Origin of the sequence: Gluconobacter albidus (assembly GCF_002723915.1) — a bacterium.
GTDB lineage: Bacteria > Pseudomonadota > Alphaproteobacteria > Acetobacterales > Acetobacteraceae > Gluconobacter > Gluconobacter albidus.
The window spans coordinates 287540-345001 of the sequence record NZ_BEWL01000002.1 but is presented as its reverse complement, the minus strand read 5'-3'; the positions used below and the strand labels follow the sequence as shown (position 1 = coordinate 345001).

58 protein-coding genes (1 of these 58 running past the window's edge) are annotated in these 57462 nt (G+C 59.4%); 6 read left to right on the top strand and 52 right to left on the bottom strand.

The annotated features are described in order from the left end of the window. Both GAL01_RS04555 and GAL01_RS04550 read left to right on the top strand, forming a co-directional pair. On the top strand, positions 1-1614 hold the 3' portion of the coding sequence (locus tag GAL01_RS04555) for a glutamine amidotransferase (protein ID WP_062033267.1). 426 nt of this gene lie to the left of the window's left edge; the window shows 1614 of its 2040 coding nt (coding positions 427-2040); the start codon falls outside the window, past its left edge; the stop codon is at positions 1612-1614. Between the two features lie 77 nt (positions 1615-1691). After that, a complete protein-coding gene (locus tag GAL01_RS04550; protein WP_062033270.1) occupies positions 1692-2309 on the top strand; it encodes an ankyrin repeat domain-containing protein in 618 nt (205 codons plus the stop codon). A gap of 74 nt (positions 2310-2383) precedes the next feature. Here GAL01_RS04550 and GAL01_RS04545 read toward each other — a convergent pair whose 3' ends face one another. The 4 genes from GAL01_RS04545 to GAL01_RS04530 form a co-directional block, all read right to left on the bottom strand. Beyond that, positions 2384-3469, bottom strand: coding sequence for a site-specific DNA-methyltransferase (locus GAL01_RS04545; protein WP_062033273.1), 1086 nt, complete (start codon positions 3467-3469; stop codon positions 2384-2386). After that, positions 3466-4089 carry a ribonuclease HII gene (locus tag GAL01_RS04540; RefSeq protein ID WP_062033276.1) on the bottom strand — a complete coding sequence of 208 codons (624 nt, stop codon included), beginning with the start codon at positions 4087-4089 and terminating at the stop codon, positions 3466-3468. The genes GAL01_RS04545 and GAL01_RS04540 overlap by 4 nt, the downstream gene beginning before the upstream one ends. Before the next feature lie 146 nt (positions 4090-4235). After that, positions 4236-4871, bottom strand: coding sequence for a DUF4339 domain-containing protein (locus GAL01_RS04535; RefSeq protein ID WP_062110070.1), 636 nt, complete (start codon positions 4869-4871; stop codon positions 4236-4238). A gap of 75 nt (positions 4872-4946) precedes the next feature. After that, the gene (locus GAL01_RS04530; RefSeq protein WP_062029330.1) at positions 4947-5237 is read right to left on the bottom strand and encodes a CsbD family protein; all 291 of its coding nucleotides are present in this window, start codon (positions 5235-5237) and stop codon (positions 4947-4949) included. A gap of 294 nt (positions 5238-5531) precedes the next feature. Between GAL01_RS04530 and GAL01_RS04525 the strand changes: the two genes are divergently transcribed. Genes GAL01_RS04525 through GAL01_RS04510 form a run of 4 tightly spaced genes read left to right on the top strand, consistent with a single transcriptional unit; the run spans position 5532 to position 14936 of the window. After that, positions 5532-6878, top strand: coding sequence for an efflux RND transporter periplasmic adaptor subunit (locus tag GAL01_RS04525; RefSeq protein ID WP_062029328.1), 1347 nt, complete (start codon positions 5532-5534; stop codon positions 6876-6878). A 38-nt stretch (positions 6879-6916) separates the two neighbouring features. Next, entirely contained in the window at positions 6917-10117 is a 3201-nt protein-coding gene (locus GAL01_RS04520) for an efflux RND transporter permease subunit (RefSeq protein WP_062029326.1), read from the top strand. Next, positions 10114-13386: an efflux RND transporter permease subunit gene (locus GAL01_RS04515; protein ID WP_062029324.1), complete on the top strand. Its 3273-nt coding sequence runs from the start codon at positions 10114-10116 to the stop codon at positions 13384-13386. Before GAL01_RS04520 ends, GAL01_RS04515 begins: the two co-directional genes overlap by 4 nt. Positions 13387-13391: 5 nt before the next feature. Further along, a complete protein-coding gene (locus GAL01_RS04510; RefSeq protein ID WP_062029321.1) occupies positions 13392-14936 on the top strand; it encodes an efflux transporter outer membrane subunit in 1545 nt (514 codons plus the stop codon). Between the two features lie 80 nt (positions 14937-15016). Here the strand turns inward: GAL01_RS04510 and GAL01_RS04505 are convergent, their stop codons facing one another. The 48 genes from GAL01_RS04505 to fzlA form a co-directional block, all read right to left on the bottom strand. After that, entirely contained in the window at positions 15017-15187 is a 171-nt protein-coding gene (locus tag GAL01_RS04505; RefSeq protein WP_077803141.1) for a DUF1328 domain-containing protein, read from the bottom strand. Between the two features lie 61 nt (positions 15188-15248). After that, the gene (locus GAL01_RS04500; protein ID WP_099253093.1) at positions 15249-15449 is read right to left on the bottom strand and encodes a hypothetical protein; all 201 of its coding nucleotides are present in this window, start codon (positions 15447-15449) and stop codon (positions 15249-15251) included. A 115-nt stretch (positions 15450-15564) separates the two neighbouring features. Then, on the bottom strand, positions 15565-16875 hold the full coding sequence (locus GAL01_RS04495; RefSeq protein WP_062029319.1) for an MFS transporter: 1311 nt from the start codon (positions 16873-16875) through the stop codon (positions 15565-15567). A gap of 338 nt (positions 16876-17213) precedes the next feature. Next, positions 17214-17636: a 50S ribosomal protein L17 gene (gene rplQ / locus GAL01_RS04490; RefSeq protein ID WP_011251941.1), complete on the bottom strand. Its 423-nt coding sequence runs from the start codon at positions 17634-17636 to the stop codon at positions 17214-17216. Between the two features lie 27 nt (positions 17637-17663). Next, positions 17664-18683 (bottom strand): DNA-directed RNA polymerase subunit alpha, encoded by a 1020-nt coding sequence (locus GAL01_RS04485; protein WP_011251942.1) that lies wholly within the window; start codon positions 18681-18683, stop codon positions 17664-17666. 132 nt (positions 18684-18815) lie between these two features. After that, on the bottom strand, positions 18816-19208 hold the full coding sequence (gene rpsK, locus GAL01_RS04480; RefSeq protein ID WP_011251943.1) for a 30S ribosomal protein S11: 393 nt from the start codon (positions 19206-19208) through the stop codon (positions 18816-18818). 57 nt (positions 19209-19265) lie between these two features. Further along, complete coding sequence (rpsM, locus tag GAL01_RS04475) at positions 19266-19643, bottom strand: 30S ribosomal protein S13 (RefSeq protein WP_062029339.1); 378 nt, start codon at positions 19641-19643, stop codon at positions 19266-19268. A 216-nt stretch (positions 19644-19859) separates the two neighbouring features. Next, positions 19860-20441 carry an adenylate kinase gene (locus GAL01_RS04470; RefSeq protein WP_062029317.1) on the bottom strand — a complete coding sequence of 194 codons (582 nt, stop codon included), beginning with the start codon at positions 20439-20441 and terminating at the stop codon, positions 19860-19862. Continuing rightward, positions 20438-21811, bottom strand: a complete 1374-nt coding sequence (secY, locus tag GAL01_RS04465) for a preprotein translocase subunit SecY (RefSeq protein ID WP_062029314.1) — start codon at positions 21809-21811, stop codon at positions 20438-20440. Before secY ends, GAL01_RS04470 begins: the two co-directional genes overlap by 4 nt. A gap of 97 nt (positions 21812-21908) precedes the next feature. Next, on the bottom strand, positions 21909-22397 hold the full coding sequence (gene rplO, locus GAL01_RS04460) for a 50S ribosomal protein L15 (RefSeq protein ID WP_062029312.1): 489 nt from the start codon (positions 22395-22397) through the stop codon (positions 21909-21911). 1 nt (position 22398) lies between these two features. Beyond that, positions 22399-22587 (bottom strand): 50S ribosomal protein L30, encoded by a 189-nt coding sequence (rpmD, locus tag GAL01_RS04455; RefSeq protein WP_011251948.1) that lies wholly within the window; start codon positions 22585-22587, stop codon positions 22399-22401. Beyond that, a complete protein-coding gene (rpsE, locus tag GAL01_RS04450; RefSeq protein WP_011251949.1) occupies positions 22580-23155 on the bottom strand; it encodes a 30S ribosomal protein S5 in 576 nt (191 codons plus the stop codon). The genes rpmD and rpsE overlap by 8 nt, the downstream gene beginning before the upstream one ends. Positions 23156-23167: 12 nt before the next feature. Then, positions 23168-23530 (bottom strand): 50S ribosomal protein L18, encoded by a 363-nt coding sequence (gene rplR, locus GAL01_RS04445; RefSeq protein WP_062029310.1) that lies wholly within the window; start codon positions 23528-23530, stop codon positions 23168-23170. Then, positions 23530-24066, bottom strand: coding sequence for a 50S ribosomal protein L6 (rplF, locus tag GAL01_RS04440; RefSeq protein WP_062029308.1), 537 nt, complete (start codon positions 24064-24066; stop codon positions 23530-23532). Before rplF ends, rplR begins: the two co-directional genes overlap by 1 nt. A 10-nt stretch (positions 24067-24076) precedes the next feature. Next, on the bottom strand, positions 24077-24475 hold the full coding sequence (gene rpsH / locus GAL01_RS04435) for a 30S ribosomal protein S8 (RefSeq protein WP_011251952.1): 399 nt from the start codon (positions 24473-24475) through the stop codon (positions 24077-24079). 12 nt (positions 24476-24487) lie between these two features. Then, the gene (gene rpsN, locus GAL01_RS04430; RefSeq protein WP_011251953.1) at positions 24488-24793 is read right to left on the bottom strand and encodes a 30S ribosomal protein S14; all 306 of its coding nucleotides are present in this window, start codon (positions 24791-24793) and stop codon (positions 24488-24490) included. 132 nt (positions 24794-24925) lie between these two features. After that, positions 24926-25489 carry a 50S ribosomal protein L5 gene (rplE, locus tag GAL01_RS04425; RefSeq protein WP_062029307.1) on the bottom strand — a complete coding sequence of 188 codons (564 nt, stop codon included), beginning with the start codon at positions 25487-25489 and terminating at the stop codon, positions 24926-24928. Positions 25490-25500: 11 nt separating this feature from the next. Beyond that, positions 25501-25821: a 50S ribosomal protein L24 gene (rplX, locus tag GAL01_RS04420; protein WP_062029306.1), complete on the bottom strand. Its 321-nt coding sequence runs from the start codon at positions 25819-25821 to the stop codon at positions 25501-25503. After that, entirely contained in the window at positions 25821-26189 is a 369-nt protein-coding gene (gene rplN, locus GAL01_RS04415; protein ID WP_011251956.1) for a 50S ribosomal protein L14, read from the bottom strand. Before rplN ends, rplX begins: the two co-directional genes overlap by 1 nt. Before the next feature lie 12 nt (positions 26190-26201). After that, the gene (rpsQ, locus tag GAL01_RS04410; protein ID WP_062029305.1) at positions 26202-26474 is read right to left on the bottom strand and encodes a 30S ribosomal protein S17; all 273 of its coding nucleotides are present in this window, start codon (positions 26472-26474) and stop codon (positions 26202-26204) included. Positions 26475-26487: 13 nt separating this feature from the next. Beyond that, complete coding sequence (gene rpmC, locus GAL01_RS04405; protein ID WP_062029304.1) at positions 26488-26721, bottom strand: 50S ribosomal protein L29; 234 nt, start codon at positions 26719-26721, stop codon at positions 26488-26490. Beyond that, a complete protein-coding gene (gene rplP, locus GAL01_RS04400) occupies positions 26721-27137 on the bottom strand; it encodes a 50S ribosomal protein L16 (RefSeq protein ID WP_011251959.1) in 417 nt (138 codons plus the stop codon). The genes rpmC and rplP overlap by 1 nt, the downstream gene beginning before the upstream one ends. A gap of 57 nt (positions 27138-27194) precedes the next feature. Further along, positions 27195-27872, bottom strand: coding sequence for a 30S ribosomal protein S3 (gene rpsC / locus GAL01_RS04395; protein ID WP_011251960.1), 678 nt, complete (start codon positions 27870-27872; stop codon positions 27195-27197). Positions 27873-27875: 3 nt separating this feature from the next. Next, positions 27876-28304 carry a 50S ribosomal protein L22 gene (gene rplV, locus GAL01_RS04390; protein WP_062029303.1) on the bottom strand — a complete coding sequence of 143 codons (429 nt, stop codon included), beginning with the start codon at positions 28302-28304 and terminating at the stop codon, positions 27876-27878. A gap of 2 nt (positions 28305-28306) precedes the next feature. Continuing rightward, positions 28307-28585 carry a 30S ribosomal protein S19 gene (gene rpsS / locus GAL01_RS04385; RefSeq protein ID WP_011251962.1) on the bottom strand — a complete coding sequence of 93 codons (279 nt, stop codon included), beginning with the start codon at positions 28583-28585 and terminating at the stop codon, positions 28307-28309. Positions 28586-28601: 16 nt separating this feature from the next. Beyond that, the gene (gene rplB, locus GAL01_RS04380) at positions 28602-29432 is read right to left on the bottom strand and encodes a 50S ribosomal protein L2 (RefSeq protein WP_062029300.1); all 831 of its coding nucleotides are present in this window, start codon (positions 29430-29432) and stop codon (positions 28602-28604) included. Between the two features lie 16 nt (positions 29433-29448). Next, on the bottom strand, positions 29449-29745 hold the full coding sequence (locus GAL01_RS04375; protein ID WP_174694446.1) for a 50S ribosomal protein L23: 297 nt from the start codon (positions 29743-29745) through the stop codon (positions 29449-29451). 41 nt (positions 29746-29786) lie between these two features. Further along, a complete protein-coding gene (gene rplD, locus GAL01_RS04370) occupies positions 29787-30401 on the bottom strand; it encodes a 50S ribosomal protein L4 (protein WP_062029295.1) in 615 nt (204 codons plus the stop codon). A gap of 11 nt (positions 30402-30412) precedes the next feature. Beyond that, positions 30413-31096 (bottom strand): 50S ribosomal protein L3, encoded by a 684-nt coding sequence (gene rplC / locus GAL01_RS04365; protein ID WP_062029290.1) that lies wholly within the window; start codon positions 31094-31096, stop codon positions 30413-30415. A 10-nt stretch (positions 31097-31106) separates the two neighbouring features. Then, positions 31107-31415, bottom strand: coding sequence for a 30S ribosomal protein S10 (gene rpsJ / locus GAL01_RS04360; RefSeq protein ID WP_007282720.1), 309 nt, complete (start codon positions 31413-31415; stop codon positions 31107-31109). Positions 31416-31535: 120 nt separating this feature from the next. Further along, a complete protein-coding gene (gene tuf, locus GAL01_RS04355) occupies positions 31536-32726 on the bottom strand; it encodes an elongation factor Tu (protein ID WP_062029287.1) in 1191 nt (396 codons plus the stop codon). A gap of 115 nt (positions 32727-32841) precedes the next feature. After that, complete coding sequence (rpsG, locus tag GAL01_RS04350; protein WP_011251968.1) at positions 32842-33318, bottom strand: 30S ribosomal protein S7; 477 nt, start codon at positions 33316-33318, stop codon at positions 32842-32844. A 12-nt stretch (positions 33319-33330) separates the two neighbouring features. Further along, positions 33331-33702: a 30S ribosomal protein S12 gene (gene rpsL / locus GAL01_RS04345; protein WP_011251969.1), complete on the bottom strand. Its 372-nt coding sequence runs from the start codon at positions 33700-33702 to the stop codon at positions 33331-33333. Positions 33703-34081: 379 nt separating this feature from the next. After that, positions 34082-38401, bottom strand: a complete 4320-nt coding sequence (gene rpoC / locus GAL01_RS04340; protein ID WP_062029285.1) for a DNA-directed RNA polymerase subunit beta' — start codon at positions 38399-38401, stop codon at positions 34082-34084. 80 nt (positions 38402-38481) lie between these two features. Next, positions 38482-42654 carry a DNA-directed RNA polymerase subunit beta gene (gene rpoB / locus GAL01_RS04335; protein WP_062029337.1) on the bottom strand — a complete coding sequence of 1391 codons (4173 nt, stop codon included), beginning with the start codon at positions 42652-42654 and terminating at the stop codon, positions 38482-38484. A 239-nt stretch (positions 42655-42893) separates the two neighbouring features. Continuing rightward, positions 42894-43265, bottom strand: a complete 372-nt coding sequence (gene rplL / locus GAL01_RS04330) for a 50S ribosomal protein L7/L12 (RefSeq protein WP_062029282.1) — start codon at positions 43263-43265, stop codon at positions 42894-42896. 67 nt (positions 43266-43332) lie between these two features. Next, on the bottom strand, positions 43333-43857 hold the full coding sequence (rplJ, locus tag GAL01_RS04325) for a 50S ribosomal protein L10 (RefSeq protein WP_062029280.1): 525 nt from the start codon (positions 43855-43857) through the stop codon (positions 43333-43335). A gap of 305 nt (positions 43858-44162) precedes the next feature. Then, a complete protein-coding gene (gene rplA, locus GAL01_RS04320; protein ID WP_062029278.1) occupies positions 44163-44855 on the bottom strand; it encodes a 50S ribosomal protein L1 in 693 nt (230 codons plus the stop codon). Positions 44856-44859: 4 nt separating this feature from the next. Next, on the bottom strand, positions 44860-45294 hold the full coding sequence (gene rplK, locus GAL01_RS04315; protein ID WP_008852418.1) for a 50S ribosomal protein L11: 435 nt from the start codon (positions 45292-45294) through the stop codon (positions 44860-44862). Positions 45295-45393: 99 nt separating this feature from the next. Next, entirely contained in the window at positions 45394-47049 is a 1656-nt protein-coding gene (locus tag GAL01_RS04310) for an efflux transporter outer membrane subunit (protein ID WP_231865289.1), read from the bottom strand. Beyond that, positions 47049-48260 carry an efflux RND transporter periplasmic adaptor subunit gene (locus tag GAL01_RS04305; RefSeq protein WP_231865290.1) on the bottom strand — a complete coding sequence of 404 codons (1212 nt, stop codon included), beginning with the start codon at positions 48258-48260 and terminating at the stop codon, positions 47049-47051. Before GAL01_RS04305 ends, GAL01_RS04310 begins: the two co-directional genes overlap by 1 nt. A 77-nt stretch (positions 48261-48337) precedes the next feature. Beyond that, complete coding sequence (locus GAL01_RS04300) at positions 48338-51505, bottom strand: efflux RND transporter permease subunit (protein WP_062029276.1); 3168 nt, start codon at positions 51503-51505, stop codon at positions 48338-48340. Positions 51506-51675: 170 nt separating this feature from the next. Further along, the gene (locus GAL01_RS04295) at positions 51676-53076 is read right to left on the bottom strand and encodes a sensor histidine kinase (RefSeq protein WP_099253111.1); all 1401 of its coding nucleotides are present in this window, start codon (positions 53074-53076) and stop codon (positions 51676-51678) included. A gap of 16 nt (positions 53077-53092) precedes the next feature. Then, entirely contained in the window at positions 53093-53824 is a 732-nt protein-coding gene (locus GAL01_RS04290; protein WP_099253109.1) for a response regulator transcription factor, read from the bottom strand. Positions 53825-53885: 61 nt separating this feature from the next. Then, positions 53886-55118, bottom strand: a complete 1233-nt coding sequence (locus tag GAL01_RS04285; RefSeq protein WP_062027260.1) for a DNA recombination protein RmuC — start codon at positions 55116-55118, stop codon at positions 53886-53888. A gap of 47 nt (positions 55119-55165) precedes the next feature. Next, positions 55166-55411, bottom strand: a complete 246-nt coding sequence (locus GAL01_RS04280; RefSeq protein WP_062027258.1) for a hypothetical protein — start codon at positions 55409-55411, stop codon at positions 55166-55168. A gap of 123 nt (positions 55412-55534) precedes the next feature. Next, positions 55535-56710, bottom strand: coding sequence for a BaiN/RdsA family NAD(P)/FAD-dependent oxidoreductase (locus GAL01_RS04275; RefSeq protein WP_062027262.1), 1176 nt, complete (start codon positions 56708-56710; stop codon positions 55535-55537). An 11-nt stretch (positions 56711-56721) separates the two neighbouring features. Further along, positions 56722-57390 (bottom strand): FtsZ-binding protein FzlA, encoded by a 669-nt coding sequence (gene fzlA, locus GAL01_RS04270; protein ID WP_062027256.1) that lies wholly within the window; start codon positions 57388-57390, stop codon positions 56722-56724. Between the last annotated feature and the right edge of the window lie 72 nt (positions 57391-57462).

The following is a 57462-nucleotide window of genomic DNA, read 5'->3' as shown; positions in this document are numbered from 1 at the left end:
GGCATGGATCATGACGTTCCGGCCCATCTTCCGGCGCGCTTTCAGGGACCGGACGGACAGAAACTTCCGCTGCATCTTCTGCTGACGGCGCGGGGCGAGGAACAGGACCGTCGCCTGCGCATCCTGAGCACGCCGCCCTATGCCATCGTCGGACAGAACGCCACGATCCGCGTTCAGGTCGACGATCTGGGTGCTCCGGGTGCGGCCGACGCGGTTCTTACGATCCGCTCGGGCGATGCCCCGCCGCAGACCCGCCCGATCCGGACCGGCACACCCGAGGACATCACCGTTCCCGTGCAGCATCCCGGCGAAACGCTTGTCGGCCTGTCCGTCTCTCCGCTGGCTGGTGAGGCCTCCACCGAAAATAACAGCGAAGTCGTCCGCATCCGGGGCGTGCGCGACCGGCTGCGGGTGCTGCTGGTTTCGGGTGTACCCAATCAGGGCGAGCGCGTCTGGCGGCGGCTTCTGAAAGCCGATCCTTCCGTCGATCTCGTCCACTTCACCATTCTGCGCTCCCCCAACACCGATGACGGCACCCCGCTGTCCGATCTGGCGCTGATTCCGTTTCCCATCCGCGAATTGTTTCAGGAAAAGATCCGCAGTTTCGACCTCATCATTCTGGACGGCTTTCGCAACAGCAACATCCTGCCGGACGAATATCTGACCAATATCGCCGATTATGTCCGCAACGGCGGCGGCCTGCTGGTAACGGCAGGGCCTGAATTCACGCAGGACGGCACACTTCAGGATACCAGCCTCGCACAGATTCTTCCGGCCCATGTCGGGACGGACGGGGTCGTTACGCGGGCTTTCCGTCCCTCCCTGACCGATCTGGGTAAAACCCATCCCGTCACGGCTGGCCTGACGGAAGACTGGGGCCCCTGGTATCGTGCTCTCCGGCCGGAACAGTCCCATGGCGAAGACCTGATGCATGGCCCGGATGGCGCGCCACTTCTGCTTCTGGACCGGGTGGATCGTGGACGCGTCGCCATACTCATGTCGGACCAGCTCTGGCTGTGGTCTCGCGGCGAAGGCGGCGGCGGCCCGCAGGCCGAGCTTCTGCGGCGCCTGTCACACTGGCTCATGAAAGAGCCGGACCTTGAGGAAAACCGCCTCACCGCCCGGATCGAAAACGGTCAGCTCAACGTCGAGCGCCACGCTGCGGGACAGGCTGTTTCGCCTGAGGCTTTCGTCACGGCGCCGGACGGAAAACGCATGCCCGTTACCCTGAAACAGACGGATGGCGTCTGGCACGCCACGCTCGCCGCCACGATGCCCGGAATCTGGAGCGTCCGGCAGGATGGTCTGGTCGCTTTCGCCAGTCCCGTCTCCCATGACCCGATCGAACGGCAGGACCTGCGCGCCACCGCGACTGTCATGGGCGCCAGCGCTCAGGCATCGGGGGGAGCCGTGGCGTGGGTTGCGGATCATACGCCCCATCTGAAACAAGTTCCCATCGGCTCGACCATAAGCGGCTCGGACTGGATGGGCCTGCCCGTCACCACGGCCGCCGTCGCAGGTGAGACGCGTACGACGGACCTCGTTCCCGCATGGGCGGCCCTGTTCGCGGCCCTGATTTTCCTCGCAATCGGCTGGTGGCGGGAAGGTCATTGAAAAAATGTCACAATCCGGCACCTCCGAGAGGCATCTGCAGACTCGCGCAGGACGAACGATCACAGTATATTGGTTTTATGCGACTGCTCCCCACCCTGCCCCGCCTGCTGCTCGTTGCCGCTCTGGCAATGACGCCGACGATTCTCGTACCCTGGCACCACGCCCAGGCTCAGGATGCCGACGACGCCGAGGCTGAACAGGAAGCCGAGGCCAATCAGAAGAAAGCCGAAGCCCGCAAGGCCGCCCAGCGCGCCGCGCCGCCTTCCGCCCTTCCGGGAGCAGAAGCCTCCGACGACGACGCCGGTCATGCCCGCGCCGATGTGAACCCGACCACAGCCCTGTTCGATGCGATCAACCGCGGCTCCCTCAACGCAGCGAAAGAAGCGCTCAACCGTGGCGCCGACATGGGCGGGCACAATGTTCTGGACCAGACACCGCTGGACATGGCCATCGACCTGAACCGCAAGGACATCATGTTCCTGCTGCTGTCGATGCGCACCTATAATCCGGACGGAAAGATCGAAAACAGTGTTTCCGATCAGGGCGTTGAAATGAAAAACGGCAGCGGCCATCTGACGATTGGTGGAAAGTCTGTCACGCCGAGACATTCTGCTGTCGCAGCATCCCCGCATTTTGACGCAAGTGGCGGAAAAGCGGATCCTTCAATCGGCTTCCTCGGCTTCGCAGGTCACTAGTCTCATCTGATCCAGAGACGAAAAAAGCCGGAGAGTAACTCTCCGGCTTTTTTTATGCGCGCTGTCGTCCGGTGTCAGCCGACGTTGCGCAGCGCCTGACTTTCCTGACGCAGGACGTCGATCTGAACGAACTGGCCGTCACGCTCGAAATACCAGAATGTCCAGCCATTGCAGGACGGAGCGCCCGTCAGGCCCGCGCCCAGCTTGTGGATGGAGCCGCGCTGGTTGCCCGATACGAGCGTACCATCCGGGGTCACGGTTGCTTTCAGACGCTTCTGCCGGTCGTAGAGCACGGTTCCTGCTGGCAGAACGCCCGTCTCCACGAAACTTCCGAACGGAATACGCGGCATTTCGCGCCGGGCCGGCGTGGTCGCAAGCTGTTCGGACGTCAGGCGTTCTTCGCGCGCCACGCGCTCCCGGGCTGCCTTGACGTAATCCGGATGGCGTTCGATGGCGATGTAATGACGCCCCAGCCGCTTGGCCATTGCCGGGGTGGTCCCGCTTCCGCAGAACGGGTCCAGCACCACATCATTGGCATTGGTCGAGGCCACCAGAACACGATGCAGCAGACTTTCCGGCTTCTGCGTCGGGTGCAGTTTCAGGCCGTGTTCGTTCTTCAGGCGCTCGTTGCCCGTGCACAGCGGCAGGTACCAGTCCGAGCGCATCTGAAGGTCGTCGTTCAGGGCCTTCATGGCCTGATAGTTGAAGCGATATTTGCTCTGCGGACCACGCGCGGCCCAGATCAGCGTCTCATGCGCGTTCGTGAAGCGCCGTCCACGAAAATTCGGCATCGGGTTGGACTTGCGCCAGACGATGTCGTTCAGGATCCAGAAGCCCAGATCCTGCATGATCGCGCCAAGCCGGAAGACGTTGTGATAGGAACCGATGACCCAGATTGTGCCGTCCTTGTGCAGGATCCGGCGCGCTTCGCTCAGCCATTCGCGCGTGAAGTTGTCGTAGGTCGCGTAATCCGCAAACTTGTCCCAGTCATCATCCACGCCATCCACGACGGTTTCGTCCGGACGACGCAGCTCGCCGCGCAGCTGAAGGTTGTACGGCGGATCAGCGAAAATGCAGTCCACGCTCCCGTCCGGCAGCGTCTTCATCGTTTCGATGCATTCTCCACGCAGGATCTGGTCGACGGGAAATTCACCGCTCATGCTGCGTGTGCCTCTGCTTCAATCATGTTTCGTATTGGCGCGAACCCGCGCCTGTGATGGGGTGTCACCCCCCGGAGCTTCAGGCCCTGCATGTGCGCGGCCGTGCCGTAACCCGCATTGCGCTCCCAGCCATAGGCATCGTGGCGCATGGCCAGGCGCGCCATCAGGCGGTCGCGCGTTACCTTGGCGATGATGGAGGCTGCGGCAATGGACAGGCTGATCCCGTCGCCACCGATCACCATTTTGATGGGACAGGGCAGTTTCGGGGCGTGTTTGCCGTCCACGAGGGCAAGGTCCGGCACCCGGCCGAGCCGGGACAGCGCCCGGCGCATGGCCAGGTAGCAGGCCTGGGCGATATTGATCTGCTCGATTTCCAGAACGGATGCCGCGCCAATGCCGATCAGCACCTGTTCGTCGGCCATCAGGGCCTCATAGGCGAGCATCCGGCGCCGGGCCGTCAGTTTCTTGGAATCATCGAGAAGGGCAGACAGGGTTTCAGACGGCGGCGCCGTAAATGCCACGGCGGAGGCTACGACCGGCCCTGCCAGAGGACCACGCCCGACTTCGTCGATCCCGACGACCAGCCCCCCATGGGCAGCTTCCAGGGCGTAATCCGGCATTTCTGAGTGTCTCCCCGACAGATCACCGCGAAATCAGGTGACCGAATCGGTTGTGAATCATGGCGACTCGAAAGGGAACCCCAAAAATGCATGAGTTCTAAGTTTAATATGTCAAGTGTGGTTAGAAAGACTCTTTACCCCAAGCGTCAGAGGTCTTCCTGCTGGCTGTCCTGACCGGACGCTGACGGAGGCGATGGAGCGGGCTGATCCATCTGCCCGTGTCGCATCTGAATCTCTTTCTCGATCTGAGGGAACTGATAGATTTTTTCCGTCACATTGACCGTCAAAAGGACGAGACTGACGATCAGCAGCGAGAGCCCCCGACCAACGATCTGGCGGCGTTTCCAGAAATATCCCGGCAGAAACAGCCACCACCAGAAGCCCGGCGGCGTCTTTCCGCTTTCGCGAATGGACGTCCGGTCCAGCATGAAGGAAACAAAAAACAGGATCAGCGACATCATCCCGACGACGGAAATCGTTCCCACCCGGCCGCTGTCCGGAATCTGGCGCAGGTCCAGAATCAGCAGCGTGAGGCGCTGGATCAGCCACGGTCCGACCAGAAGCACCCAGGCCCAGTGTTCCGAACTTCCCGAAGACATCCGCAGAAGCCCTGTCAGTGGAGAGACAAGCCCCGCAGCGCTGGCAGGGCGCCATGTTGATCCGAATTCCGGCGTCCAGACGAGCGTTTCGGGCTTGATCTGCCGCTGCATGATCAGGCGCAGGATTTCCTCACGGGAGACTGGACCGGCCTGTTGCCCGTTGTTGTCGTAAAACCATTCCATGAAAAAAGCCTTCCGGATTACTCCGGAAGGCTTCTAGCACAAAGACGTCCCTATGGTCGAAACGCCTGTGGCGCCTCAGTCGCTTTTGCGACCAAACAGCAGACCGCCGACGATCATTCCGACGACTGTTGCGATCACCAGCGAGATCAGCGGGCGATCCTGCACAAACGCCGTTGCGGCTTCGAGCTTGGTTTCGCCTTCGTCGTACAGATCAGCGAATTCCTGCTGCGCCATGCCGGAAAGCTGGTCAAACTTGCCCTCGGCCTGAAGCTTCGCATCGCCGGTCAAGCCACCAAAACCGTCCTTGAGCTTGCCCTTGGCGTCATCCACAAGGCCTTCGACCTTCGTTTCAGTTGTGTCGGCCATTTTGTTCTCCTCTGTCCGGATTAACCTGTCCTCAATGCAAACGCACAACACAGACATCCGGTTCCAACCCGATATGATCCCTGCGCGGAAAAGAGACAAGTCCCATGGAATGGTCATGGCCAGAAATGTAACGAAAAGTATCATTTCCGGTCATTTTGATTTTCATTGCCAAAACTGAACAGGATTTAAGGTCGCGTCATGGCAGGCGCTGGCCTCCTGCCGTATAAGCAGGAAAACACATAACTTCGTCGCCTGAGAGCCCCGCGCTCTGCTATGCGGAAAGACAGAACCACCATGGATCAGCAGACGGCCAGCTCCAGCGACCGCCTTACGAACAGCACCGCCCAGTCCTCGCCCCCTCCCGCACGGTCCCGTCGTCGGCGCTGGATCCTCTGGGGCGCTGTTCTCCTGATCGCTCTTCTGATCCTTTTCGCGATTTTCCGCCCTCATGGCGCAACTCACAAGCATGGCCACAGCGCCGCGGCTGACGGAAACGTGCAGCCCGTCGCCGTCGCGACCGCCCATACCGGCGACATGCCCGTAGTTTTTCAGGAACTCGGAACGGTCGTCCCGGTGACGAATGTGACGATCACGCCGCGCGTCAACGGCCATATCTCGGCCGTCTATTACAAGGAAGGCCAGCACGTTCATAAGGGTGATGAGCTCGAACTGATCGACCCGCGCCCTTACGAGGCCACGCTCTCCCAGTATCGTGGAACACTGGCCGCGGATATGGCGCAGCTTGAGAAGGCCCGCGTGGACAATGCCCGCTACCAGCGCCTGATCAAACAGAACTCGACCTCCGCCATGACCGCGCGTGATCAGGAATTCACGGTTCAGCAGCTTGAAGGTCAGGTCGAATTCGACCGCGCGAATGTCCGCAATGCCGAGCTCAACGTGATGTACTGTCACATCATTGCGCCTGTCGAAGGCCGTGTCGGTATCCGCGTGCTCGACGTCGGCAACTATGTGACGGCAGGCCAGTCCGGCGGTCTGACCATCCTGACCATGATGCAGCCCATCTCCGTGATCTTCACGGTTCCGCAGAACCAGCTGCAGGAGGTCATGAAATATCTGGACAAGACCGGCGAACTGTCCGTCGAAGCCTGGGACAGCGATAACACCCACAAAATCGCCACCGGCACCGTCAAGGCCCTCGACAGCCAGATCGACACGGCAACGGGTACGGTCCGGATGCGTGGCATCTTCGCGAACGAGGACGAGCACCTCTTCCCGAACCAGTTTGTGAACCCGCATCTTCTGGTCACGACGCTGCATGATGCCCTGCTCGTTCCCGGAAATGCCCTCCAGACGGGACCGGACGGACGCTTCGTCTACCGCGTCAAGCCAGACATGACCGTGGAAGTCGTGCCCGTCACCGTCGGCACGACAGACGGCACGAACGCCGTGATCGAAAAGGGCCTGAGCAGTGGGGACCGTGTCGTGACGGATGGTGTCAGCCATCTGCGCCCCGGCCAGAAAGTGTCCATCCCCGATACGTCTTCGCCGACGGCACAGACGACGGAAGCCGAACACAAGAGCGCCAGCCAGCACCGTCATCACCGCGACGGACAGCAGAGTTCCGATGCGCCCCAGCAGAAGAACGACCCGTCCTCGCCCGCCGACACCGGCAACCACTGACCGACGTCCAGAACAGTCAAACAGGGAACATCAAGATCGTGAATCCGTCCCGCCTGTTCATCGAGCGCCCGGTTGCCACCAGCCTCCTGATGTTCGCCATCCTGCTGAGCGGCCTGCTCGGCTACCATTTTCTGGCCGTCTCAGCCCTGCCGCAGGTTGAATATCCGACGATCACGGTCTCGACTTTCTATCCGGGCGCCGGGCCGGACGTGATGAGTACGTCCGTCACCGCGCCGCTGGAAACCCAGCTCGGCCAGATGGCCGGACTGGACCAGATGACGTCCCAGTCCTCCGGCGGCGCTTCGGTTGTCACGCTGCGCTTCGGGCTGGACATGTCGATGGACGTGGCCGAGCAGGAAGTTCAGGCCGCGATCAACAATGCCACCTCTTTGCTGCCGAGCGATCTGCCCGCCCCTCCGATCTATGCGAAGGTCAACCCGGCGGACACCCCCGTCCTGACGCTCGGCATCACGTCCAAAACGCTGCCGCTTCCCGAGGTCGAGGATTACGTCAACACGCGGCTTGAACAGAAGATCAGCCAGATTTCCGGGGTTGGTCTTGTTACCCTGTCAGGCGGTAACCGCAAGGCGTACCGGATTCAGGTCAATATCCCGAAGCTGACATCCTACGGCATCGCGATCGACACGCTGCGCACCATCATCAGCACGGTGAACGTCAACTCCCCGACCGGTACATTCGACGGTCCCAAGCGTTCCACCTCCCTGCGCATCGACGGACAGATCCAGTCCGTCGCACAGCTCATGAACCAGGTGATCGCGTATCAGAACAACGGTCCGATCCGCGTACGGGACATCGCGACCGTCGTTGAGGGTGCGGAGAACGCACAGCTTGCCGCCTGGGCCAACCGCACGCCTGCGCTGATCCTGAACGTGCAGCGTCAGCCCGGCGCGAACGTCATTGGCGTCGTGGACAACGTCCTGCGCGTCCTGCCACAGCTCAAGCTCGACCTGCCGCCGGGCATCGACGTCACGCCTCTGACCGACCGCACCACGACCATCCGCGCTTCCGTCAATGATGTGGAATACGAACTGGCACTCGCCATGCTCCTCGTCGTGGGCGTGATTTTCGTGTTCCTGCGCAATGTTCCGGCGACGATCATTCCCAGCCTTTCCGTTCCGCTGTCTCTGATCGGCACGCTGGCGGCGATGTATCTGTTGGGTTTCTCGCTCGACAACCTGTCGCTGATGTCGCTGACCATCGCGACCGGCTTCGTCGTCGATGACGCCATCGTCGTGATCGAGAACATTGCCCGTTACGTCGAGGCCGGTGAAGACCGCTACACCGCCGCACTCAAAGGCGCTGGCGAGATCGGCTTCACCATCATCTCGCTGACGGTCTCGCTGATCGCCGTGCTGATCCCGCTGCTGTTCATGAAGGATGTCGTCGGGCGTCTGTTCCATGAATTCGCGATGACGCTCTCCATCACCATCATCATTTCCGCTGTCGTCGCCCTGACGCTGGTACCGATGATGTGCGCGCGCCTGCTGTCTGACACGCATGCGCCATCCACGAAAAACACGGTCTGGAGCCGCCTGTCCAACCGTACCGAGCGAGGCATCAACGCCCTGATCGCAGGATACGGGCGCTGGCTTGATGTCGTGCTGCGCTTCCGGGTCACGACCCTTCTGGTGACGCTCGGCACGATTGTCCTGACCGGTGTCCTGGCCTGGACCATCCCCAAAGGCTTTTTCCCGACGCAGGACACCGGCGTCATCCAGGGCATCTCCGTGATGTCGCAGGCCATTTCCTTTGAAGGCATGAAAGACCGTCAGGCCGCCCTTGGAGACGTGATCCTGAAGGACCCGGATGTCGCCAGCATCTCGTCTTTCGTGGGCATCGACGGCCAGAACATGACTCTGAATGTCGGCCGCTTCCTGATCAACCTCAAGCCGCGTGAACAGCGCACGTCCAGCCTTGAGGCAATCATGCGGCGCCTGTCCTCCGTCGGGGATCAGGTGATCGGGGCGCAGCTTTACGTCCAGCCGATTCAGGATCTGTCGCTGGATTCCTCGATTTCCGCCACGCAGTACCAGTTTATGCTGGAAAACCCGGATTACGACACCTTCAAGATCTGGGTGCCAAAATTCGTGGATGCCCTGCGCAAGGAACCGTCGCTGCGGGATGTCACGTCGGACCTTCAGGCTGAGGGACTGGTCGCCCAGCTTTCGCTCGACCGTCCGACCGGTGCGCGATACTCAATCACGCCGCAGACGGTCGACAATCTCCTGTATGACAGCTACGGCCAGCGTCAGATCACGACGATCTATACGCAGTCCAACCAGTACCGAGTCATTCTGGAAGCCGACCCGAAACTCCAGACCGACCTGACGTCCCTGAGCCAGCTTTATCTGCCCGGCATTTCCTCGCAGGCCGGTGGCAGCACGTCCGGCCCGACGCGCCAGCCGACATCGGGGCTCGTGCCGCTGTCGCAGGTGACGACGATGACGCATGTCCTCGCCCCCCTGCTCATCAGCCATTTCGGCCAGTTTCCGGCCACGACGGTGTCGTTCAACGTCGCCAGCGGTTATTCGCTTGGGGCCGCGACCAACGCTATCGAGCGCGTGGAAAAGCAGATCGGCCTGCCGCCGGAGTTCCAGACAGCCTTCCAGGGCACGGCGGCGGCATTCCGCTCGTCGCTGTCCAACGAGGTCTGGCTGGTCATGGCAGCCGTGATCGCGGTCTATATCGTGCTGGGTATTCTCTATGAGAGCTATATCCACCCGATCACGATCCTCTCCACCCTGCCTTCCGCCGCCATCGGTGCGCTGATCGGGCTCTATCTGTTCGGGATGGATCTCGACATCATGGGCATCATCGGCATCGTGCTGCTGATCGGCATCGTGAAGAAGAACGCCATCATGATGATCGACTTCGCTCTCGAAGCCGAACGCCTGGAGGGCCATACGCCGCTTGAATCCATCAAGCGCGCGGCGATGCTTCGCTTCCGTCCGATCCTGATGACCACACTGGCCGCCCTGTTCGGAGCCCTGCCCCTGCTGATCGGCACGGGCGTCGGCTCCGAGCTGCGGCGTCCGCTGGGTGTGGCCATCGTTTTCGGCCTGATGATGTCCCAGCTTCTGACCCTGTTCACCACGCCCGTCATCTATCTGTTCATGGATGAGTTGGGAACGAAAACGCGTGCCTTCATGCAGCGTCACCGCCGCAACAGCCCGCCTTCGCAGCCCCAGACCCCCAGCCCTCACACAGGCGCTCCGTGAATCTGGTCCGCCTCTTTGTCCTGAGGCCCGTTGGCACGACGCTGCTGGCGGTCGCTCTCGTGATCGGCGGCGTCATGGGGTATTTCGCCCTGCCTGTCGCCGATCTGCCGGACGTGGACTTCCCGGTCATCATGGTGACCGCGAACCAGCCCGGCGGCTCCCCCTCCGAAATCGCAAGCACGATTGCCGGCCCTCTGGAGCGGCATCTGGGCGCGATATCCGGCGTCACGGAAATGACCTCGGAATCCACGGTCAACCAGACGCGCATCACCCTTCAGTTCGACCTGTCGCGAGACATCAACGGTGCTGCGCGTGACGTGGAGGCGGCCCTGCAGGGCGCGCGGCAGGATCTGCCTACCAGTCTGCGCAGCAACCCGACCTACATGAAGGCGAACTCCAACGGTCCGCCCATCCTCGCGCTGACCCTGTCGTCCAGTACCCGGACGCCGCAGGAACTCTACGATTTCGCAAGCAACATCCTCATCCCGCAGCTCAGCCAGATCCAGGGCGTCGGCGATGTGGAGATCCGGGGCGCGTCTCTTCCGGCCGTACGTGTTGAAATCAATCCGCTTCGCCTGTTCCATTACGGGATCGGTTTCGAGGATCTGCGGGCCGCCCTTGCCTCCGCCAACGCCCATACGCCCAAGGGTTTTCTGGATGCCAATGGCGAGCGCATGATGCTCTCCACCAATGACCAGGCCACGGATGCGGAAGAATACCGCGATCTGGTCATCGCCTATCGCAACAGCCAGCCTGTCCGCCTGACGGATCTCGCGGATGTCAAGAACAGTGTCGAAGATCTTCGTCAGGCGGGGTATCTGAACGGCAACGCTGCCATCATCTGCACGGTCTTCTCGCAGGGTGGCGCAAACGTCATCAAGACGATCGACGGCATCCGTGGCCGCCTGCCAGCCCTTCAGTCCGCCCTGCCCGGCAATACCGACATTTCGATCCTGATCGACCGCTCCAAGACAATCCGGGCCTCGCTGGACGATACGAAACAGACGCTCGTCATTGCCGTCGTGCTCGTGGTCGTCGTCGTCCTGCTGTTCCTGCGCAGCCTGTCCGCCATCATGGTTCCGGCCATCGTGGTGCCAGTCTCGATCGTGGGAACCTTCGGGGCCATGGCGCTGATGGGATACCAGCTCGACAACATGTCGCTGATGGCGCTGACGATTTCGACGGGCTTCGTGGTCGATGACGCCATCGTCGTTCTGGAAAACATCGCCCGCTACATGGAGATGGGTTACAACCGGCAGGACGCCGCCATCAAAGGCACGACCGAAGTCGCGTTCACGGTCGTTTCGATCACGGTCTCGCTGATCGTGGTGTTTGCACCGATCATGCTCATGGGCGGGATAGCCGGGCGCCTGTTCCATGAGTTCGCGATGACCATGGTCATCACGCTCTGCATTTCGCTGCTCCTGTCCCTGACGCTGACGCCCATGATCAGCGCCCAGCTCCTGACCCACACGGACGATAACGGTCCCGGTCTGTGGAAGAAGACAGGCCGTTTCCTCGAACGCATGATCAGCGCCACCACTTCGGGTTACGGCAGGTCGCTGGACTGGGCCCTTGGGCACCAGTTCCTGATCGCGATGTCGCTGCCCGCCACTCTGGTGCTTGCCGGCGTGCTGTATGTGAAGATGCCCAAGGGGTTCTTTCCCTCCGAAGATACAGGGCAGATCATGGGGCGCGTGGTCGCCGATCAGTCGATCTCGTTTCAGGCGCTTCAGAAAATCGTGGTCAAGGCCATGAAAAGCGTCGCGTCCGACCGGGATGTCGTCGGCGTTATGGGGGGCGTTGGCGGGCGTTCGGCCAATTCGGCGAACATGTTCATCGCTCTCAAGCCCAAATCCGAGCGTACGGACGATCTTGCGACCACCATCCAGCGCCTCACCCGCAGATTCTCTCACATTCCCGGCGCGCAGCTCCGTCTGATGGCGCCCGGCAGTGTCCGCACGGGTGCCCGCCCCGGCGACGCCGCCTACCAGTATTCTCTGGAAGGCCCCTCCGCCGAAGACCTGTTCGAATGGACGCCAAAAATTACGGCCGCCTTCTCGAAGCTGCCGGAACTCATGGATGTAACCTCGAACGTCGAACAGGGGGGTCAGGGGATCAACATCGCCATCAACCGCGATACGGAAGCACGCTATTCCGTCACGCCGCAGCTCATCTCCAACACGCTTTATGACGCATTCGGCCAGCGCGCGGCATCCATTATCTACGGCAACCTCAACCAGTACCGCGTCATCATGGAAGCAGCCCCCCGCTACTGGCAGGACCCGTCGATGCTGCAACAGATGTGGATCAGCACCTCCGGCGGAACAGCGGCGGGTGGTACGGCATCGAACAATATCCGCGCGCGTGCCACAACGGCTGTCACGACCCTGTCACAGAGTGAACAATCCTATCAGAACTCCGTCGCCAACGCTCTGGCAGGCGGAAAGTCAGCGTCGAGCGGTGCGGCCGTCGCCACAAGCGTGGACAACATGGTGCCCCTGTCCGTCCTCTCACGGCAGCGCAACACCAATACGGCCCTGACCGTCAGCCATGATGGGCAGTCCGTTGCGACGACCGTGTCCTTCAATCTTGCGCCCGGTGTTTCGCTTGGTACTGCCGTGGATGCCGTGCAGGCTGCCATGGTGAAGCTGCATGTCCCCTCGGACATTCACGGCGGGTTTGCAGGCAATGCGGCGGCTTTCCAGAAATCCGCCGGCAGCGAAATCCTGCTGATCCTGGCAGCACTCGCGGCCGTCTATATCGTGCTGGGTGTCCTGTATGAGAGCCTGATCCATCCCCTGACAATCCTTTCGACACTGCCGTCCGCAGGCGTTGGCGCCATTCTGGCACTTCAGATCTGCGGGGAGGAATTCTCCCTCATGGCTATGATCGGCGTGATCCTGCTCATCGGCATCGTCAAGAAAAACGCCATCATGCTGATCGACTTCGCCCTCGTGGCGCAGCGCGAAGGCCTGTCGGCCAGAGACGCCATCCGTCAGGCCAGCCATCTGCGTTTCCGTCCTATCCTGATGACGTCTCTGGCGGCTGCGTTCGGTGCCGTGCCCCTCATCATCGGCAACGGATATGGCTGCGAACTCCGGCGACCGCTGGGGATCGCCATTCTCGGCGGTCTGGTAGTCAGCCAGTTGCTGACCCTCTACAGCACACCCGTCATTTTCCTGTATCTCGACCGGTTCGGACGCGCCATGGGCCGTCTGCGTGCCCACATCGCTTCCTTTTTCCATCTCTCAGCCCGGGGAACATAGTCCTGATGCCCGCCCTCCGTAAGTCCACCCTGCGCACTGCCCTGCTGGGGGCGGCGACCCTGCCTTTCCTGAGCGGCTGTATCGGCGGCATGGTCGGGCCGAACTACCATCGCCCGAAAGCCATCATCTCCGCCAAATTCAAGGAGGCGCCTCCGCCGCCGGGCTGGCAGATGGCTGCCCCCGATCTTGCGAAAATGCCCAAGGGAGACTGGTGGACGATCTTCAACGATCCCGTCCTCAACGAACTTGAGGAACGCGTGGCGACGTCCAACCAGAGCCTGAAGGAATATGAGGCGCAGTATCGCAAGGCGGCTGCCACGATTGACTCGATCCGCGCCCAGCTTTTCCCGACCCTGAGCGGAAAGTTCAGCTTCAACCGCAACTCACAGGGCGGCAGCACGTCGAATGCCAGCAACGGCATTCCCTACACCTCCAGCCAGTCCTACACGTCCAACACATGGACCACTGGCCCGTCCGCAAGCTGGACCGTCGACGTCTGGGGCATGATCCGGCGGCAGGTTCAGCAGCAGGTTGCAGCCACACAGGCCGACGCTGCCCTCGTTGCCAACATGCGACTGTCCTATCAGCTTCAGCTCGCACAGGATTATTTCGACCTGCGTTACCAGGATAGCCTGATTGCGCTCTATGCCCGCAATGTAGATCTTTATCGCCACAATCTGGAAATCCTCCAGAACCAGCTTGATGCCGGTGTCGCAGATCCGGCGAGCGTCCTTCAGGCCCGCTATCTGCTGCAATCGACGCAGGCCAGCCTGTCCAACGCCCATATTGCCCGCGCGCAGTACGAACACGCCATCGCCATGCTGACAGGCCGTGCTCCGGTCGAACTCACACTCGCACCCTCTCCCCTCCCCGAAACGATCCCGGCAGCTCCTGTCGCCGTGCCCTCCATGCTGCTTCAGCGCCGCCCGGACGTGGCGCAGGCCGAGCGCAACATGGAAGCCTATAATGCGGAGATCGGATACGAGATCGGCGCCTTCTTCCCGCAGGTCACGCTCTCTGCGTCCTACGGCTATAGCGGCAATCCTCTCGAACAGCTGATCCAGGCCGCGACGCGCACATGGAGCCTTGGTGCGGCTGCAACCGAGACGATCTTTCAGGGCGGTGCACGATCCGCTGCGGTACGCAGCGCAGAAGCCGATTACGACAATGCCGTGGCCACCTACCGCCAGACGGTTCTGGCAGCGCTTCAGGACACCGAAGATCAGATGTCCGGGCTGCGCTATCTCGATCAGCAACTTGCCTTGCAGAATGCTGCCGTAAAAACCGCACAGAGTGCCGTTCAGGTGTCAATGAACGAGTACCTCGCCGGAACGCAGATCTACACCACGGTCATCACGGCCGAACAGAACGCCCTTCAGTATCAGGAAACCCAGCTCAGCGTGCGACAGCAGCAGTTCCTCGCAGAAGTCAAACTCATGACGGACCTGGGCGGCGGCTGGACCACACAACAGCTTCCAAGCAAGGGTTCGCTCCAGACAGACAATCCTTTTCTTCCCTCCTTCATTCAGAGGGACAAGAACGGGAACTGAAGAGCATAAAAAAAGGGCGGGGCCATCGGCACCCGCCCTTTTCATTTCAGCCCTGAAAATCTCAGCTCTGAATCAGGCCCTTACAGGGCATGCAGGCCCGCGACACCGGCGAGAATGGCCAGCACGGCCAGCACGATAAAGACAATGAAAAACAGCTTGGCAATTCCTGCCGTAGCCGAAGAAATGCCCGAGAAGCCGAAAAACCCGGCAATGATGGAAATGATGAAGAACACAATCGCGTAGTGCAGCATGACGGTGGTACCTTGCCCAAGAGTTCGTGGTCATGTCGTAACGTCACGCACCTGCGGAAGTTTAATTTTTCCCTAAAAGACGCTTTCCCAACAAAAACCCGATAAAAGATGCGGTCAGAAGCCAGAGTAGCGGCTGATCCACCATCAGATCACTGACAAGTGCTTCCGTTTCTCTTGCCACCCGAGAAAGTTTTGCTGCCAGCCTGCTTCCACAGGGGCATGTGTCCGCCCCTCCCCGCAGGCGTTCCAGATCAGCGCTCATAGGTCTTCTCCCTGCCATGACATGCTCCCAACGTAAAAAAGGCAGCCCGGTCACGGGCTGCCTTTTCTTTTACATCGTCAGAGCAGTCAGGGGATGTCCTGAATCAGGGTCCTGCTCAGTGACCAACGGCAGGAGCGTCTTCACCCCGCAGCGCAGCCTCTTCATTGTAACGACGGGCTTCGGGAGAGATGGTCAGAGCCATCGTCATTCCGGCGGACAGAAGATAGATCACCGCAAACGTCCAGATCACATACTGCATGCCCGGCCCAAAGACCGCTTCACACCCGGCAACAACAGCCGGTCCAACCCAGGTGGATGCCCCGGCACCCAGACCAAGGATAGACAGCGCAGCCGCTTTTTCACGCGGACAGATCTGCGGCATCAGGCCCGACAACGGCACGAAAGCGGCCACCGTTGCACCATAAAAAATCCCTGCCGCAGCCACCGCCCAGAAATTTCCCGGGAACCAGAGCGGTACGTAATAAAACAGTGGAATGGCCACAAAGCCACCGATCCCGCCGAAAACCGCCACAACAAAACGGTGTCCCAGCGTATCTGCCACCATGCCCGAGACAAGGTTGAACAGGATGTTGCTCAGGAAAATGAGTGACAGGAGGTTCAGCCACTGGGCAAGGGAGAAGCCAAGATGATCAACGAAAAACGCGGGCATGATCGCAAGGAACGCATATTCCGAAGAAGTATCAATCACGCGGACGATACCGGCAATCAACGTCTTCGGCTCACGCCACATGATGCTCATGGAACCGAAGAAAATATCCTTGGTCGGAATATGGTCCGGAAGAAGGCGCTTCTTACCTGTTGGCTCATGCGTGAACAGCAGCGCAACAAGACCACCCAGGATCACAAGCCCCAGGGAGCACCAGAAGGTGCGAAGTTCGCCAATTTCCGGAATGGCAAAGCGTGCAAACTGCGATCCCAGAGTGGGAAGACCTGCTGAGAAGGAAAACCAGAACCAGCCTGCGGCCGAGCCCAGCATGGCTGTCGGCGTAGCGGCAGCAATCCAGACAAGGAAACCGTATGCAAACAGCGGGTAGGCAAACCCTCGCAGCGTATAAAACAGCAGGATCATGGGTCCGCTGTTCGGCCCCAGCCCCAGAGCCAGGAACCCGACTTCAAGGACAGTCCATAAAATGAGGCCAAGCCACATGACTTTTTTTGGCCCCATGAGATCTGACAGAGGCCCGGAGAACCAGGCCGCGATCATCACGGTGATGCCATAAAACGTGAACATTTCATTCACGAAACCCTGCGTATGGCCGTGGTGCAGCATGTAGGTATCGAGATACCCCGCTTCCACGCCATCGCCGACCATGAACAGAAGCTGACCTACGAACGCCCAGAAGAGCGCTCTGGGTATTCCAAGGGTTTCCGCCAGCCCATGTTTCGGAGGGGAAGATTCGGACATTATAACGCTCTCCAAACGCTGGACGCATCACGAACCCATCCGGGCCTCATTGCCGGGATACATATTCGATGCGTCGTGGCAGGCCCTACGAGAGTGCTCGGACCTGTTTCTCAGAATTGTGCAGACCCCACACGAAGAACGACACAACATTCTTCAAAAAGGGAGAAACCGCATCCTGTAAGGAAGCGGAAATTCAGACTGCCTCAGAAAGAGACAGGAAAGATTCTGCAAAGAGTGGTGACTGCATATCACACAACATCGTGGCAAATAAACCACGAATCAAAAAAGGCCGGGACATTCCTGCCCCGGCCTTTCTCAATGCTTCAAAAACAGGAGCCTCAGGCGGCTTCCTGCTCCTCGGCAACGTTCTGCTTCGGTCCGCTGTCCTGGCCCTTGGCAGCGACATCGCGATCAACCAGTTCGATCACGGCCATATCGGCATTGTCGCCATAACGCACACCAGCTTTCAGAACGCGGGAGTAGCCACCGGCACGTCCCTTGTAACGCTCGGCAACAGCCGAGAACAGCTTCGTCACGACGGCATCGTCACGCAGCTGCGCAAAAGCCTGACGACGGGCGTGCAGGTCGCCACGCTTGCCGAGCGTGATCAGCTTCTCGACCACCGGGCGAAGTTCCTTCGCCTTCGGCAGGGTCGTCGTGATCTGCTCGTGCTTGATGAGAGCCACGGCCATGTTGCGGAACATGGCAGCGCGGTGAGAAGAGGTGACATTGAGCTTACGCCCGCTCACACCATGACGCATTGCTAGTTTTCCTTACCTTGAAAGTTCTCAGAACGTCTCGTCGAGACGCTTGGCCAGATCCTCGATGTTCTCGGGCGGCCAGGCTGGGACGCTCATGCCGAGCGACAGCCCCATACCGGTGAGAACTTCCTTGATCTCGTTGAGCGACTTGCGCCCGAAATTAGGCGTACGGAGCATTTCCTGTTCGGACTTCTGCACCAGATCGCCAATGTAGACAATGTTGTCGTTCTTGAGGCAGTTGGCGCTACGCACCGAGAGCTCGAGTTCGTCAACCTTGCGAAGAAGATTGCGGTTGAACGGCAGGTCATCCTGCGGTTCTTCATGCTGGACCGGACGCGGCTCATCGAAGTTGATGAACAGCTGCAGCTGATCCTGAAGAATCCGGGCTGCAAGAGCCAGGCTGTCTTCCGGCGTCACTGCACCGTTGGTCTCTACCGTCAGCAGCAGCTTGTCATAGTCAGTGACCTGACCGACACGCGTCTGCTCGATCTTGTAAGAAACCCGACGCACCGGCGAATAGATCGCATCGATGGGAATCAGGCCAATCGGGGCATCTTCCGGACGGTTTGCTGCTGCTGCAACATAGCCCTTGCCCATATTGACGGTGAATTCCATGCCGAGCTTCACGCCGTCATCGAGCGTGCAGATCACGAGATCGGGATTCATGATCTCGATATCATGCCCTGCCTGAATCTGGCCAGCCGTCACTTCACCCGGGCCGGTGGCCGTCAGGATCATGCGCTTGGGGCCTTCACCATGCATGCGAAGAGCAAGCTGCTTGACGTTCAGGACGATGTCCGTGACGTCTTCGCGCACGCCCGGCACGGCGGAGAACTCATGCAGCACGCCATCGATCTGGATGGCGGTCACGGCAGCACCCTGCAGCGACGACAGGAGAATACGACGCAGTGCATTACCGAGCGTCATGCCGAAGCCGCGTTCCAGAGGCTCGGCCACGACAGTGGCGATGCGCGAGGCAACCGGTCCGGGCTCGACTTCAAGCTTCTCCGGCTTGATGAGGGACTGCCAGTTTTTCTGGAGAACCAAGGTCGTGGCCTTTCAAACAACGAAGCACGCCAAGGGAAATTGGCGGCACCTGGGCCCGCACCAGCGGTGCGGTAAAAGATGCAATCACTTACAGATGCTGCGTATCGTGTGCGATACGCAGCAAAGCATCACTCAGACGCGACGACGCTTCCGGGGACGGCAGCCATTGTGCGGCACAGGCGTCATGTCGCGGATGGACGTAATGTTGAACCCTACGGCCTGGAGGGCACGAAGCGCGCTTTCACGCCCCGAACCCGGACCGGAGACCTCGATCTCAAGCGTTTCCATGCCATGCTCGCGCGCCTTGCGGCCGGCATCTTCTGCAGCGACCTGGGCAGCATACGGCGTGGACTTACGGGAGCCTTTAAAGCCCTGCGCACCCGACGACGACCAGGCAATCGCGTTGCCCTGTGCGTCAGAAATGGTGATCATGGTGTTGTTGAACGTGGAGAGCACGTGAGCAACACCGGAAATGATATTCTTGCGTTCCTTTTTACGGATACGCGGAGCAGCGGCCTTCGCCATGAGAGAGGTCGTCCTAAAAGTTTAAGCAAAAACGTCGATGAAGAGATCAGCCGCGGATTAGCGCGTAACCTTCTTCTTGCCAGCAATCGCCACAGCCTTGCCCTTACGGGTACGGGCATTGGTATGCGTACGCTGACCGCGGACCGGCAGGCCACGACGGTGACGAAGGCCACGGTAGCAGCCGAGGTCCATCAGACGCTTGATGTTCATTGCGGTTTCGCGGCGAAGATCGCCTTCGACGCGCAGTTCGGAATCGATCAGTTCGCGGATCTTTACGATCTCATCGTCAGACAGCTCGTTGACGCGCTTGGCATCGGGGATCTCGAGCTTACTGCAGATGGACTGCGCTGTCGCCGGGCCAATGCCATAGACATAACGCAGGGCAATGACGACCCGCTTGTTGGTCGGAATGTTTACGCCGGCAATACGTGCCACGCCTGTTACTCCCATTGAAGCGGCCTGAAGCCGCCTCAGACTGTTATATCCCTGGCCATGGCCAGGTCGATGATCTTGCAGCCAAACCTGCCACCCACCGATTCCGGCAGACGCACGAACGGTCTGGCTACACCTATGTCGAGGGCGCGCAATAGACTGCTCACCCCACCTGAGTCAAATAATAGAGATCACTTTTTCGTGATACCGTTCTCAGACTCAGTTTTTTACAGCGCCCGTCACGATGGCATCAATCGCTTTGCCAACGGTTTCAACGTCTTTCATGCCATCGACATGAAGCAGACGCCCCCCCTTCTCGTAATAGGGAAGGATCGGAGCAGTCTGTTTGCGATAGACGTCAAGACGCGCGCGGACAACCTCGGGATTGTCGTCCGGACGCCGCGTTCCGTCCTCGCCTCTGCGACTGGCGATACGGTCCACGAGTTCGTCTTCGTTGACATCCAGAAGAATGACCGCACCGATTGTCAGACTACGATGAGACAGCATGGCGTCCAGCGCCTCAGCCTGGCTTTCGGTCCGGGGGAAGCCATCAAGGATAAATCCGCGCTGGCAATCCGGTTGTGCGATACGGTTCTGGATCATCGCCACGATGATCGGATCAGGAACAAACTGCCCCTTCTCCATGATCGCCTTGGCTTCATTCCCGATTGCCGTACCCGCGGCCACCTCAGCACGCAGCATATCGCCAGTGGAAATCTGCTTGAAGCCGTAAAGGGTTTCAAGCCGCTTGGCCTGTGTGCCCTTTCCTGCCCCGGGAGGGCCAAGAAGAATAATGTTCATCGACGTCTTGTGCCTCCCTGTACACCACCCCGGCTTCCACGGCTGCGTTGCTTGCGGATCAGACCCGAATACTGATGCGCCACCAGATGGGACTGAATCTGTGTGACCGTATCAATCGTGACTGACACGATAATAATCAGGCTCGTGCCGCCAAAATAGAACGGAACATTGTATTTGCTGATCAGGATCTGTGGCAACAGACAGACCACCACAAGATACATCGCACCGATCGCCGTCAGACGGGACAGGATTTTGTCGAAATACGTAGCCGTGCTTGCGCCGGGACGAATGCCAGGAATGAAGCCGCCCTGCTTGCGCAGGTTCTCTGCCGTTTCCTCGGGATTGAATGTAATCGCCGCATAGAAATAGGAGAAGAACAGAATCATCGCGGCATAGAACAGCATGTAAAGCGGCTGGCCCTGGCCTAACTGCTGGCCTAGGACCGAGAGCCAACCCGGCATCGAATGCCCGTTCATGAAACCGGAAATGGTTACAGGAATCAGGAGTACGGACGACGCGAAGATTGGAGGGATGACGCCTGCAGTGTTCACCTTCAGCGGCATGTGGGTGGAGTCACCGCCAAAGATACGGTTTCCGACCTGACGCTTCGGATACTGGATCACAACCCGACGCTGAGCCTGTTCCATGAAGACAATGAAGCCAATGACGGCAATTGCCAGAACAAGGAAAATCACCACGAAAATGGGTGAAAGTGCTCCTGTTCGCCCAAGTTCGAAAAGGCTGGCCAGAGCATTCGGCAGATTGGCAACAATGCCTGCAAAGATGATGAGGGAGATCCCGTTCCCGACACCTCGGGACGTGATTTGCTCACCCAGCCACATCAGGAACATCGTGCCGCCGACAAGTGTCACCACGCAGGATGCGATGAAGAACGCTCCAGGGGCCACCACAGCATTCGCACCATGCGCCGTCATATTCTCAAGGCCGACAGCAATGCCGTAAGCCTGGAAAAGAGCAATAAAGACCGTAAGATAGCGCGTATACTGGTTAAGCTTTTTACGGCCCGCCTCACCTTCCTTCTTCATTGCTTCCATGGACGGAAGCGCCGTGGAAAGAAGCTGGATGATGATCGAAGCACTGATATACGGCATGATGTTCAACGCGAACACGGTCATACGCCCGAGCGCACCACCGGTGAACATGTCGAACATTCCCAGAATGCCACCCTGATGCTGGGCAAGAAGCTGCCCCATCACGGTCGCATCGACACCCGGAACCGGAATATACGTGCCAAGTCGATAGACGATCAGCGCGCCCAAGGTAAACCAGATGCGCTTTTTGAGTTCGGTCGCCTTGGAAAACGAACTCATATTGAGATTGGCGGCGAGCTGCTCTGCTGCGGAAGCCATCCACCTGTCCTTTCATGAAAACAGCGTCGCCGCACATAAGCACGGGACGCTGTTCACTATCCAACCCTAACCCGGGCCGAAGCCCAGGGAAGAAAACTCAGGCCTCAGCCTGAGCTTCCTTCTTGGTCTCGAGTACCTTGACGGTACCACCAGCCTTCTCGACTGCTGCCAGAGCAGCAGCAGAAGCACCGGCAACTTCGATGGTCACACCATACGAAAGTTCACCATGGGCCAGGAGACGGACACCGGCCAGCTTGCTTCCGTTGACGAGACCAGCCTTGCGAAGGGTCTCCTCGGTGACGGTTGCAGCCTTGTCCAGCTTGCCGCTTTCAATGGCCTTGGAGATCGCGCCAAGGTTTACCGGAGCATATTCCTTGCGGAAGATGTTCACGAAGCCACGCTTCGGCATACGACGGTACAGCGGAAGCTGACCACCCTCGAAGCCGTTGAGCGACACGCCCTCACGGGCCTTCTGACCCTTGACGCCACGACCTGACGTCTTGCCCTTGCCGGACCCGATGCCACGTCCAAGACGCTTCTTGCGATAACGGGAACCCTCGTTATCGCGCAGTTCGTTGAGGTTCATTTCAACCCTCCACCTTGATGAGGTGGGCAACCTTGCGGATCATTCCACGCACGGCCGGAGTATCCTCCAGCGTACGCGTGGAACCAATTCCACGCAGACCAAGACCGGTGATGGTCTCAGCCTGGCCCGGTTTACGACCGATGACCGAAGCGATCTGCGTAACCTGAACGGTCTTGCCATTCTCAGCCATTTGTCACCTCCGCTTCCGTCTGGCCCTGCTCGCGCTTGCCAAACAGTTCCGCAGCCTTCTTGCCACGGCGGGAAGCAACATGACGCGGGCTGCTGGCCTTTTCGAGCGCAGCAAAAGTTGCCTTGATCATGTTGTGCGGGTTACGCGTTCCCAGGCTCTTGGCCACAACGTCGTTGACGCCGAGGCTTTCGAACACTGCACGCATCGGACCACCAGCGATGATACCCGTACCGGCTTCAGCAGCACGGACAACAACCTTGCCAGCACCGTAGTGACCGAACGTGTCGTGATGAAGGGTACGACCCTCCTTCATCGGCACGCGGATCATCGTGCGCTTTGCACGCTCGGTTGCCTTGCGGATTGCTTCGGGAACTTCACGGGCTTTACCTGCTCCGTAACCGACGCGACCCTTCTGGTCACCGACGACGACGAGGGCAGCGAACGCGAAACGGCGACCACCCTTTACGACTTTGGCGACACGGTTGATGGTGACGAGCTTGTCGACCAGATCATCGCCCTGCTCGCGCTCACGACCACCACGGCCGCCTTCTCTTGGCTCACGTGCCATGTGTGATCCTCCTTAGAACGAGAGTCCGCCCTCACGGGCAGCCTCTGCCAGGGCTTTGACCCGGCCATGATACAGATAAGAGCCGCGGTCGAACACGACGGTCTTGACGCCAGCTGCAACACCGCGTTCGGCAATCAGCTTGCCGATAAGGGTGGCCGCAGAGGTATCGGCGCCGGTCTTGCCAGCATCGCGAAGCGTCTTTTCCAGCGTGGAGGCGCTGGCGAGCGTACGACCCTGGGCATCGTCGATGATCTGGGCATGAATATGCTTGCTAGAACGGAAGACCGACAAACGCGGCCGGCCGCCGCTCTTGCGACGAAGCTGGAAACGCAGCCGCTGACGGCGACGTTCCTGCAATCCTTGCTGCGATGCCATTACTTCTTCTTACCTTCCTTACGACGCAGAACCTCGGTCTCATACCGAACGCCCTTGCCTTTGTAAGGCTCAGGCTTGCGGAAGCTGCGAATATCGAGCGCAACCTGACCAACACGCTGCTTGTCGTTGCCTTCAACGACAATCGCGGTCGGACGCGGAGTGGTGATCTTGATGCCTTCCGGAATCGGATAGACAACATCGTGCGAGAAGCCGAGGTTCATCACCAGGTTCGAGCCCTGAACAGCAGCACGGAAACCCGTACCCTGAATTTCAAGCCCCTTGGTGAAGCCGTCCGACACACCCTTGACCGTATTGGCGATCAGAGCGCGGGTGGTTCCCCACATGGTCCAGTTTTCACGGGAACGGCGACCAAGAGGAGCAACAGAAACATTGCTACCTTCGATCTTCACTTCCACATGACGGGAAACCGGAACGGTCAGCTCACCGAGCTTGCCCTTGGCTTTGAAGATGCCATCAGCAACGGAAACCTGCACGCCAGCCGGAACTTCGACGGGATATTTACCTACGCGAGACATGCGATCCTCCTTAGAAGACGCGGCAGAGGACCTCGCCGCCAACGTTGGCAGCGCGAGCCTCGACGTCCGACAGGACGCCACGCGGGGTGGACAGGATCGACACACCAAGGCCGGCATAAACGCGCGGAAGTTCCTTGATCTTCGAGTAGACGCGACGGCCGGGCTTGGAAACGCGATGGATTTCCTTGATGACCGGCTGGCCTTCTACATACTTCAGCTCGATACGGAGCTGTGCAACACCCTTGCGGAGCTCTTCAGCAGCGAAGCCACGGATGTAGCCTTCACGCTTCAGAGCTTCCAGAACGCTTGCGCGCAGCTTGGATGCAGGCGCAACGCAGACAGCATGACGGGCACGCTGCGCATTGCGGATCCGGGTCAGCATATCGCCCAGTGGATCAGACAAAGACATTCGATCTACCCTTTACCAGCTCGACTTGACCATGCCAGGAATCTGGCCGGCGGAGGCAAGATCGCGCAGAGCAATACGGCTCAGTTCGAACTTGCGATAGTTGGCACGGGGGCGACCAGAAAGCTTGCAACGCAGACGGACGCGGGTTGCGGATCCATTGCGCGGCATCTGGGCCAGCTTAAGGGTCGCATCAAAGCGGTCTTCAACCGACAATGTGCGATCCTTGATGATGTTCTTGAGAGCGGTCCGCTTTTCCTTGTCGCGCTTCACCAGGGCAGCGCGATGGTTATTACGGTTTACCGCTGAGACCTTCGCCATCTCGAATTTTCTCCCGGAACCTGTCAGGCCTATCCCGACGGTTTTCCAATCAGCGTGTCTATAAAGGAAAGCGGCCTTCCAATGGAAGGCCGAATCCTGATTTTAACCGTGATCGGTCTGAAAAATTATGGATCAGCCGTTGAACGGCAGATCAAAGGCCTTCAGCAGGGCCTTTGCTTCAGCATCAGACTTGGCGCTGGTCACGAAAATGATGTCCATACCGCGAACGGCATCGATCTTGTCATATTCGATCTCAGGAAACACGATCTGTTCCTTGATACCCATGGCGAAGTTGCCATGTCCATCAAAGCCCTTGTTTGCAGGCAGCCCACGGAAATCGCGGATACGCGGCATGGCGATCGTCACCAGACGGTCAAGAAACTCGTACATGCGGGCACGACGAAGCGTGACCTTGCAGCCGATGGGCAGACCTTCACGGATCTTGAAGCCGGCAATAGCCTTGCGAGCAAGGGTCTTGACAGGCTTCTGACCCGAAATCACAGTCATTTCCGCAAAAGCGGCATCAAGCTTCTTTTGGTCACCGGCGGCTTCACCAACACCCATGTTCAGCACGATCTTCTCGAGCTTGGGAACCTGGAGTTCGTTGGCATAGCCAAACTGCTCACGAAGCTGCTTCTTCAGCACTTCTTCGTAACGCTGGTGCAGACGCGGCAAAGCGTTCTTCTGTTCGCTCATTGTTGCGTTCCTCAGCCTTCGATCACTTCGCCGGTTGCCTTGGCAACACGAACCTTGCGACCGTCTTCCAGAATGCGGAAGCTAACACGCGTCGGCTTGCCGCTCTTTGGATCAACCAGCTTCAGGTTGGAAAGATGGATCGGCATTTCGCGCTCGATGATTCCACCTTCTCCGCCTGTGCGGTTGGGCTTCGTGTGGCGCTTGGCGATAGCCACGCCGCGCACAACAGCCTTCTCGGCCTTCGGCATCACGGCGAGAACTTCGCCACGAACGCCACGGGACTTGCCGGAGAGGACCAGAACCTGGTCACCCTTCTTGATACGAGCAGCCATTACAGCACCTCCGGAGCCAGCGAGATGATCTTCATGAACTTGCGCGCACGCAGCTCACGAACCACCGGGCCAAAGATACGCGTACCAATCGGCTCCTGCTGCTTGTTCAGCAGAACAGCGGCGTTCTTGTCGAAACGGATGGCGGAGCCATCTGCACGACGAACCGGGTAGGAGGTGCGAACGATGACGGCCTGATGCACGTCACCCTTCTTCACCTTGCCGCGGGGAATTGCTTCCTTGACGGACACGACAATGACGTCGCCGACCGAGGCAGTCTTCCGCTTGGAGCCGCCCAGCACCTTGATGCACTGCACCCGACGCGCACCGGAGTTATCGGCGACGTCAAGGTTGGTCTCGGGATGAATCATGTGCCTACCCCCTTATGCGCTGACGGAAGAGGACGCTGAAGCCAGCTCCTCGCCGTTGCGCGACACGACAGACCACGTCTTGCGCTTGGAGATCGGTGCGCATTCTTCAATGCGAACCAGATCACCCGTCTGGCAGACGTTTTCTTCGTCATGAGCCGCATACTTCTTGGAGCGGCGAATAAACTTCTTGTAGAGCGGGTGCATGATGCGACGATCAACAAGAACGGTAACCGTCTTGTCCATCTTGTCGCTCGTGACCCGACCCGTCAGGACGCGCCTTGGCATCGTCCGTCTCCTCTCAGGACTTAGCGGCGGACGTTTTGGCGCCCGCACGGTTCTTCGATGTGTGAGCCAGTGTCTTGATACGTGCTACTGCACGGCGCACGACCTTGACGCGGCTTGTGTTCTCCGACTGCCCCGTGGCAGCCGAAAAACGGTGGTTGATCTGTTCGCGCTTGAGATCGAGCAGAAGAGCGTTCAGCTCGTCCTCGCTCTTCGCGCGCAGATCGGCAGGCTTGTACGTGTCGGCCATTACGCGTCTCCGATACGCTGAACGAACTTGGTCTTGATCGGAAGCTTTGCAGCCCCCAGACTCAGGGCCAGCTTGGCAACCTCAGGCGGAACGCCTTCGATCTCGAACAGGATACGACCCGGCTTGACACGTGCGGCCCAGTACTCGGGGTTACCCTTACCGGAGCCCATACGCACTTCTGCGGGCTTTGTCGAGACCGGAGTGTCCGGAAAGATACGAATCCACACACGACCGGCACGCTTCATGGCACGCGTGATCGCACGACGGGAGGCTTCGATCTGGCGAGCGGTAATCCGCTCCGGCTCCAGCGCCTTCAGGCCGAAGGCACCGAAGTTCAGCTGGGTTCCGCTTTTCGCCAGACCGTGAATGCGGCCCTTGTGGGCCTTACGAAACTTTGTCCGCTTCGGGGAAAGCATGTTGTTAAATCCTCAAATCAGCACCAGCAAAGGAACTGTGAGCTTTCGCTCACAGTCTTAGCGCTGGGGAGCCTGCTCCGCAGCACGACGATCCTGTGCCAGCGGGTCATGAGCCAGGATCTCACCCTTGAAGATCCATACCTTCACACCGCAGGTACCATACGTTGTCTTGGCAGTTGCCGTACCGTAATCGATATCGGCGCGAAGGGTATGCAGGGGAACGCGTCCCTCACGATACTTTTCGGCACGAGCGATTTCAGCACCACCCAGACGACCACCGCAGGTGATCCGGATGCCCTGGGCACCCAGACGCATTGCGGACTGGATTGCGCGCTTCATGGCACGACGGAATGCAACGCGACGCTCCAGCTGCTGAGCGATGTTCTCGGCAACAAGAGTGGCGTCGATTTCCGGCTTGCGGATCTCGACGATGTTCAGCGCCACATCGGTCTTCGCCATACGGCTCAGTTCCTTGCGGAGCGCGTCGATGTCCTGACCTTTCTTGCCGATCACGACACCCGGACGGGCAGCGTAGATCGTCACGCGGGGCTTCTTTGCCGGACGCTCGATAACAACGCGGGACACGCCTGCGCCGGAAAGCTTGCGACGCAGGAATGCACGAAGCTTAAGATCTTCATGCAGCAGACGCGCGTAATCTTGACCAGCGTACCAGCGGCTGTCCCAGGTACGGTTGACGCCGAGCCGAAGCCCGATCGGATTGACCTTGTGTCCCATGGATCAGGCTGCCTTCTGCTCTTTGTTGGTTCCGCGAGACGGCTTCGTCTCTTCCGGTGCTTCCGCACGCTCGGCAACAACAATCTTCAGGTGGCTGAAGAACTTCTGGATCTGAGAAGAACGGCCACGGCCACGAGCGTGGAAACGCTTCATGACAATGGACTTGCCGACTTCTGCAGTCTTGACCACCAGCTGATCGACATCGAGCTGATGATTGTTCTCAGCGTTGGCCACGGCGCTCTCAAGAGTCTTCTTGACCTGCTGCGCGATACGACGGCGCGAGAAGGCAAGAGCGGCGATAGCCTTGTCAGCCGGCTGGTTGCGGATCATCGCCGCAACCAGGTTCAGCTTTTGCGGGCTGACGCGGATGTTGCGGGCAATGGCCTGCGCTTCCGTGTCAGCAAGCGTGCGGATATGCTTTGGCTTGCTCATTTTCAGCCCCGCTTCGACTTCTTGTCAGAGCCATGACCGGTGTAGGTCCGCGTCGGTGAGAATTCACCGAACTTGTGACCGACCATGTTCTCCGTGACCTGCACAGGCAGGAACTTGTGACCATTATAGACGCCGAACGTAAGTCCAACGAACTGCGGAAGGATCGTCGAACGACGCGACCAGATCTTGATCACTTCATTACGACCCGAAGCGCGTGACGCTTCAGCCTTGCCGAACAGATACCCGTCAACGAACGGGCCCTTCCAGACGGAACGTGCCATCTCTGTTTGCCCCCTCTTACTTGCCGGACTTACGGCGACGGATGATCAGGCTATCCGTCTTTTTGTTAACACGTGTCTTGTAACCCTTGGTCGGAACACCCCACGGCGTAACCGGATGACGGCCACCAGAGGTCCGGCCTTCACCACCACCATGCGGATGGTCGACCGGGTTCATGACAACGCCACGGTTATGCGGACGACGTCCGAGCCAGCGGGAACGACCGGCCTTGCCCATGTGCTGGTTCATGTTGTCCGGGTTGGACACGGCACCAACGGTTGCCATGCATTCACCACGAACAAGACGCAGCTCACCGGACTGCAGCTTGATCTGCGCGTAGCCGGCGTCCTTGCCGACCAGCTGCGCATAGGTGCCAGCCGAACGGGCCATCTTGCCGCCAGCGCCCTGCTTGAGCTCAATGTTATGCACGATCGTTCCGACCGGCATTGCCCCCAGCGGCATGGCGTTGCCGGGCTTGACGTCCGTGTGGGCGCCGGAGATGACGCGATCGCCAACCTTCACGCGCTGCGGAGCAAGGATGTAGGCGAGTTCGCCGTCTTCATACTTGATCAGCGCAATAAACGCCGTACGATTCGGATCGTATTCGAGACGCTCGACCGTTGCGGCCACATCGAACTTGCGACGCTTGAAGTCGACATAACGATAGGACTGCTTGTGCCCGCCGCCACGGAAACGAACTGTCGTACGACCGTGATTGTTACGGCCACCGGACTTGTTCTTGCCTTCCGTCAGCTGCTTGACCGGCTTGCCCTTGAAGAGCTCGCTGCGATCAATCAGCACGGTGCCGCGTGTGCTCGGCGTCGTGGGATTAAAGTGCTTGAGTGCCATGGTATCCTACCCCGCGTCAGCCCAGCTTGGCTGTAAGGTCAATGGACTGACCTTCAGCAAGCTGTACATACGCCTTCTTGATGTCCGAGCGACGGCCAGGACGACCCTTGACGCGCTTGACTTTGCCCTTCTGGACCAGCGTGCTTACGCCGGTAACCTTCACGTTGAAGAGCTTCTCAACCGCAACCTTGATCTGAGGCTTCGTCGCACCAGGAGCGACCTTGAACACCACCTGGTTACGCTCGGAAAGAAGCGTCGCCTTTTCGGTGATCAGCGGTGCACGGATCACGTCATACAGGGCTTCCTGAGACATGTTCTGTGCAGTCTTGTGTGCGTTCATGACGGTATTGGTGGTCATGCCAGACGCTCCTTAAGACCCTCAAGACCGGCGCGGGTGATAACCAGAACGTCGTGGTTGAGGATGTCATAGACGTTTGCACCAATAGTCGGCAGAACGTCGATCTTCGGCAGATTGGCGATTGCGCGAGCAAACTGCTCGTCGACAGCGCCATCAACGATCAGCGCAGACGTCCAGCCCAAAGCCTTGATCTTCGCTGCGGCTTCACGGGTCTTGGTGACACCGTTGGCTGCATCGAGAACGATCAGCTTGCCCTCGGCAGCCTTCTGCGACAGGGCGCAGATCAGGCCGAGACGACGAACCTTCTTGGGAAGGTCATAGCCGTGATCGCGAACGACCGGACCATGAACAACGCCACCCGTACGGAACTGCGGCGCACGCAGGGAGCCCTGACGGGCAGAGCCCGTGCCCTTCTGACGGAAAGGCTTCTTGGTCGTGCCAGAAACTTCACCCATGCCCTTGGTACGGTGCGTACCGGCGCGGCGCTTTGCCAGCTGCCAGTGCACGACGCGTGCCATGATGTCCGAGCGCGGGGTGACAGCGAAAATCTCTTCCGGAAGCGCGACAGAGCCTGCGCTACCATTATCGAGGGTCTTGATATCGTATTCCATGCCCCTCGTCCTCAACCGGCGGCCGCCACTGTTGCTGCCGGATACGGCGCATCAGCATGGCGAGCCTTCTTGATTGCATCGCGAATCAGCACAAGGCCGTTCTTCGCACCAGGAATTGCACCCCTGACCATGATCAGGTTGCGCTCTTCATCCACGGCAGCGATCTCAAGGTTCAGCGTGGTAACACGCTCGTCACCCATGTGACCTGCCATCTTCTTTCCCTTGAAGACCTTACCAGGATCCTGGCGCTGGCCCGTAGAACCGTGGGAACGGTGGCTGATGGAGACGCCGTGGGACGCTTCGAGACCTGCGAAGTTATGGCGCTTCATAACACCCGCAAAACCCTTGCCCTTGCTCTGGCCCGTGACGTCAACTTTCTGTCCCACAACGAAGTGAGCAGCGGACAGCTTGGTTCCAGCTTCCAGCAGGGCGTCTTCAGCGACGCGGAACTCTGCCAGATGCTTCTTTGGCTCGACCTTGGTCCGGGCAAAGTGGCCACGGTTCGCCTTGGTGACATTCTTCACCTTGGCATTACCAAGTCCGAGCTGAATGGCGGTGTAGCCATCGCGCTCGTTCGTGCGGGCATCCACAACCTCGACATTGTCAAGGTGAAGGACCGTCACAGGCACATGCGTGCCATCTTCCTTAAACAGCCGGGTCATTCCCAGCTTCTTTGCAATCAATCCGGTTCGCATCGTCTGGACCTTAGAGTTTGATCTCGACGTCCACGCCAGCGGCGAGGTCGAGCTTCATGAGGGCGTCCACGGTCTGCGGGGTCGGCTCGACAATGTCGAGCAGCCGGCGGTGAGTCCGAATTTCGAACTGTTCGCGGCTTTTCTTATCCACGTGTGGCGAGCGGTTCACCGTGAACCGTTCGATATGCGTCGGCAGCGGGATCGGACCCCGAACCCGCGCACCCGTACGCTTCGCCGTGTTTACGATCTCTTTGGTGCTGTTGTCCAGCACGCGATGATCGTACGCCTTAAGGCGAATGCGGATGTTCTGGTTGTCCATGTTCTTGTTCGTCCAACTCAAAAATTCGGGTGTCGTCCTACTGCCATTGCCCCTGAAAGGGAACCCCGGTCAGAAAAAATCTGACCGGGGCTGTCAAAGCCAACAGCTAAACGCAGGACTTTAGGCGGTGATGGAAGAAACCACACCGGCACCCACGGTACGGCCACCTTCGCGGATAGCGAAGCGCAGGCCTTCGTCCATGGCGATCGGAGCAATCAGCTCCACGTCCATGGCAACGTTATCACCCGGCATGACCATTTCCGTGCCTTCCGGCAGCGTCACGACGCCCGTGACGTCGGTCGTACGGAAATAGAACTGCGGGCGATAGTTCGTGAAGAACGGCGTGTGACGACCGCCCTCTTCCTTCGTGAGGATGTAAGCCTCAGCCTTGAAGTTCTTGTGCGGCGTGATGGAGCCGGGCTTTGCCAGAACCTGGCCGCGCTCGACGTCTTCACGCTTCGTGCCACGAACCAGTGCACCGATGTTGTCACCGGCTTCACCGCGATCGAGCAGCTTGCGGAACATCTCAACGCCCGTAACGGTCGTCTTGATGGTGTCCTTCAGGCCGATAATCTCGACTTCGTCACCCACGTTGACAACGCCGCGCTCGACACGACCCGTGACAACCGTACCACGACCCGAGATCGAGAACACGTCTTCGATCGGCATCAGGAACGGACGGTCAACCGGACGCTCCGGCTGCGGGATGTAGGCGTCAACCTGCGTCATCAGTTCGAGAACGCGGTCTTCACCGATTGCTGCGTCGCCATCTTCCAGCGTCACAAGAGCGGAGCCCTTGACGATGGGGATATCGTCGCCCGGGAACTGGTAGGAAGACAGAAGTTCGCGAACTTCCATTTCCACGAGCTCGAGCAGCTCCGGATCATCAACCTGGTCAACCTTGTTCAGGAACACGACCAGAGCCGGAACGCCAACCTGACGTGCAAGCAGGATGTGCTCGCGGGTCTGCGGCATCGGACCGTCAGCAGCGGAAACGACGAGAATCGCGCCGTCCATCTGAGCTGCACCCGTGATCATGTTCTTCACGTAGTCAGCATGGCCCGGGCAATCGACGTGAGCATAGTGACGGTTGGCCGTCTCGTACTCAACGTGAGCTGTGGAAATGGTGATGCCACGAGCACGCTCTTCAGGAGCCTTGTCGATCTGGTCGTAGGCGCTGAACGTTGCGCCACCGGACTTTGCCAGCACCTTGGTGATTGCAGCAGTCAGCGAGGTCTTGCCGTGATCGACGTGACCGATGGTGCCGATGTTGCAGTGCGGCTTCGTCCGCTCAAATTTAGCCTTTGCCATCGTCTTTCTCCAAAACCCCGCTCCACCTGGAACGGGAGTAAGACTGAAAGTTCAAACCAGTCAGTGCACGATCCCGAGATCGCAGCACTGCCGGAAGCCCTTTAACCGGTTCTGATTACCAGCGATAGTGGCTGAATGCCTTGTTGGCTTCAGCCATACGGTGCGTGTCTTCGCGCTTCTTGACAGCGGAGCCACGGTTGTTGACCGCATCCATCAGTTCGTTGGACAGACGTTCCTGCATCGTGTTCTCGCCACGCTTGCGGGAGGCGTCGATCAGCCAGCGGATCGCGAGGGCCTGACGACGCTCGGCGCGGACTTCAACCGGAACCTGATAGGTTGCGCCACCGACGCGACGCGAGCGGACTTCAACCGCAGGCTTCACGTTGTCCAGAGCCGAGTGGAACATGGCCACCGGATCTGCAGTCGTGCCGCCGCGGCGGCGCATGACTTCGAGGGCACCGTAAACGATACCTTCGGCGGTGGATTTCTTACCATCGTACATCAGCGCATTCATGAAGCGCGTAATGACGACGTCTCCGAACTTCGGATCGGGAAGGATCTCGCGCTTTACAGCGCGGTGACGGCGACTCATTCCAAATACCTCTTACTTCGGACGCTTCGCGCCATACAGCGAACGACGCTGACGACGCTTGGCGAGACCCTGTGTATCAAGCACACCACGCAGGATGTGATAACGGACGCCAGGAAGATCCTTCACGCGGCCACCACGGATCAGAACAACACTGTGTTCCTGAAGGTTATGACCTTCACCCGGAATGTAGCTCACGACCTCATACCCGTTGGTCAGACGCACCTTGGCGACCTTACGCAGAGCGGAGTTCGGCTTCTTTGGCGTTACGGTATACACACGCGTGCAAACGCCACGCTTCTGCGGGCAGCCCTGCAGTGCGGGGACCTTGTTCCGCTTTGCGGCCGGCTCACGGCCGTTCGCGATCAACTGGTTGATGGTCGGCATGCGCCCTTCCCAATCCTTGTCCTATTTCAGACAGCAACATTGCTGTTTCTGTCGTGACATTTGTTCCAACCGACATGCGGTAGGACCGCCTGCCATTTCCACATCGTGAAAAGGAAACAGCCTGAACTGTTCCCTTCTCTCTCCAGCGTGCGGCCTTGGCATTTTCTCCAGATAAGGAGAATAGCGGCACCGCATGCGATTCTTTAAACTTCGTCGGCTTTTTCAGCCTTCCGAGAAGGCATGTGCCGAGGGCGCGGAACCTACGAAGGGTTCGACGTCAAGTCAAGTGGTTCAGCTGAAATGGCCCGATTCTTCGCTGAAAGTTTCCAGAATCGGGACAGGAAGATTCCCGCCTTTTTCAAAAGCGGGGATCCTCTTTTCACTCCGCTGCGTCTTCGACAGCTGCCTGCGACGTTCCACCAACACGCTGACGGTCCTGAGTGGCAGCAATGCCCCGCAGACGGTTCATCACGCTGCCCGTTCCTGCCGGGATCAGACGCCCGACAATCACGTTCTCCTTGAGACCGTTGAGGGTATCCACCTTGCCCGACGTTGCCGCATCCGTGAGGACACGTGTGGTCTCCTGGAAGGAGGCCGCCGAGATGAAGGACTGCGTCTGCAGGGACGCCTTGGTGATGCCCTGCAGAACCGGCATGGCCCGGGCAGGCGTATCACCGTTCTGGGTCAGACGCTGGTTCTCGCCCTCGTACTCGATACGGTCCACCGTCTCACCGATCAGATAGGTCGAATCACCCGGCTCGAGGATTTCCACCTTCTGCAGCATCTGACGAACAATGACTTCGATATGCTTGTCATTGATCTTCACGCCCTGCAGTCGATAGACGTCCTGGATCTCATTAACGAGATAGTCGGACAGAGCCTCGACACCCATGACCTTGAGAATGTCATGCGGCACGCGCGGACCATCGACCAGCGGATCGCCCTTCTGGACAAAATCGCCTTCCTGAACGGAAACGTGCTTGCCCTTCGGGATAAGATACTGCGTCTCTTCACCCGTATCGTCGTTCTTGACGATAACGCAGCGCTTGGACTTGTAGTCCTTACCGAATTCAATGCGTCCCTCGCCTTCGGCGATGATTGCATGATCCTTCGGACGACGCGCTTCGAACAGTTCGGCCACACGCGGCAGACCACCCGTGATGTCACGTGTCTTGGATCCTTCGCGCGGAATACGGGCCAGCACGTCACCGGCATTGACCTCTGCTCCGTTCTCAACCGACAGAATACTGTCAGGCGAGAGGAAGTAGCGGGCATCGTTGCCGTTGGCGAGCTTGACGACGTTTCCGGAAGCATCCTTGAGCTGCAGACGCGGACGCAGATCAACGCCCTTGGCGGCCTGCTTGTAGTCAACGACAACCTTCGAGCTCAGACCGGTGACTTCATCCATACGCTCAACAAGCGTGATGCTGTCAATCAGGTCGAGATACTCGACGGTACCCGCCTGCTCGGTGATGATCGGCAGGGTGTACGGGTCCCACTCGGCCATCTTCTGGGTCCGCGTCACCGCTTCCCCTTCCGAGACCATCAGACGCGCACCGTAAGGCACACGATAGCGGGCACGTTCCACACCGTTCTCGTCGGTCAGCAGGATTTCGCAGTTACGCGACATCACCACCAGAACCTTCTGCGAGTTCTCGACGACGTTCCGGTTCTTGATCGTCACGATACCATCGCGGGACGCTTCGACCATCGACTGCTCGGCGCCACGCGTTGCCGCACCACCAATATGGAAGGTACGCATCGTCAGCTGGGTGCCCGGCTCACCGATCGACTGTGCCGCAATAACGCCGACAGCCTCGCCGATATTGACTGGCGTGCCACGTGCCAGATCGCGACCATAGCAGTGGCCACAGATTCCAACGCGGCTGTCACAGGTCAGAACGGAGCGGATATCAACGCTCTCCACGCCCGCCTTTTCGATGAGCTCTGCTTCAGCTTCCTCGATCAGCGTGTTGCGCGGCAGGATGATATCCTGGCTGACCGGATGCAGCACATCCTTGGACAGGGTACGACCCAGAATACGCTCGGACAGGGAAGACACGACTTCACCGCTATCCATGACGGCGCGAACCGTCAGACCGCGTTCCGTACCGCAATCCGGCTCGACGATGATGCAGTCCTGCGCCACGTCGACCAGACGACGGGTCAGGTAACCCGAGTTCGCCGTCTTCAGCGCTGTATCCGCAAGCCCCTTACGGGCACCGTGGCTGGACGTGAAGTAATCGAGAACCGAGAGGCCTTCTTTGAAGTTCGCGATGATCGGCTGCTCGATGATCTCGCCCGAAGGCTTCACCATCAGGCCGCGCATACCGGCGAGCTGCTTCATCTGTGCCGGCGACCCACGGGCACCGGAGTGGCTCATCATCCAGACCGAATTCGTCGGCTTGCCGATGACCTGCTTGGAGATCTCCTTGAGCATCGCGGCCTGGACTTCGTCCGTGCAGCGTGACCAGGCGTCGACCACCTTGTTGTAGCGCTCGCCGGCCGTGATCAGACCGTCCTGATACTGCTGCTCGAATTCCTTGACCTCTTCCGACGTCTTGCCAACCAGCGTTGCCTTGGCGTCCGGAATGATCATGTCATCCTTACCGAAGGAGATACCGGCGCGGGCAGCGTGACGGAAACCAAGCCCCATCAGGCGGTCGCAGAAAATCACCGCTTCCTTCTGACCACAGTGACGATAGACCGTGTCGATCACGTCGGATACGTTCTTCTTCGTCAGCTGCTTGTTGATCAGGCTGAACGGGATGGCCTGATGCTTCGGCAGGATCTGCGCGATCAGGGCGCGACCCGGCGTCGTGACGATCGTCTGACGGACGGACTTGCCGTCAGCGTCAATCGTCGCCAGACGCAGGCGGATCTTGTCATGCAGCTTGAGCGAGCCCGAAAGCATGGCGCTTTCGATCTCGGCCACATCCGAATAGGCCGGCGGAGCAGCCGTGACGACCTTGCCATCCTTGATGACAGCCTCGTCCGGCGTTTCGCGGTATTCAGGAACTTCAAGGCTCAGGTAATACAGGCCCAGAACGATATCCTGGGACGGAACGATGATCGGCTTGCCGTTCGCGGGGCTGAGGATGTTGTTCGTGGACATCATCAGAACGCGGGCTTCAAGCTGGGCTTCCAGCGACAGCGGCACGTGAACGGCCATCTGATCGCCATCGAAGTCGGCATTGAACGCGGTGCAGACCAGCGGGTGAAGCTGGATGGCCTTGCCTTCGATCAGCGTCGGCTCGAACGCCTGGATACCCAGACGGTGAAGCGTCGGAGCACGGTTCAGCATGACTGGATGCTCGCGGATCACCTCTTCGAGGATATCCCAGACTTCCGGACGCTCTTTTTCCACCATGCGCTTTGCAGCCTTGATGGTGGTGGCGTGGCCGTACTTCTCGAGCTTCGAGTAGATGAACGGCTTGAACAGTTCGAGCGCCATCTTCTTGGGAAGACCGCACTGATGCAGCTTCAGCTCCGGACCAACCACGATGACCGAACGGCCAGAGTAATCGACACGCTTTCCGAGCAGGTTCTGACGGAAACGTCCCTGCTTGCCCTTCAGCATGTCGGACAGCGACTTCAGCGGGCGCTTGTTCGCACCCGTGATGGCGCGGCCACGACGTCCGTTATCGAACAAGGCGTCTACAGCTTCCTGCAGCATGCGCTTTTCATTACGGACAATAATGTCCGGCGCACGCAGCTCGATCAGCCGCTTCAAACGGTTGTTACGGTTGATGACGCGACGGTACAGGTCGTTCAGATCGGACGTTGCGAAACGGCCACCATCGAGCGGCACCAGCGGACGCAGTTCCGGCGGAATGACCGGAACGATATCCATGATCATCCAGTCCGGACGCGAGCCGCTCTCTACGAAGGCCTCGACCAGCTTCAGACGCTTGACGAGCTTCTTGCGGGCAGCTTCCGAGGTCGCCTTGCGCAGCTTCTTGCGCATCATGGTCTTCTCGGAATCGCCTTCCATGACTTCAGCGTCATAGTCGAACGGATCCGGCAGGCCCTTTTCCTTTGCCGCAAGGCTCAGGTCGCGTTCCTGGTCGTTCGGAATACCCCAGTCATAGCTGGAGAGCGCGCGCTTGATGGCTTCCGCACCGATTCCGACGTCGATACCGGCGTCGGGATATTCATCCAGAAGGTCTTCGCAGCGGATTTCGTCCAGCAGATACTGATCGCGCTTCTTGCCGTTCTTGTAGGAGTCGATCTGATCGGATTCACAGACGCCCTTATCGAGAATCAGGAATTTCTCGAAATACAGAACCGGTTCAACGTCCTTGAGCGGCAGATCCAGCATGGTCGCGATACGGCTCGGCAGCGACTTCAGGAACCAGATATGCGCGACAGGTGATGCCAGCTCGATATGGCCCATACGCTCGCGGCGCACCTTGGCCAGCGTGACTTCAACGCCGCATTTTTCGCAGACAATACCGCGGAACTTCATCCGCTTGTACTTGCCGCACAGGCATTCGTAATCCTTGATCGGGCCAAAGATACGCGCACAGAACAGGCCGTCACGCTCAGGCTTGAACGTACGATAGTTGATGGTCTCCGGCTTCTTGATTTCGCCGTAAGACCATGACCGCACCTGCTCGCTGGATGCGAGCTGGATCTTGATCTGGTCGAAGGTCACCGACTGGCCGGTCTGACCCAGGATCTTCATGAGTTCGTTCATGCGCCGAAACCCCAATGTGTTCCGCGGCGTACCGCGGACACCTTAAAAATGAACCGTAGCGAGAAGGAGGGAGCGGGCAATTAAAGCCCGCTCTGCTCGAGTTCGACATTCAGGCCGAGTGACTTCAGTTCCTTGATCAGAACGTTGAAGCTCTCCGGAATGCCGGCTTCGAAATCGTCCTGTTCGCGAACGATTGCTTCATAGACCTTGGTACGGCCGGAAACGTCATCCGACTTCACCGTCAGCATTTCCTGCAGCGTGTAAGCTGCACCATATGCTTCAAGGGCCCACACTTCCATTTCACCAAAGCGCTGACCACCGAACTGCGCCTTACCACCCAGCGGCTGCTGCGTGACGAGCGAGTAAGGACCGATCGAACGGGCATGGATCTTGTCGTCGACAAGGTGATGCAGCTTCAGCATGTAGATGTAGCCGACCGTTGTCTGACGCTCGAACAGCTCACCCGTACGACCGTCAATCAGCTGCGACTGGCCGGACTTGTTCACGCCTGCCTTCTCGAGCATCTCTTCGATGTCAGGAATGGAAGCGCCATCGAACACCGGCGTTGCAATCGGCAGACCCTTGCGAAGGTTGTTCGCAAGCTCGATCAGCTGCTCATTCGGCAGCGTCGCGATGTCGTCATTGAAGACCACGTCTCCATAGACGTCATGCAGACGATCCAGCAGTTCCTGCTTGCGCTCACCCGTCCGCTGATACTCGTCCACCATCTCGCCAATGCTGGCGCCGATATTGGCACAGGCCCAGCCCAGATGGGTTTCGAGGATCTGACCGATGTTCATGCGCGACGGCACACCCAGCGGGTTCAGCACGATGTCGACGGCCTGACCGTTCTCAAGGAACGGCATGTCCTCGACGGGAACAACGCGGGAGACGACACCCTTGTTACCGTGACGACCGGCCATCTTGTCACCCGGCTGAAGCTTGCGCTTCACGGCAACGAAGACCTTGACCATCTTCATCACACCAGGCGGCAGTTCGTCACCGCGCTGGAGCTTCTCGACCTTGCTGTCGAAACGCGCATCAATCCGGCGCGTCGCTTCCTTGAACTCACCGCGCAGCTTTTCAAGCTCCGCCATGACGTCGTCGGACGTGACCGTAATGCTGGCCCAGGTCGCGCGATGATGCTCGTCCAGAACCTCTTCCGTGATCGGCGTGCCCGAACGGAGGCCCTTGAACCCGGCACCGGCCGTCTGGCCCACCAGACGTTCACGGAGACGGTTATAAAAGCTGCGCTCCTGAATGCCGCGCTCGTCATCACGATCCTTCGTGAGACGCTCGATCTCGGCGCGCTCGATCGCCATGGCGCGCTCGTCCTTGTCCACGCCACGGCGGGAGAAGACGCGAACGTCGACAATCGTGCCAGTCGTGCCGGGTGGCAGCTTCAGGGACGTATCACGGACGTCGGAAGCCTTTTCACCGAAGATGGCGCGCAGAAGCTTTTCTTCCGGCGTCATCGGGCTTTCACCCTTCGGCGTCACCTTACCAACGAGAATATCACCCGGGTTCACTTCCGCACCAACATACACAATGCCAGCTTCGTCGAGGTTGCGCAGGGCTTCCTCGCCGACATTGGGAATGTCGCGCGTGATTTCTTCCTGACCCAGTTTCGTATCGCGGGCCATGACTTCGAATTCTTCGATATGGATCGAAGTGAAGACGTCGTCACGGGCAATACGTTCGGAGATCAGAATCGAATCTTCGAAGTTGTAACCGTTCCAGGGCATGAACGCGACGAGCACGTTACGACCCAGAGCCAGTTCACCAAGCTCGGTGGACGGACCATCGGCAATGATGTCACCAGCATGAACAGTGTCACCAACCTTCACCAGCGGACGCTGGTTGATGCAGGCGGACTGGTTGGAGCGCATGTACTTGCGCAGACGATAGATATCCACGCCCTGCGTTGCACCAGCCTCGTCCGTGGCACGAACCACGATACGGGCACCGTCGATCTGGTCGATCACACCACGGCGCTTGGCCACGATGGTGGCACCGGAGTCATGCGCAACAGCGGCTTCCATACCGGTACCGACCAGCGGGGCGTCAGCCTTCACCAGCGGGACAGCCTGACGCTGCATGTTCGCGCCCATCAGTGCGCGGTTGGCGTCATCGTTCTCAAGGAAAGGAATGAGCGCGGCAGCGACAGACACAAGCTGCTTCGGCGAAACGTCGCAGGCCGTGACCTGCTCCGGCGGGACAACGCGGAAGTCACCCGAACGACGAACGGAAACAAGTTCATCCGTCAGACGACCCTGATCGTCCTGCTTGGCATCAGCCTGGGCAACAACGAGCTTTTCTTCTTCCATGGCGGAAAGATATTTCCAGCCATCCTGAAGAACGCCTTCTTCCACCAGACGATAAGGCGTCTCGATAAAGCCGTACTTGTTCACCTTGGCATAGGTCGACAGCGAGTTGATCAGACCGATGTTCGGGCCTTCCGGCGTCTCGATCGGGCAGATACGGCCGTAATGCGTCGGGTGAACGTCACGAACTTCGAAGCCTGCGCGCTCACGGGTCAGGCCGCCCGGACCAAGCGCCGAAAGACGACGCTTGTGCGTCACTTCGGAAAGTGGATTCGTCTGATCCATGAACTGGCTGAGCTGCGAGGAACCAAAGAATTCGCGCACAGCAGCCGCGGCAGGCTTCGCATTGATCAGGTCATGCGGCATGACTGTATCGATGTCGACGGAACCCATACGCTCGCGGATGGCACGTTCCATGCGGAGCAGGCCAACGCGATACTGGTTTTCCATCAGTTCGCCGACAGAGCGGACACGACGGTTACCAAGGTTGTCGATATCGTCGATCTGGCCGCGGCCATCCTTCAGTTCACACATAATCTTGATCGTGCGCAGGATGTCTTCCTTACGCAGAACGCGCAGGGTATCTGGTGCGTCCACATCAAGACGCATGTTCATCTTTACACGGCCAACCGCAGAAAGATCATAGCGACCCTGGTCGAAGAACAGACCATGGAACATGGCTTCCGCCGTTTCCTTGGTCGGCGGTTCACCCGGACGCATGATACGATAGATGTCGATCAGGGCCTCATCACGGCTGCTGTTCTTGTCAGCAGCCAGCGTGTTGCGGATCCAGGGACCGTGCGAGCCGTCAACAGACAGAAGCGGAAGCTCCGTGATGCCCATTTCCTCAAGCGTCGCCAGACGGTCTTCCGTCAGCTCTTCGCCAGCTTCGCCGTAAATCTCACCTGTATTCTCATTCACGAGATCATAGGCAAGGAAGCGTCCGAGGATATCGAGACGACCAACCTGCACGACGCGGGTTTTTTCCGCGATCTTACGGACCATACGCGCAGTCAGCTTGGCGTCGGCTTCGGCAACCACCTCACCCGTATCAGCATCAACCAGCGGGCTGAGCAGCTTCAGGCCACGGAATGCATCGGGATCGAAAGGGCGGGCCCATTCACCGCCCAGACGGGTGAAGGGAACAGTCTGGTAGAAGTAGGACAGGATTTCATCCTGATCCATTCCACGGATATCGAGGCCGTCTACGTCACCGCCGTCAGCAATCTTCCGCTCACGCTGCGCGAGATAGTTTGCACCTTCAAGCGCATAAAGAAGAGTTGTAACCGGCAGCTTGCGCTTGCGGTCGATACGGACATAGATCAGGTCCTTGGCATCAAACTCGAAGTCGAGCCAGGAACCACGATACGGAATAACGCGGGCGGCAAAGAGGTACTTGCCCGAAGAATGCGTCTTGCCTTTGTCGTGATCGAAGAACACGCCCGGGCTACGATGCATCTGGGAGACAATGACGCGCTCTGTGCCATTGATGATAAAGGTGCCGTTATCAGTCATGAGCGGCATGTCGCCCATGTAAACCGGCTGTTCCTTCATGTCGTGAATCGAACGTGAACCGGTGTCCTCGTCGATATCCCACGTCGTCAGACGAAGAATAACCTTCAGCGGCGCCGCATAGGTCAGACCGCGCTGAATGCATTCCTCGACATCATATTTCGGATCTTCGAATTCGTAGGACATGAAGTCCAGACGACCGCGACCCGCAAAATCGTTGATCGGAAACACCGAACGGAAGACTTCCTGAAGACCGGCGTCCTGCCGGCTGTCAGGACTTACGTTCATCTGCAGGAATGCCTCATAGGAGGCGCGCTGCACGTCGATCAAATTGGGCATCGGCGCAATTTCGGGAATACGCCCGAAACTTTTGCGGATCCTTTTGCGTCCCGTGAACGATTTGGTGATCGCGTTCATCTCTTCTGCCCTCTGCACCAGACCTTCGAGTCGCCCGCAAACCGTGCCGAGAACAGGTCCCTGCATTGCGGACGACCGGAACGACCGGCCGTTATGAAATTTTCAGTACGTGGCGAGCCGCGCACTATACGCCCGTTCTACTCCAACGGCAAATCGGGCGGGAACCGCATGCGATCCCCGCCCCATCTGTCTGCCAGGCAGTGGCTGCGACGCGAACGAAGCAACCCGAAATCAGTAGATTACTTGACTTCGACCTTGGCACCGGCGTCTTCAAGAGCCTTCTTGATCTTGGCAGCTTCGTCCTTGGACGCGCCTTCCTTGACGGTCTTCGGTGCGCCTTCGACCAGGTCCTTGGCTTCCTTCAGACCGAGGCCCGTGATGCCACGGACTTCCTTGATCACGTTGATCTTCTTGTCGCCGGCGTCAGCCAGGACAACCGTGAATTCGGTCTGCTCTTCAGCGGGAGCAGCAGCAGCACCAGCAGCAGCAGCAACTGCAACCGGAGCAGCAGCGGAAACGCCCCACTTCTCTTCAAGCATCTTGGAAAGCTCTGCAGCTTCCAGAACGGTCAGAGCGGACAGCTCTTCAACAATCTTTGCCAGATCGGCCATGGTCTTATCCTAAATTGATGTACTGTTGATCAGGTTCAGGCCTACGCCGCAGCGCGGGCCTTCATTCTCAGGCGGCTTCTGCTTCGCCGGCCTTGGCATAGGCACCAAAGACGCGAGCAAGCTGGCCAGCCGGCGCCTGGACAACGCCTGCGATACGCGTTGCGGGGGTATTGATCATACCCACCAGCTTCGCACGCAGCTCGTCCAGCGACGGCAGCTCGGCGAGGGCCTTGACTCCGTCGACGCCAAGCGTCTGGGAACCCAGGGCGCCACCAAGCACCACCAGTTTGTCATTCGTCTTGGCGAACTCGACGATCACCTTCGCTACTGATGCCGGGTCTTCAGACCACGCAAGCGCGGTCGGTCCCTTGAGCAGCGGCGCGATGCCGTCGAATTGGGTCCCATCCAGAGCACGGCTGGCCAGCCGGTTCTTCGCAACCTTGTATGTCGCCCCTGCCGCACGAATGCGTCGACGCAGTTCCGTCACATCGGCAACCGTCAGACCCTTGTTCTGGGTGACGACAACCATGGACGTGCTGCCAAACACATCGGCGAGGAACTCAACAAAGGCCCGTTTTTCCGTACGGTCCAAAACCTGTCTCCTCGTCAGTCCAGCTTTCGCCAGACCAGGTTACCCATGGAGCCGCCTCTTTCGAAGCAGCTCCGCTCGCCTGTCCACAGAAGTGAGCGAACCCAGCACATCGCAGCAGCGCCACTGAATACTGTCGCCCCGTCTGACGCCCGCGATCCCGAAAGATCCTTAAGGCCCCGAAGGTCCACGTGCGGTCTTGGACAGGTTTGGAAGCGACCTGCAAGCAGGCCACCCCTCAGCCATCACACCCGAGGGCGTGACGTCATTTCGTGGTGGTCTTTCCCAGAAGGAAGACCACCTGTCAATCAGGCTTCGAAGCTCGAAACGTCAACGCGAACGCCCGGACCCATCGTGGAAGACAGGGCTGCCTTCTTCAGATACGTACCCTTGGCACCCGTCGGACGAGCCTTCTGCACGGCATCGACCAGAGCGTTGATGTTCTCGACCAGCTTGGCTTCATCAAAGGAAGCCTTGCCAACGCCGGCATGAATGATACCGGCCTTTTCGGCACGATACTCGACCTGACCGGACTTGGCTGCCGTGATGGCACCCTTGACATCCATGGTTACCGTACCGAGACGCGGGTTCGGCATCAGGCCGCGCGAGCCGAGGATCTTACCCAGACGACCCACGAGAGCCATCATGTCCGGCGTCGCGATGCAGCGGTCGAAGTTGATTTCGCCAGCCTGGATCTTTTCAGCCAGATCTTCTGCACCGACGACTTCCGCACCAGCAGCCAGGGCTTCTTCAGCCTTCGGGCCGCGGGCGAACACGCCAACGCGCAGGGTCTTGCCCGTGCCGTTCGGCAGGGAGATCAGACCTCGGACCATCTGGTCAGCGTGACGCGGATCGATGCCGAGGTTCAGCGAGATTTCGATCGTCTCGTCGAACTTTGCATTGGCGTTGCTCTTCACGAGAGCGACAGCCTCGGTCAGGCCGTACGGCTTGTTACGCTCGACAGTTGCCTGTGCGGCGTTCAGACGCTTGTTCTTGGCCATAGGATCAGCCCTCCACCACGTTCAGGCCCATCGACTTGGCGGAACCGGCGAGCATGCGCACGGCGCCATCAATGTCGTTGGCGTTCATGTCCTTGAACTTCGTCTCAGCGATCTCGCGAAGCTGAGCCGTCGTCACGGAACCAACCGCAGCGGACTTGCCGACCGTCTGGCTGCCCTTGGAAATCTTGGCAGCCTTCAGCAGGAAGTACGTGTTCGGCGGCGTCTTCGTGATAAAGGAGAACGTGCGATCCGCATAGGCGGTGATGACCACCGGGATCGGCATGCCGGGCTCGAGCTGCTGGGTCTTGGCGTTGAACTCCTTGCAGAACTGCATGATGTTCAGGCCGCGCTGACCCAGAGCCGGACCAACCGGCGGAGAAGGATTGGCTTTACCAGCCGGGATCTGAAGCTTGATGTAGCCAACAACTTTTTTGGCCATATCCGGGACTCCCCTGTTTGTCGTTCCCGAACCGCGGTTCAACGGAGTCGGCCACGCCTCCTCCTCCCGCGTTCGAAGTGAGGCGGACCCCTAGACCAGTTAGGGGCGCCCCGTCAAGCCCTGCGAAACATTGACCGGGGGCTGATCGCCCCGCAGATCGTTGTCCAGCGGGGACGCATGACTGTCGATGCCACTGACCGGCTTCGGAGTCCGCAAATCCTTGTACTGAAGCGGGCCGAAAGGATCGATCTGCTTGACGCCCGGCAGGTCGCTGGCACTCCAGCCGCCGCCCAGAGCGCGCACCAGACGCACGGAGGACTGCACCTGCGCCGTCTGCGCCTCGACTTCCGCCAGACGCGCCTGAAGCGCATCCTGCTGCGCCACGAGCGCATCAAGATAGTTGGACAGTCCGCCCGTATAGAGCGCCATCGTCATGTTCTGCGTCCGCAGCGCAGCCTCAACGGCTTTCTGCTGCTGATCCTGGGCAATCTTGAACTGCCGCGTCTGGGTCAGACCATCCTCGACATCCTGAAACGCGGACAGGACGACAGAACGGTAATTGTCCACCATTCCGCGGTACTGTGACCACGAGCGCTGCAACGCTGCGCGTCTCAGGCCACCCGTAAAGGCCGGTTCGACCGCCTGCACGGCAATTTTCCAGAAGGCGCGGGAGATACTGGCCAGATCGAAACCACCATCCTCGAATCCGCCTTCCGCGCTGAAGGTGATGTGCGGATAGAATGCCGCACGAGACACACCGATCGCACGTGCGGAAGCCGCCATCTGGCGTTCGGCAATCGCGATGTCAGGGCGACGCTCCAGCAGGGATGCAGGCAGTCCGGCGTTGATCTTCACCACGCCGAAATGCATCTTCACGTCCTTGACAGGCGCGATGTGAAAGCCTGCCGGGGCCGTGTTCAGCAAGACTGCGATGGCATGTTCCATGACATTGCGGCGGGCAATCAGATTGCTTTTTGCAGCCTGCGCCGAATAGAGCTGGGTCTCGGCACGCGAGACGTCCAGCCCCGCACCGATCGACCCTGCCTGACGCAGTTCGGTAATTTCTACAGCTGCGCGGAAGTAGCGGATGGAATCATCATAAACCGCATTCTGGGCATCCAGACCGCGCAGGGCGACGTAATCCGATGCCAGCTCCGCTTCCAGACTGAGCCTTGCCAGCGCGTATTGTCCGGCAGAAGCCTGAGCGAGGTTTTTCTGCATCCGCGTCGTATTGCGAATGGAATTCCAGAAATCCGGCTCCCACGTGGCAGCGCCGCTATAGGCCTGGTTGGATTCATAAACGAGGCTGCTGCTGCGGGCCGGATTGTTGTACAGCCTCCCGACCGAGCCTTTATTGTCACTCATATGCGCGGAGCCTGTCACCTGCGGATACAGGCGACTTTCCGTCTCACGAGCAACATCGCGGGCCTGGGTGAACGTCTCTGCCTCCGCCTGCAGATCTGGATTGACGGCGAGCATGCGCTGTTCGAGCCCATTGAGAATGGGATCGTTGAACATGGTCCACCAGTCACTCCGGACGGCACCATCCGCAGGCTGCGCGTTGACCATCAGCCCCTTCCCTTCCCATCCTTCAGGGTAAAGGAATTTCTGCGGATGATACTCCGGGGCCAGATCGCAGGAGGCAAGCCCGATGGACAGAACGCCGCCCAGAGCCGTCGTAAGACGCCAGATGGAACGCTTGCGGGTTGATGCGCTCTTCCGGGAGGGAGATGACTGGGAACTTTCCGGTTTCATCAGCGCGATCCGGCCTCTTCGGGGTTTGCGTCATGCTGGCGGACAGGCTGCTGATCCGCATCCTGCAGCGCCTTGCCTGGCGTGTTGTATCCCGGTGTGGTCGGGACGATCCTGACTTCGTCCCCTTCCAGCAGATCAGCCGTAGGGTTGGCAACCACGCGGTCGTCTTTTGTAATACCGCTAAGCACCTGAACTGTCGTCCCGAAATTGATCCCGACGGTGACGTTCACCAGATGCGCGTGGTTGTTGATGACCTTCGCGACCTGCGTCCCTTCGGCCCGGTAAATGATCGCACCTTCCGGCAGGATCAGAATATTCGGGTTTCCGGGGGCCGAGATATGCGCTGTCGCATAGGAATTCGGCCACAGCAGATTGTCGTCATTATCCAGTGTCAGTTCGGTCGTCACCGTACGGGTCGCGGCGTTGAAGGCATTGGCCGTCGCAAGGAAGGTCGCCCGGAAATGACTTCCCGGATATTGCGGCACCGTCAGTTCGGCTTCGATCTTCGGCGAAATCACACTCGCAAAATCCTGCGGCACCGAAACGAACACGCGCATCCGGTGAACGTCGGCCACCGAAAACAGCTCGGATGCCGCACCGCGGGAATTCACATTGCCACCGCCCGCATTCACGTAATCACCCACGTTCACCAGACGGGACGTCACGATTCCATCAAAGGGTGCGACGATCTTCTTGAAATCCTCAAGCGCCTGAAAGCGGTCCACATCATGGCGCGCGGCTTCCAGTTCGGCTTTCTGCGCGGCAGCATTTGCGGCCTGCACGTCCACTTCCTGACGTGATACGGCCTGCGTCCCCTTCAGCGCCGTCCAGCGCTGTGTGGTGATGACGGCCAGATTATAACGCGCCAGAATGACGTTGTAATGCGCCTTGGCAGCCTCGAACTGGGCGTCGATGCTCGGCGTGCTGATTTCCGCCAGAACATCCCCGCGCTTCACATGTGCGCCGTAGTCCTTGTACCACATTTTCACATAGCCCGAGACCTGCGCGTAGATCGGCGCCTCGTACCATGCGGCAAGATTGGCAGGCAGATCGACCTGTCGTGTCTTCGGTCCCGGCTGCGGTGTAATCAGCGTAACGGGCGGAATGGCCGCCTCTTCGGTCGCGCCACGCAGGGAGTGATAATGCGTGCCCCGCTGCACGATTCCCCATGCCGCGAGTGCAATCGCCAGCAGGATCACCACCAGCAGAATGAGCTTGCCGCGCGCGCCTGAGCCCGTACGGGCCTGATGGTTTGTCGGAGGCACCTGCCCCTGATCCGTAGAATGGCTCACGCGCGGTCTCCTTCAGGCCCAGCAGGCCGCTTGTAATGAATAAGGGCAAAAACGCAGGGAACAAAAAGCAGGGTGGCAACGGTCGCAACCAGCAGACCACCGATCACTGCCTTGCCCAGCGGCGCATTGTCGGAATTGCTGATGGACATCGGGATCATGCCGATGATCATTGCAAGCGCCGTCATCATAACGGGACGGATACGTTCGTAGCCCGCTTCCAGAGCCGCGAGAATGGCATCACCATGCTCGTCCATCCGCTCACGGGCAAACGCTACCACGAGAATGGCGTTGGCCGTAGCCGTACCCATGCACATGATCGCCCCCGTCAGTGCCGGTACCGACATGGATGTATGCGTCAGGAAGAGGCTCCACGAGATACCGCCCAGAGCCCCTGGCAGCGCCGAGATGATAACGAACGGATCAAGCCAGGACTGAAAGTTGACGACAATGATCAGGTAAACCAGCACGATCGACAGCGCGAGGCCACCTGCGAGCTGGACATACGCATCGTTCATCGTCACAGCCTGTCCACGGACCACCATGGTCGAGCCATGCGGCAGCAGCTTGCGTTCTTCCTCCACGATCCGGTTCACGGCTCTTGAAACCGTTCCCAGATCCATGTCCTCCGGCGCAGCATAGATGTCGAACACGGGCATGATGTTGTAATGCGCGACTTCTGCTGGAGTCCCGGTCTGCACTAGAGCACTCAGCCCTCCCAGAAGCTGCGGCGTCTGGTTTGTCGGGTTACCGTCCCCCTTGTCGATCGGGAGAATTTCCAGATCGTTCATGGTCTGCAGATAATTCGCGGGGGTCTGCACATCAATGAGCTGCGACGTGCCCTGCGCGTTCAGGTAGTAGGTCTGGCCGACCTGCCCGCTACCGGACAGCGTCACAAGAGCATTCAGGGCCACGTCCCGCTCGGTAATACCCGTTCCCAGCGCAAAGCTGCGTCGGTTGTTCACTAGGATCGTCGGCTGCGTCATCGGCTCCTGAATGGAGACATCCGCGATTCCCGGAATATGCCGCAGTTTCTGGGCAATCTGTGTCGCGAATTTGAAGTTTTCGCTCAGATCGCGGCCCACGATCTGCACGTCGATCGGAGATGGCAGACCGAAGTTCAGGATCTTCGCCGTCAGATCGCCCGGCTGAAACGTGAAGACCGTTCCCGGAAAATCGTTCGTCAGACCCTTGCGCAGCCTGCGGCGGTATTCCGGGATCGGGCTTTCGGAGTTTCGCAGCTGGATGGTGATGTCGCAGTCCTGTGATCCCACGGTCGGGGACGGAATCATTGCCTGGTTCAGCTGACTGAACGGCAGACCGCAGTTATTGACAATATTGACCACCTGACCCGGCAACAGGCTCCGGATCTTGCGTTCCGCCAACCCTGCAATCTTGCCGGTCTCTTCTAGGCGCGTGCCGATCGGGGCACGCATGTGCATCTGCAACGTTCCGGACTTGATCTCAGGGAAGAAGTCCTGACCGATGAACAGCAGGAGCGCCATGGACGATACGGCCGCCAGCAGGAACAGCATCACGAAACGACCGCGAATCGCAATCAGGGTTTCAAGGATGACCTTGTAATGCTCGCGGAAACTGGAGAATCGCGCCTCAAATCCCCGCTGGAAACGCCCGAAAATTCCGGGCTTGCGATGGTGCCATTCAGGATCACGATGCATCCGCACCTGAGCCGCCAGCATCCAGTTCGCCATCGTCGGCACCAGCGTCCGCGACAGGATGAAAGAAGCGATCATGGCAAAGATGATGGCTTCGGCCATCGGCATGAACAGCCAGCCCGAAATCCCCGTCAGTTCGAACAGCGGCAGCCACACGATGCAGATACAGGTCGTGGACACGAAGGTCGGGATGACGATCTGGTTGGCGGCATCAATGATGGCGTCTTCCAGTTCCTTCCCGGTTTCGAGATGCGCGTCGATGTTTTCGATCATGACTGTCGCGTCATCGACGAGAATACCAACCGCCAGCGCCAGACCGCCCAGCGTCATCACATTGATGGACTGCCCGGCGATGCTCAGCCCGATGATCGAACACAGCATTGCCAGCGGAATGGACGTCGCCACGATGATGGTCGAACGCCACGAGCCAAGGAACAGCAGAACCGTCAGGCTGGTCAGGATCGCGGCCGTGATCATCTCACGCACCACGTCCACGACCGATTCCTTCACAAAGCTCGACGCATCGGTCAGGACATTCACTGTCGTTCCGGCTGGCAGCGTTGCCTCGACCTGCGGCAGGAGCTTCTTGATGCCGCTTACGACGGACAGCGTGGAAGCATCACCACTTTTGAGGATGACAATCAGGACCGCCTGCTGCCCTTTCACAAGGACTGCGTTGATCTGCGGAGGCCCTCCCCGATGCACCCAGGCAACGTCACGCAGATAGATCACGGAATTGCCGACCTGCTTGATCGGCATCTTGTTGAAGACTTCCAGATCAAGGGGCGTCGAGTTCGTCTTCACCATCCAGTCAAGCTGGCCGATCCGCTGATCGCCTGCCGGAAGAACGATATTCTGCAGGTTCAGCGCTGTCGCCACGTCTTCTGGAGACAGTCTGTGCGCCAGCAGCTTGATCGGGTCGATATCCACCATGATGTCCGGAGCCAGACCACCATAGGGATTGGGGATCGCGGCCCCGGGCACGGAAATCAGTTCCGGCCGGATCAGGTTGGACGCCATGTTGTAGATTTCCGACCCGGACATGGTCGGATTGTTGACCTGCAACGTCAGAACCGGAACCGACGACGCATCCATTGCCAGAATCAGCGGTGGGGTCGAACCGTTCGGCAACTGTTTGATGACCGTCTGGGACACCGACGTGATCTGCGTCTGCGCCACCGCCGTATTGGTTCCCGGCTGGAAGAACACCTTCACGATGCCACGCCCGTAATAGGACGAGCTTTCGATATGTTCGATGTTGCTGACCGTCGCCGTCAGGGAACGTTCGTAATAATAAACGATACGCCCCGACATGTCCTCAGGCATCAGGCCCGTATAGGACCAGATGACAGCCACGATCGGAATCTTGATTGAAGGAAAGACATCCGTGGGCGTGGAAACGATGGCCCGGACCCCGAAGATCAGGATCATGATCGACAGGACAACGAAAGTGTAAGGCCGCTTCAGCGCGGTAACGACAATGGCATTCATGCGGTCAGACAACCCCTTGGGGCTCTTCCTGGTCCGGTCATTCTCAACGGGTGTCCCCTTGCAAATTGATCCGAGTCATATCCATCGAGACTCAGACGACAAGGAAAATTCTGTTTAAATATCAAGACACGCGGTAAATATTGACACGTTATGCAACATTTCGTGCCTTTTCAGACAGGTGTCGCTGGCGCGAAATGAATGGTGAAAACAGCTCCAGGCAGCGTATGACCGGGCCTTGCGGACACGATATCCACCGATGCTCCATGCAGCCGCAGGATTGCTGACACGAGGCTCAGCCCCAGCCCACTTCCCGGAACATGACGACTTTTATCCGAACGGTAAAAGCGTCCCATGACGGCCTTGCGCTCTTCTTCTGCAATACCGATTCCCGTATCGCTGACACGCAGCCAGCTCGATCCGTCAGCTCCCAGCCCCGCACTCAGCCGGACCGTTCCCGGCGCGGGCGTGAACTTGATCGCATTATCCACGAGATTGGCCAGAACCTCGTTCAGCAGGTCCATGTCTCCAAACAGCGGAACCGCTTTATCCGAGTCCACGACCTCAAGGAGAATGCCCTCCGTCTCGGCAATCGGTTCGTACAGATCCACCACCCCGGCCAGCAGTTCACGCAGATCAAGCATTGCAAACCCGGCCCGACGCCGCCCGTTCTCGATTTCACCGATCCGCAGCAGGGCCGTAATGACGGAGAAACACTGTTCCAGATCCAGCGTGGCGCGCTCTATCGCGCCCTGAAGCGCTGCGGGATCATTCGTAATCGACGACACCCGCTCCAGCCGGGCCTTTACCCGTGCCAGAGGCGTCCTCAGATCATGGGCAATGTCGTTGCCCACGTCCCGGATCTCGTCGAGCAGATGCTCCAGCCGGTCAAGCATCCGGTTGACCGATACCGCAAGTCGCTCGATATCGTCGCGTTCGCGTCCGGTCGGCAGACGTTCGTGCAGGTCTCCGTCCATGATGCGGTCGATCGCCTCATGCATATCCTTGACGCGCCCCAGCGCCCGATGGCTCAGAAAAATTCCCGCCATTAGGGCAAACACTACGATCGGCACCACAGACATCAGCGCCGCACGCTTGGTGATGTAGCGCAGTTCATTGGCCATATGCAGCGAACGCGCCAGAACGAGAATGCGGTCCCGGTTTCCCTGCGCGCCCTCTACCTCAACGGCCAGATAGCGCATTTCATAGGGCGTATCACCGGGAGGCGCGTCCCATAGACGCTGCGTTCTGGGCGAGACCTCCAGCCCGACGGGCCATTTCTTGATATCGCCCGCAATCCGGTTACGGTTCATGTCGAACAGCGCAGCCCCGTTGAGGATCACGCGCAGATCAGTCTTGCTGCGCTCGCGAACCTCATATTCAAGCTGGGCCGGACTTTCCTGAAGAAGCTGATCGGCTTCACGCTGAAGCAGATCTGTCGAGCGCTGCTGCTCGTATCCGTTCATCTGACCGTAGACGAGCCCGAACTGCAACGCCATTGCGGCGATGATCGCCACAACGAAGGCCAGCGTCAGTCGGAACGTCGCCGTCCGGAAAAGATCAGCCCGGAACAGTTCGGAAAAGCGCAGCTCAGCCCGTGACACGCAGACTGAACCCGGCGCCGCGAATACTGTGAATGAGCGGCGGCTCGCCGGGCAGATCAATCTTGCGACGCAGTTTTCCGATATGGACATCCACCAGATTCGTCTGCGGAACGAAACGGTAATTCCACACATCCTCCAGCAGCATCGTCCGTGTCAGCACCGTATCCGGACGGCGCATCATGTATTCCAGAAGACGGAATTCCCGCGGAAGCAGATCAATTTCCTGCGCGTTCCGGAACACCCGGCGCTCGATCAGATCCATCTCAAGCGGACCAACGCGGAGCACCGTCACACGACTGTCCGTCGGACGCCTCAGCAGAGCCTCCAGACGGGCAGCGAGTTCTTCCATGGCGAAGGGTTTGGTCAGGTAATCATCCCCCCCCGCCTTGAGGCCGCTAACGCGGTCATCCACGGCTGAAAGCGCCGAAAGCACCAGGACGGGAATGGTGATCCGCTGCGCACGCACGCTCTCGATCACCGTCAGGCCGTCCAGTTCCGGCAGCATCCGGTCTACGATCATCAGATCGAACTGCCCGGTACAGGCATGGTCCAGCCCCTCGACACCCGTCGCAGCCCGGGTGACGTCATAGCCGCGCGTCGTGAGTTCCTCCACGACCTCGGCCGCAATGCTGTCGTCGTCCTCGATCAGCAGAAGCCGGGGAGAAGGTTCGGAAAGGCGCTCAGGCGCCCCGGAGTCATGTGCGGACGTCATGGTCATCATCATCACATGGGGCAGCCCACCATGTCATCCAATTAAAATCGGTCTTAAGGCCGGAGCCTCAGGAAGAAGGCGGTTCGTCCAGCGCCTCTTCGATGTCGTCCGTCGTTCCGTCCAGCGCCCGCAGACGCCTCCCGAGCACGCGCGTCCGCCGGCGGGCTTCTTCGATCGTATTGCCCATCGTCCCGGCGTTGCGGTGCAGCTTTTCTAACACCTGGTCCATCCGCAGCATCTCCTGTCGCGTCGCCCCCAGAAGCCCGGCAATCGCCTCTGTCCGTTCTTCAAGCGTCAGCGTGACATATCCAAGATGCACGGTCCGGAGCATCGCCGGCAGAAGCGATGGCCCCATCACCATTACACGGTGCAGGCGCCCGATTTCGTCAATCACGCCAGGCATCCGGGCGATTTCGGCATAAAGCCCGTCAGTCGGCAGATACAGCACGGCAAATTCAACGGTCACGGGCGGAAGGATATATTTGGAGGCAATTTTCTTTGCCTCAAACCGGATCACGTTTTCCAGTTCGCGCCGCGCCTGACGTTCCGCCAGCGCATCCCCGGCATCCGAGGCATTCAGCAGCCTTTCATAGGCTTCGGTCGGGAATTTGCTGTCAATCGCCAGCCGTGGCGGCGTCTCCGTGCCCCGCACCGGCATCTTCACCGCAAATTCGACGTTCTCACCTGCCGTTCCGAGGCGGAAATTGGTATCATAGCTGCCCTCAGGAAGAATATCGTCCAGAATTGAGCGGCACTGCGCCTCGCCCCACCCCCCGCGTGTCTTCACATTCGAGAACAGCCGCTTCAGGTCACCGATCTGCGCCGTCACACTCGTGACCTCGCCCAGCGCCTTCTGCATGGCGCTGAACTGCTCCACCACGCGCTGGAAACTGGTCTGCATCTGCTTTTCCACAGCACCGTGAAGCTGCTCATTCACGGTCGCCCGGATGCGCTCGATCTGTTCATTCTGGCTCTGCGCCATCTCCCGCAGTGCATCCGATAGCAGGAGACGCCCTTCGGCCTGATCCTGCCCCAGATTACGGGCCAGCGTACTCAGCCGCTCGCTGGTTTCCAGCCGGAACTGGTCCAGCCGCCCCGACAGGACGCGCTCGACTTCCGACAGATGGGCCCGATGGTATTCAACGTCCTGCGAGCGCTCCTGAGCCTCACGCTCAAGAAGCCGCTCGAGCTGCCCGCCCCCGCTGCCGCCCCGCAGGATCGCCAGCAGAGCAACCACCAGCGCGACCGCCGCAACAATCCAGGGGAAAAACTGCGCCATTCCGGAAATATTCTCCTGCATGGCGCATGTCCTACCCGTTCAACGCAATACGGCCAATGCCACGCGTCTTACGGCTGGTGGATATTTCCGTAAGACGCCGCTCCCAGACCCGGGCACGAACACGGCGCCCCGAGCGGAACCTGTGTCGGCATTTTGCAGGTATAGATCCCGGCCTTGCAGGTATAACCATAGCCGGCAATGGGCGTGCCCGGCGGAATCGGCCCCGGCGCCGCCGTCCCGACACACGCTCCCAGCCCCAGAAAAGACAGACCTGCCGCAGTACGCAGAACATGACGGAAAACGGAACGAGACATAATGGATGTGTCCTTAAATCGACCGGATTGAAAACCGGACATCAGAGAAACGCAAACGGATCGCCGCGTCATCGGTTTCCGCCTGATCGAACGCCAGCATGGCAATCCTGTGGCAATGCCCCCTCAGCGATGCCCGCCTGCCGCCTGCCCTGCCGCCACACCACTTGCCCAGGCCCACTGAAAATTGTGCCCACCAAGCCAGCCCGTCACGTCCACGGCTTCCCCGATCGCGTAAAGTCCGGGAATTTCCCGGGCCTCCAGCGTCTGGGATGACAGGTCCCGCGTGTCGATCCCGCCGCGCATGACTTCCGCCTTGGCATAACCCTCGGTCCCGGCGGGACGGAGCTGCCAGTTCGAAATCCGCTCGGCCAGCGCCTTGATTGCGCGGTCCGGCTGGTTCGCCAGCATCGTATCGCCCATTCCCGCCGCCAGAACACGCGCCAGCCGCTGGGGCAGCGCTTCCAGCAGGCTCGGCGGGAGGGCTTTCGGTCGGTCTTTCTTCACCTTCAGCAGCACGTTCAGCGCATTCTGTCCCGGCAGCAGGTCAATCTGCGCCGCATCGCCGCTCTCAAGATAGGACGAAATCTGCAAAATTGCCGGGCCTGACACGCCGCGATGGGTGAAGACCATCCCATCCTCGAACCGCGGGCCTTTTTTGCCCACCCGCGCCACGATCGGCAGCGAAACGCCTGCAAGTTCCGGATCGGCATCTCCCAGAACCAGCGGCACGAGCGCCGGGGCCGTCGGCACCACGCGCAGTCCGAATTTCCGCGCCAGCCGCAGCGACAGGTCTGACGCCCCGAGCTTGGGAATGGACAGCCCACCAGTCGCAAGGATCACAGAGCCCGTGCGGATCTCGCCGCCATCCGTGACGACAATAAATCCGTGCTCTGCCCGGCGGACATCCAGAATCCGCGTCTGCATTCGGAATTCGCAGCCAGCCGCCCGACCCTCCGAAACCAGCATGTCCACGATCTGCCCAGCCGAGCCATCACAGAAAAGCTGCCCGCGCGCCTTCTCGTGCCAGGCAATGCCATAGCGGTTCACGAGCTTGAGGAAATCCTGCGGCGTATACCGCGCCAGCGCCGAGCGGGCGAAATGTCGGTTCTGGGAAATGAAACAGTTGGGGCCGGTTTCAAGATGCGTGAAATTGCAGCGTCCGCCCCCCGAAATCAGGATCTTGCGTCCCGGCTCCGGCCCGTGATCCAGAACCAGAACCCGTGCACCGTTCTGCCCTGAGACAGCCGCCGCCATCAGCCCCGCTGCACCTGCTCCAAGCACAATCACATCGGGATTCATCATCACAGGCCTCAAAAATCCAGATTGGCGTAATGCGCGGGCGGCGTGATGCCACTGACCTTATCAGACAGCAGACCCCGGAAACAGGGCCGGGATTTCACCCGGGCATACCAATCCTTTGCCGCGGGCGCCTTGGACCAGTTCACGTCGCCGATGAAATCGAGCGCCGACAGATGGGCCGCGGCTGCGAAATCCGCGAGCGACAGCGCAGGCCCGGCCAGCCAGGACCGCGTTTCCGCAAGCCAGCCGATATAATCGAGATGAAAGCGCATGTTCGCGTAACCCGCCCGCAGCGCATTGCCGTCTGGATGGCCCCGCCCGAACTGGCGCTTGTCCACCTTCTCGCCCAGAAGGTTCCGGGTGACTTCCTGCGCAAAACGGGTGTCGAACCAGTCCACGAGCCGCCGGGTCTCGACCCGCTCGGCAAAGGTGCGCCCCAGAAGCGGCGTATCGGGATAGGCGTCTTCCAGATATTCGCAGATGACACGTCCGCCAGGCACGGCAAGACCATTTTCCTCAACCAGCACAGGCACTTCGCCTGCCGGATTGAGACGGAGGAATTCCTCGCGCTGCTCCCACACCCGCTCGATGACGGGTTCGAACGGGAGTCGCTTCTCGGTGAGGGCAAGCCTCACAAGACGGCATTGCGGAGAAAGTGGAAGGTGATGCAGGATACGCATTGCCACTTTCTAAGTCAGCCGATACCCGCTCACAAGAGCCTCACCGACTGCCCGACACAGGTCCGACGATTT

What these genes read in the sequence shown, in the direction of transcription:
- GAL01_RS04550 (WP_062033270.1), top strand. Translation starts at nt 1,692, where the DNA reads ATGCGACTGCTCCCCACCCTGCCCCGCCTGCTGCTCGTTGCCGCTCTG.
- GAL01_RS04545 (WP_062033273.1), bottom strand. Translation starts at nt 3,469, where the DNA reads ATGAGCGGTGAATTTCCCGTCGACCAGATCCTGCGTGGAGAATGCATC.
- GAL01_RS04540 (WP_062033276.1), bottom strand. Translation starts at nt 4,089, where the DNA reads ATGCCGGATTACGCCCTGGAAGCTGCCCATGGGGGGCTGGTCGTCGGG.
- GAL01_RS04535 (WP_062110070.1), bottom strand. Translation starts at nt 4,871, where the DNA reads ATGGAATGGTTTTACGACAACAACGGGCAACAGGCCGGTCCAGTCTCC.
- GAL01_RS04530 (WP_062029330.1), bottom strand. Translation starts at nt 5,237, where the DNA reads ATGGCCGACACAACTGAAACGAAGGTCGAAGGCCTTGTGGATGACGCC.
- GAL01_RS04525 (WP_062029328.1), top strand. Translation starts at nt 5,532, where the DNA reads ATGGATCAGCAGACGGCCAGCTCCAGCGACCGCCTTACGAACAGCACC.
- GAL01_RS04510 (WP_062029321.1), top strand. Translation starts at nt 13,392, where the DNA reads ATGCCCGCCCTCCGTAAGTCCACCCTGCGCACTGCCCTGCTGGGGGCG.
- GAL01_RS04505 (WP_077803141.1), bottom strand. Translation starts at nt 15,187, where the DNA reads ATGCTGCACTACGCGATTGTGTTCTTCATCATTTCCATCATTGCCGGG.
- GAL01_RS04500 (WP_099253093.1), bottom strand. Translation starts at nt 15,449, where the DNA reads ATGAGCGCTGATCTGGAACGCCTGCGGGGAGGGGCGGACACATGCCCC.
- GAL01_RS04495 (WP_062029319.1), bottom strand. Translation starts at nt 16,875, where the DNA reads ATGTCCGAATCTTCCCCTCCGAAACATGGGCTGGCGGAAACCCTTGGA.
- rplQ (WP_011251941.1), bottom strand. Translation starts at nt 17,636, where the DNA reads ATGCGTCATGGTGTGAGCGGGCGTAAGCTCAATGTCACCTCTTCTCAC.
- rpsK (WP_011251943.1), bottom strand. Translation starts at nt 19,208, where the DNA reads ATGGCGAAGGCCGCTGCTCCGCGTATCCGTAAAAAGGAACGCAAGAAT.
- GAL01_RS04470 (WP_062029317.1), bottom strand. Translation starts at nt 20,441, where the DNA reads ATGAACATTATTCTTCTTGGCCCTCCCGGGGCAGGAAAGGGCACACAG.
- secY (WP_062029314.1), bottom strand. Translation starts at nt 21,811, where the DNA reads ATGGCTTCCGCAGCAGAGCAGCTCGCCGCCAATCTCAATATGAGTTCG.
- rplO (WP_062029312.1), bottom strand. Translation starts at nt 22,397, where the DNA reads ATGAACCTCAACGAACTGCGCGATAACGAGGGTTCCCGTTATCGCAAG.
- rpmD (WP_011251948.1), bottom strand. Translation starts at nt 22,587, where the DNA reads ATGGCTGAGAATGGCAAGACCGTTCAGGTTACGCAGATCGCTTCGGTC.
- rpsE (WP_011251949.1), bottom strand. Translation starts at nt 23,155, where the DNA reads ATGGCACGTGAGCCAAGAGAAGGCGGCCGTGGTGGTCGTGAGCGCGAG.
- rplR (WP_062029310.1), bottom strand. Translation starts at nt 23,530, where the DNA reads ATGGCATCGCAGCAAGGATTGCAGGAACGTCGCCGTCAGCGGCTGCGT.
- rplF (WP_062029308.1), bottom strand. Translation starts at nt 24,066, where the DNA reads ATGTCTCGCGTAGGTAAATATCCCGTCGAAGTTCCGGCTGGCGTGCAG.
- rpsH (WP_011251952.1), bottom strand. Translation starts at nt 24,475, where the DNA reads ATGTCTTTGTCTGATCCACTGGGCGATATGCTGACCCGGATCCGCAAT.
- rpsN (WP_011251953.1), bottom strand. Translation starts at nt 24,793, where the DNA reads ATGGCGAAGGTCTCAGCGGTAAACCGTAATAACCATCGCGCTGCCCTG.
- rplE (WP_062029307.1), bottom strand. Translation starts at nt 25,489, where the DNA reads ATGAGCGAACAGAAGAACGCTTTGCCGCGTCTGCACCAGCGTTACGAA.
- rplX (WP_062029306.1), bottom strand. Translation starts at nt 25,821, where the DNA reads ATGGCTGCTCGTATCAAGAAGGGTGACCAGGTTCTGGTCCTCTCCGGC.
- rplN (WP_011251956.1), bottom strand. Translation starts at nt 26,189, where the DNA reads ATGATTCATCCCGAGACCAACCTTGACGTCGCCGATAACTCCGGTGCG.
- rpsQ (WP_062029305.1), bottom strand. Translation starts at nt 26,474, where the DNA reads ATGCCAAGGCGCGTCCTGACGGGTCGGGTCACGAGCGACAAGATGGAC.
- rpmC (WP_062029304.1), bottom strand. Translation starts at nt 26,721, where the DNA reads ATGGCCGACACGTACAAGCCTGCCGATCTGCGCGCGAAGAGCGAGGAC.
- rplP (WP_011251959.1), bottom strand. Translation starts at nt 27,137, where the DNA reads ATGCTTTCCCCGAAGCGGACAAAGTTTCGTAAGGCCCACAAGGGCCGC.
- rpsC (WP_011251960.1), bottom strand. Translation starts at nt 27,872, where the DNA reads ATGGGACACAAGGTCAATCCGATCGGGCTTCGGCTCGGCGTCAACCGT.
- rplV (WP_062029303.1), bottom strand. Translation starts at nt 28,304, where the DNA reads ATGAGCAAGCCAAAGCATATCCGCACGCTTGCTGACACGGAAGCGCAG.
- rpsS (WP_011251962.1), bottom strand. Translation starts at nt 28,585, where the DNA reads ATGGCACGTTCCGTCTGGAAGGGCCCGTTCGTTGACGGGTATCTGTTC.
- rplB (WP_062029300.1), bottom strand. Translation starts at nt 29,432, where the DNA reads ATGGCACTCAAGCACTTTAATCCCACGACGCCGAGCACACGCGGCACC.
- GAL01_RS04375 (WP_174694446.1), bottom strand. Translation starts at nt 29,745, where the DNA reads ATGTCTCAGGAAGCCCTGTATGACGTGATCCGTGCACCGCTGATCACC.
- rplD (WP_062029295.1), bottom strand. Translation starts at nt 30,401, where the DNA reads ATGGAATACGATATCAAGACCCTCGATAATGGTAGCGCAGGCTCTGTC.
- rplC (WP_062029290.1), bottom strand. Translation starts at nt 31,096, where the DNA reads ATGCGAACCGGATTGATTGCAAAGAAGCTGGGAATGACCCGGCTGTTT.
- rpsJ (WP_007282720.1), bottom strand. Translation starts at nt 31,415, where the DNA reads ATGGACAACCAGAACATCCGCATTCGCCTTAAGGCGTACGATCATCGC.
- tuf (WP_062029287.1), bottom strand. Translation starts at nt 32,726, where the DNA reads ATGGCAAAGGCTAAATTTGAGCGGACGAAGCCGCACTGCAACATCGGC.
- rpsG (WP_011251968.1), bottom strand. Translation starts at nt 33,318, where the DNA reads ATGAGTCGCCGTCACCGCGCTGTAAAGCGCGAGATCCTTCCCGATCCG.
- rpsL (WP_011251969.1), bottom strand. Translation starts at nt 33,702, where the DNA reads ATGCCGACCATCAACCAGTTGATCGCGAACGGCCGTGAGCCGGCCGCA.
- rpoC (WP_062029285.1), bottom strand. Translation starts at nt 38,401, where the DNA reads ATGAACGAACTCATGAAGATCCTGGGTCAGACCGGCCAGTCGGTGACC.
- rpoB (WP_062029337.1), bottom strand. Translation starts at nt 42,654, where the DNA reads ATGAACGCGATCACCAAATCGTTCACGGGACGCAAAAGGATCCGCAAA.
- rplL (WP_062029282.1), bottom strand. Translation starts at nt 43,265, where the DNA reads ATGGCCGATCTGGCAAAGATTGTTGAAGAGCTGTCCGCTCTGACCGTT.
- rplA (WP_062029278.1), bottom strand. Translation starts at nt 44,855, where the DNA reads ATGGCCAAGAACAAGCGTCTGAACGCCGCACAGGCAACTGTCGAGCGT.
- rplK (WP_008852418.1), bottom strand. Translation starts at nt 45,294, where the DNA reads ATGGCCAAAAAAGTTGTTGGCTACATCAAGCTTCAGATCCCGGCTGGT.
- GAL01_RS04310 (WP_231865289.1), bottom strand. Translation starts at nt 47,049, where the DNA reads ATGAAACCGGAAAGTTCCCAGTCATCTCCCTCCCGGAAGAGCGCATCA.
- GAL01_RS04300 (WP_062029276.1), bottom strand. Translation starts at nt 51,505, where the DNA reads ATGAATGCCATTGTCGTTACCGCGCTGAAGCGGCCTTACACTTTCGTT.
- GAL01_RS04290 (WP_099253109.1), bottom strand. Translation starts at nt 53,824, where the DNA reads ATGACCATGACGTCCGCACATGACTCCGGGGCGCCTGAGCGCCTTTCC.
- GAL01_RS04285 (WP_062027260.1), bottom strand. Translation starts at nt 55,118, where the DNA reads ATGCAGGAGAATATTTCCGGAATGGCGCAGTTTTTCCCCTGGATTGTT.
- GAL01_RS04280 (WP_062027258.1), bottom strand. Translation starts at nt 55,411, where the DNA reads ATGTCTCGTTCCGTTTTCCGTCATGTTCTGCGTACTGCGGCAGGTCTG.
- GAL01_RS04275 (WP_062027262.1), bottom strand. Translation starts at nt 56,710, where the DNA reads ATGAATCCCGATGTGATTGTGCTTGGAGCAGGTGCAGCGGGGCTGATG.
- fzlA (WP_062027256.1), bottom strand. Translation starts at nt 57,390, where the DNA reads ATGCGTATCCTGCATCACCTTCCACTTTCTCCGCAATGCCGTCTTGTG.